This window comes from Shimia isoporae, from assembly GCF_004346865.1.
Taxonomy (GTDB): Bacteria; Pseudomonadota; Alphaproteobacteria; order Rhodobacterales; family Rhodobacteraceae; genus Shimia; species Shimia isoporae.
Map to the genome: position 1 here is coordinate 166,976 of NZ_SMGR01000005.1, position 55,359 is coordinate 222,334.

Genomic DNA, 55,359 nt, shown 5'->3' on the forward strand with positions numbered 1-55,359 from the left:
CCTGCAACATCGCTTTGCGTTTCTCTAGCATGGCCATTAGCGCGCCAACGCCAGCGGGCTTCAGATCTTCGACGACAAGCTGATATTTTGACTGTCCCGGAAAGGTGGTGAGCCGCCCCGTGGCAACCACTTCCATTCCTTCTTCAGGACGCGTCGCGATTCTGGAAGCAACCCCCTTCCACATCACCGCGGCGATCACTGAACGGTCATCTTTCAGGTCAAGGTACACATGCCCGGAGCGCGGAAAGGACACCCGTCCGATTTCGCCTTTGATGCGCACGTGCGAAAACTCGCCCTCGATCATGCGCTTGATCGCGCCGGAGAGCTCGGAAACACTGAATTCAGGAGCGTTTTCGCCCTCAATCGGGTCATCAATCAGATCGGACATCTCGGCTCGCTTGTAAGACTGCTCGCCACAGCTTAGAACGCCCGCAACCGAAGGCCAAGCGGAAGGCGACACCCATGAACATCCTCATTCTCGGCAGCGGCGGGCGCGAACACAGCCTCGCATGGGCGGTGATGCAAAACCCCAAATGTGACAAGCTGATCGTAGCCCCGGGCAATGCTGGTATCGCCCAGATTGCGGACTGCGCAGACTTCGACATCGAGGATGGCGGCGAGGTCGTGAATTTCGTGGCAGCCAACGCGATCGACTTCGTAATTGTAGGTCCGGAAGCGCCTCTGGCGAATGGCGTGGCGGATCGACTTCGCGAAGCAGGCGTGCTGGTGTTTGGCCCCTCCAAAGCAGCGGCAAGGCTGGAAGCCTCCAAGAGCTTTACCAAAGAAATTTGTGACGCCGCCAATGCGCCGACCGCGGGGTACAGCCACTTCACGAATGCCGAAGCAGCCAAGGCACACATCCGCAAAGAAGGTGCGCCCATCGTTGTAAAGGCAGACGGGCTGGCGGCTGGCAAAGGCGTCATCGTAGCAATGGACGAACAAACTGCGCTTGACGCAGTGGATGACATGTTTGGCGGCGCGTTTGGTGGCGCTGGCGCGGAAGTCGTGATCGAAGAATTCATGGAAGGAGAGGAAGCCTCCTTCTTCATCCTGTGTGACGGGAAAACAGCCCTTCCGGTCGGCACCGCACAAGACCACAAACGTGTCGGCGAAGGCGATACTGGCCCGAACACCGGCGGCATGGGCGCATATTCACCTGCGCCGGTCTTGACCGACGAAATTGCTCAAAAAGCTCTTGATCAAATTGTGCAGCCCACCATCGACGAGATGGCCAAGCGCGGTACGCCCTATCAAGGCGTTCTCTACGTTGGACTGATGATCAAAGACGGTCAGCCTCGGCTGGTGGAATACAATGTCCGCTTCGGCGATCCTGAATGTCAGGTGCTAATGATGCGTCTTGGCGCACAGGCGTTCGATCTGATGCATGCTGCGGCCGAAGAACGCCTGCACGAAACCCAGGTGAATTGGGCGAATGATCACGCCATCACAGTTGTTATGGCCGCCAACGGTTACCCTGGCGCTTATGTGAAGGGCTCGTTAATCGAAGGTCTCGAAACCCTGGTTCATGACAGCAAGAACATGGTTTTCCACGCTGGCACTTCGTCCAAGGGCGGTGCCATCACTGCCACAGGTGGCCGCGTTCTAAACGTCACTGCACGCGGTGACAGCCTGCAAGAAGCCCGCGATCGCGCCTACGCCATGATCGATCAAATCGAATGGCCGGAAGGGTTTTATCGTGCTGACATCGGTTGGCGGGCACTCTGACTCGCGTATTTCTGCGGGCGTTGCGCGGACAGCGATCGCCCCCTATCCTCCGTGCAACTATGGGGGGACTTCATGACAACGTCCGTGGACCAAGCCTACGCAGACGGCAATTTTGTCGAACTCGCCTTTGCCTTTGCACCGGTGGGTATAGTGGTGACCGAAAACCGTGTGATCCGCGACTGTAACGCCACCTTCGCTGATATGTTCCGCTATGAACGCGCAGCTCTCAAAGACAGCACCTTTGCGATCCTTTATCCAACGCAGGAGGAGTTCGCAAACATCCGCAATCGCGGCGTTCAGGAATTGCGGGAGAGCAACTTCTACTGGGACGAACGGGTGATGATGCGTCGGGGCGGGGAAATGTTCTGGTGCCGCGTGCGCGGCCACACATTCACCCCCGAAGACCCTTTGCAACGGGCCGTTTGGAGCTTTGCCGATATATCCGACACGCGCCCGTATCAGGCCCTGACACGAAGGGAACGCGAAGTATTCTCTTTGCTGGCAGAAGGTCTTACGAGCAAGGAAATCGCGCTGAAATTGGAGATGAGCAACCGGACCGTTGAAGTGCACCGCGGAAAATTGCTCAAAAAATTTGGCGTGAGCAATACAACCAGCCTGTTCCAGTCCCTTGGCGCAATCGGCACACGCCACATCTATTCAGCGAGTGACGGGACCGTGCGCTAGCTTTGTGAATCAGGGCACCTTGCAGTCCAAAGCAGTCTTCAGCGAGTTTTGTCCCCTGAACGCCCAGAGCGTTTGAGACCTCAGTTTCTTGCCATCAAAACGTGTTGCAACGACATTCCCCCAACTCCCGTCGGCGGTTATCATTTCTGTCCCGTCCCCGCAGTCGCGCAATCCACCCGAGATGAAGTCTTCGCCTATACGGTGGTTCGTGAGCCCCTTTCGACTGGCCACCTGTGTCAACGCACCACTTTCATAGCGCCAGACACGCAGGGTCTTTGCCAGATGTGGCCGGTCGATATAAGCCAACTCGACGAGACCGTCCCCATCAAGATCAGCTACGCCTACGGGCGCCAACCACCGATTTCGCTGACCAATATGGGGGGTCGCCGCAACAAGACCCTTCTCATTGTAAATCGCGAGTCGCGCGCCACCATCTTGGCTGCTTTCGATCACAATTGCTTCCAGTGCCCCGTCGCCCGTCACATCAAACAGCCGCGGTTCCAGATCCTCGAAAACCCGATCCTGCGGAAGCGTTATGGTAACTTTCTTGCCGCCTCGAAGTTTTAGCTCCAAAGCGCCATACTCGATGGCGTCGCCTAGAACACCGTGGGCGTAGCGGGTGGTCGGCTCGGTATAGCGAGCCGAGGTGATCTCGGCCGCAGCGGGAACCGCGAGCAATACCAGCAAAGCGCACCACGCCAGCCGGACGCGGCGCGCGAAGGCGTGCAAAGGGCACAACAAGAGACGCCGCGCCCCGCCCAACATCAGATCTGCTTCTCGGGCATTTTCACAACCAGACCGTCCAGCGCGTCGGTTACCTTGATCTGACAGGTCAAACGCGAGGTTGCGGGATCGGGCTCATAGGCAAAATCCAGCATGTCCTCTTCCATGTCGTCCTTTGCCGGGATCTTGTCCGTCCAGGCAGGGTCTACATAGACGTGGCAGGTCGAGCAGGCGCAAGCGCCGCCGCAGTCGGCTTCGATGCCGGGGATATTGTTGTCGCGCGCGCCTTCCATCACGGTGAGGCCGTTTGCGACCTCAACCACGTGTTCGGTTCCGTTGTGCTCGACATAGGTGATCTTGGCCATGCCTTGAGGCTCCTTCTCGTGCAGTCCGTCGGACCTTAGTTAGACAAGCGACCCGTCGCCCGCCACCCCCTTTTGCGACGCACCCCTTGTCACCTTGCGACAAAACTCAAATGTTCTATATTTGTTCCATGAATGCGCACATCACATCTGCGTGGCCCAAGCCGCCCTTTGCCCTGACTGCTGCCCGATTGGGCGAACCGCCCAATGGCGCGCGGGTCACCGTGGCCGGGCTGGTGATTCTGCGCCAGCGTCCCGGCACAGCCAAAGGCGTGATCTTTCTAACGCTGGAGGACGAGACCGGTGTGGTGAATGTGATCGTCTGGCGCAAACTCTACGAAGCCTTCCGTCGTGCCGTGATCGCCGGTCGCCTACTGCGTGTGACCGGACGTATACAACGAGAAAACAACGTCACCCATCTGATCGCCGAACGAATTGAGGACATTTCTCCCATGCTCGATAGCCTGCTTCTGCCACCAGAAAGCTGAGGCTTTTGACAAAAGCCGAAACGCGCTACAAGGGAGGCAACAAGAACACGCCTTGAGCGCGAGGCACGAGCATGACACGCCTGATCGCCCCTTTTGCGGCCCTCGCCCTGCTGACCGCAGCAGGATGCGAGCAGTCGATATCGGACCCGCCCTATCTGGCGGCGTGGTCCGAGCCGGAAATCGTGCGCGCTGAAGATGCCAAGGCGCCACCAAACGCACGTCCCGGAAGTTGCTGGGGACGAGATGTCACGCCGGCGGTACTGGAAACAGTCACCGAACAGATCATGGTGCAACCACCCGAAGTGCTTGCCGACGGCACAGTCGTCGCACCCGGCGTTTTTCGCACCGAGCAACAGCAGCGCATCGTCACAGAGCGACGGGAAACCTGGTTTGAAACACCCTGCCCGCAAGTCTGGACCGTGGAATTTACCTCCTCGGTACAACGTGCACTCAAAGTGCGCGGCTTGTTTTTCGGCACGATCACCGGTGATCTGGACAACCGCACACGCGCCGCCATCCGGCGCTACCAAAAAGCGGGCGGCCTCGACAGCTCGATACTTTCACTTGAAAGCGCCCGTCGCCTCGGTCTGATCGCAGTAGAACGCGAAGTATAGTGCGCAAGAAAAAGGGCGCCCGAAGGCGCCCCGATCCGTGAGTGAAAGTTCGTGTTATTCCTCGATGGACAAGGCCACGAAGCGAGGTTCACCACCGCGACGTACCAGCAGCAGAACCGATTTACGTCCTGCCTCCCGCACTTCGTCGATACGCGTCTCAAAATCCGAGATCGTGCGCAGTTTCTGATGGCTTGCTTCGGTAAGGACATCGCCCGCCCGAAGACCTTTTTCATAGGCCTTGGATGTTTCGTCCACACCGCTCACAACGAGCCCGTCCATGTCGTCGCCAACACCGAGTTCACCGCGCATTTCATCTGTCAAAGGTGTGACGGTCAGACCAAGGATATCCTTTTCCACCGGCTCCTCCGGTGTATCGGGCGCCGGCTGGCTGGCCGGCACCGCACCCTGCGCTTCTTCGCGACGGCCAAGTGTGACCGCAAGAGTGACCTCCTTACCGGCCCGCAGCACAACCACATCCACCGCTTTACCGACAGCCGTGTTGCCGACGCGACGCACCAGGGCACGCACATCGTCAACGTCAGCGCCATCAAAGGTCATGATTATGTCGCCCGCTTCCATGCCGGCATCCATTGCCGGACCTTCCGGCACGTCGGTGACCATCGCGCCTTTCGCATCTTCGAGACCGTCAATGGCCTCGACCATGTCCTCGGTCACGTTCTGGATGCGCACACCCAACCACCCGCGACGCGTCTCTCCGAACTCTTTGAGTTGATCGATCACGCGGGTCACAACATTGGATGCCATCGAAAAGCCGATACCAATGGAACCACCGTTGGGTGAAAGGATCGCGGTGTTCACGCCGATTACCTCACCGTCCATGTTAAACAGTGGTCCGCCAGAGTTGCCGCGGTTAATAGCAGCGTCCGTCTGGATATAGTCATCATAGCTGCCCGACAGAGCACGATTGCGCGCCGAAACAATACCGGCAGACACAGAGAACCCCTGACCGAGCGGGTTACCCATAGCGACGACCCAATCGCCAACCCGGGCGGTGTCACTGTCGCCAAACTCAACGAAATCAAGTGGCTCGTCACTTTCGACTTTCAACAGCGCAATGTCGGTATTCGGGTCAGTACCGATCACCGTCGCAGGCAGTTCCTCACCTTCGAAAAATTCGATCAGGATCTCGTCTGCGCCTTCGATCACATGGTTGTTGGTAACCACGTATCCGTCAGCAGAAATCACAAAACCGGACCCCAGCGCCGAGGTGCGGCGAGGACGATCACTGTTGCCCTGACGGTCCTGAAATTCACGGAAGAATTCCTCAAATGGTGAACCCTCCGGAACGATGCCTTGCGGACCGGTGCGGCCCGCAACCACAGTCGAAGTGGTGATGTTCACTACCGATGGACTGATTTCTTCTGCCAAGTCGGCAAAGCTATCGGGCCTTGCCTGCGCCGCCATTGCCTGAACAAGCAATGCCGTGGTGGCAACCAAAGCCACCATCATGGCCTTCATGTGCGTCATCTGCACTGGAAATGCCTTCGAAATCACGTTGGATCTCCTTGTTTGTTTGAAACCTACGGATAGGGCTGGTCTCCTATCGCTTGAGGCAAAGAATGGGACTTTGGTCTCGCAAGTGCAACCGCCGCCACATCGCGCGTTCACAATTGCGCGTGACCGTTCTGTGAATTGGGTTAAGCGACCGACCGGCGTTTAGACCCCAAGCGCCTTGGCAGTCCACACGAAGATCACACCAGCAATGACAGCCAAAAGGCCCAATGTCCTCCGCTGCCCTTCAGGCAAGGACCGCAACATCGCAAGCAAGTCCTCAACGACGGAAGGGGCCAGCACATAGACCAGCCCCTCCACAATTAACACTAGCCCAATCGCAAAAAGCGCGATGGCCATCAGTTGCGACCTTGATCGCTCTTCAGATAGTCAAAGAAATCGCTGTCCGGCGACATGACCATTGTCGAGTTATCCGCCTGCAGCGCGTTCCGATAGGCGTTTAGCGAGCGATAAAACTCGAAAAATTCCTGATCGGCGCCAAAGGCCTCGGCGAAAACCGCGTTGCGCTTCGCGTCTGCTTCACCGCGGGTGATCTCAGACTGACGACGCGCATCCGACACCAACTCGACCACAGTACGATCCGCCTGCGCACGAATACGCTGCGCGGCTTCGTTACCACGAGCGATCTCGTCTGCGGCTTCCCGTTCACGCTCAGCACGCATACGCGCGAAGGTCGCTTCAAGGTTGGCCTGCGGTAGGTCTGTGCGTTTCAGACGCACGTCGATCACTTCCAGACCAAGAGCGCGCGCTTCCGTGATCGCATTGTCGCGAATGCGGTTCATCAGCGACACACGATCCGTCGAAAGAACGGCATCAGAGCGCACTTCACCAAGAACAGCACGTGTCTCGGAACGCAGGATACTGTCCAGACGCGATTCGGCGGCTTGAATGCCTCCGGCACCAACCGCTTGACGGAACTGGGTCACATTCGCGATCCGGTACCGCGCAAAAGCGTCGACTATCAAACGGCGATCATCCGCAGGCGTGACTTCCAGAGGACCAACTTCCCGGCTGAGAATACGGTCGTCATACCGCACCACTTCTTGAATAAGCGGGATCTTGAACGCAAGCCCCGGCTCCTCCTTGACCGTCACGACACGACCGAACTGCAGAACCAATGCCTTTTCGCGTTCGTCCACGATAAAGACCGAAGACAGGACGCCAGCAACGGCCAGCACCAGAATGGGCAGGAGATAAGTTGTCTTACGCATCTTAGTTCTCCCCCTTCTTGCGCAGTTCATTCAGCGGCAGATATGGCACAACGCCCTGACCGCCTGTTTGGTCGTCGATGATGACTTTCTCAACATCGCCCAAGACCTCTTCCATGGTCTCCAGATACAAACGCTTGCGCGTTACTTCCGGTGCTTTCTTGTATTCTTCCAAAACTGCGGTAAAGCGGCTGGCTTCACCTTCGGCCTGGTTCACAACTTGTGCGCGGTAGGCTTCAGCTTCTTCCAGAATTTGCGCAGCTTCACCACGTGCAGACGCAGTCTGACGCGCGGCGTAGGCATCCGCCTCTTTCTGCAGACGGTCACGTTCCTGCGAAGCAGACTGAACTTCACGGAAGGCGTCTTTTACCGGCTCGGGTGGATCGGCGCCGTCAAAGTTCACACGGACGATGTTAACGCCAGAGTTATAGGAATCCATTGTCAGCTGGATCAGCTCAAGCAGTCGATCGGCAATAATCCCACGATCGCGGTTCAGGACCGGAGCAAGTTCGGACTGCGCAATAATCTCGCGCATCGCAGACTCCGACACCGCGCGGATGGTTTCACGCGGGTCCCTCAGGTTGAACAAATACTGGGCAGGGTCATTGATGTTCCAGACGACCTGAAAATCAATATCGACGATGTTCTCGTCACCTGTCAGCATAAGACCATCGGTTGAACCGGCGCGCGCCGGGATGTCCTCGGTCTGTTCAGTCGTGACCGGCACAACTTCCGCCGTGACAACCGGCCATGGCGCAAAGTTCAGGCCTGGTTCTCCGGTTGCGGAGTATTTGCCGAGGAACAGCTCAACTGACTTTTCTTCCGGCTTCACCGTGTAAAAGCTCGCCATGCCCCAAAGCACAGCGGCCACGCCAAGCCCGAGAAATACTGTTCCGCGATTGAGACCGGGGCCGCCTTGACCGCCCCCCTGACCGCCACGGTTAGAACCGCCGCCGTCGCCACGCCCGCCCATGAGCACGCGTAGTTGGTCCTGACCCTTTTTCATTAGATCATCGATATCGGGGATCTGCGGGCCATCGCCTTCGGGCGGGCGCTGCCCGTTCCCGTTGTTGCCGCGATTGCCACCGCCTTGGTTGCCGCCGCCCCCTCCCCAGGGGCCGCCGTTGTTACCTGCCATAAAGGATCTTCCCTTTCTTCAACATCTCTGGCGCTCCTCTAAACCTGAGGTTTACACCGGAAAAATCAAGCCAATGCGCGGCTTCACGCTGTACGCACTGGCTCCTTCATCGTCACAAGCTCTTCGGACATAGTCGGGTGCACCGCCACCGTCCGGTCAAAGTCTTCTTTGGTGGCGCCCATTTTTACGGCAATGCCCGCCAGTTGGATCATCTCGCCAGCCCCGGGCGCGACGATATGGCACCCAAGAACCTTGCGGGTTGCCTGACTCACAATCAGCTTCATCAAAACACGTTCAGCGCGTCCCGCAAAGGCCTGCTGCATCGGTTTGAAACTGGTTGCGTAAACCTCGATCGGCTCTTGATCGCGAGCATCTTCCTCGCTCATTCCGATCGTCCCCATTTCCGGCTGGGTGAAAATCGCGGTCGGAATCAGCTCGTGATCAACCGGCGTGGGATTGCCTTTGAACACCGTTTCCACAAACGCCATACCCTCGCGGATCGCAACAGGTGTCAGGTTCACACGATCAGTCACATCACCGATCGCATAAATCGAAGGAACGCCCGTCTGGCTGTACTCATCAACCTCGATCTGACCCTTACGCCCCAAGGACACGCCAACCTCTTCGAGGCCCATGTTTTCTGTATTGGGGGTACGCCCCGTTGCAAACATCACTTGGTCAAACAGGCGCTCTTCACCGTTGGTGGCCTTGACCCAAATCTTCTCGCCTTCCTTGCGCATCTCGAGGATATTGGTCCCACAATGCAGGTCCACGCCACGCTGACGCATTTCTTCGGCAACAAGCCCACGGGCTTCCTCGTCAAACCCACGCAGGATCTGTGCGCCGCGATAATACTGCGTCGTCTTTACGCCAAGCCCATTCATTATTCCGGCGAATTCACAGGCGATATAACCACCGCCAATGATCAGAATGTCTTCTGGCAGCTTATCAAGATGGAAGATCTCGTTTGAGCTGATACCCAGCTCCGAACCGGGCATGTCTGGCCATACAGGACGCCCACCCATCGCAAGCAGAATGTGCTTTGCGGTCTTTTTGGTCCCGTCCGCCAACTCTACTGTATGCGCGTCGGCAACTTTCGCCCGTAGGTCAAATGTCTCGACACCATTATTTTTTAGAATGTTGCGATAGATGCCTTCCAGACGATCCAGTTCCGCGTGCAGCTTCCCTTTGAAGCTGTCCCAGTTGAATTCTCCGGCCTGAATGTCCCAGCCATAGGCCTGAGCATCCTCAACCATTCCCGAGTATTCACTGGCAAAAACCATCAGTTTCTTTGGCACACAGCCTCGGATTACACATGTCCCGCCATAACGGTCCTCTTCGGCCAGAGCCACCTTGGCCCCGCCAGCAGCTGCAACCCGCGCAGCCCTTACACCACCGGAGCCACCACCGATGACGAAAAGATCATAGTCAAACGACATATTGTTCGCGTTCCCTTAGTCCACCAGATCGGTGAACAGATTATCTGTCTCGGCGAAATCAAGCATCGCCTCTTCAATGGTGCCTGCATTAATGTCACGCACTTCAACGCGTCCATCGCCATAACCGACAACCACAGCGTCACAGATATCGATAAACAGGCCGTTTTCAACCACGCCCGGCATTTGGTTGAGTACCATGGCAAGCTGACGCGCATCTCCGATCCGGTTCAGATGCAGGTCCAGAATGTGGTTCCCCTCGTCAGTGACAAATGGTGCCGCACCATTCATACGCATGGTGGTCGTCCGCCCAAGAACATCCATACTCACAAGGGTTTCCTCGATCAGCGCCTGGGTTGTTTGCCAACCGAAAGGCACCACCTCTACCGGAAGCGGGAAACTGCCCAGAGTCTCAACTTCTTTGCCAATGTCCGCGATCACCACCATTTGATCGCTTGCGGTTGCCACGATCTTCTCTTGAAGCAGTGCACCGCCGCCGCCCTTGATCAGGTTAAGGTCGGCATCAAACTCGTCTGCGCCGTCGATGGTCACATCAAGCCACTTGGCTTCGTCAAGGCTGATGACCTCAATACCAACTTCTCGGGCCAGCTCGGCCGTTCGGGTCGATGTGGGGACGCCCTTGATCCGCAATCCCTGCTCACGAACCATCTCGCCCAGGCAACGAACCAGCCAGGCCGCAGTCGAACCTGTGCCAAGACCGACACGCATCCCGTCCTCGACATAGTCAGTGGCCTGTTTTGCTGCCACGAATTTTGCCTTGTCGATGGGCGACAGTTCTCCGGTCATCAGGGCGACTCCTAGTTGCTTTTCAACGGTTATAGGAAAGAAGCAGCGTTGGGGCGAGAGCAGAATGGGCAAAACTTGCGCAAATCCCGCGTCAACAGGCTCTGCCACCCCTCTCTTTAACGGGTTGCGCCCCTTGCCAGAGCGTGTTTCCTATCGGAAACGTCGCAATTCGACCTCGGCTTTTCGGTGTTCTCCGACATAGTGCCGACTCGAAGCGCCCAAAGAAGGACCCGTGCCGCAAATGTTTCTATCTGTCTTCGACATGTTCAAAGTCGGTGTCGGTCCGTCCTCATCTCATACCATGGGGCCAATGGTGGCTGCGGCTCGGTTTCTGGACATGATGCGCGCGGCGCCTTTCGAATTTCACGGGCTGCGGGCCTCGCTACATGGTTCCCTTGCTTTTACAGGAGTTGGCCATGCGACAGACCGGGCCACAATTCTCGGTCTTGCGGGTTTCCAGCCTGATACCTACGAGCATGACAAAGCTGAAGCCGCGCTAGCGAACATCCGTGACACTGGCCGCGTTCAGCCTGCCGGTCTTCCCAATCTTTGGTTTGACCCCCGCGAAGACCTCAAGTTTGACTTTGGGCCCAATCTTCCCGGTCATGCCAATGGTATGATCTTGATGGCAACAGACGCCCAAGGCGACGTACTGTTGCAAGAGACCTTCTATTCCATCGGTGGCGGTTTCGTAATGACTGAGGACGAACTCGCTGCCGGAAAAGATACCGACGAAGGCGCTCCCGTACCTTACCCGTTCAAATCCGCTGTCGAAATGCTGGAGATGGCACAGACCTCTGGCAAGACCATTGCCGAAATGAAAAAGGCCAACGAGGTCGCGCGCGGATGTGCCGACAGCCTTGCCAACGGATGCGCCCGTATCTGGCAGGTCATGAACGACTGCATTGACCGCGGCCTAGCCACCGATGGAACTTTGCCCGGCGGATTGAACGTAAAAAGGCGCGCCAAGTCGATCCACGACGCGCTACAGGCCGAACGCGGCATGAACCTCAACGCGCCGCACACCATCAATGACTGGATGAGCGCCTACGCAATGGCCGTCAACGAGGAGAACGCTGCAGGCGGCCAGGTCGTGACGGCACCCACAAACGGCGCGGCCGGTGTTTTGCCTGCCGTGATCCGCTATTGGCTCGACCATGTCCCGGGTTCTACGACAACCCGCATCGACGAGTTTCTCCTGACGTCGGCGGCCATCGGCGGTCTGGTAAAATTCAACGCCTCTATTTCGGGAGCTGAAGCAGGCTGTCAGGCCGAAGTCGGCTCAGCGTCTGCTATGGCTGCGGCAGGCCTCTGCGCCGTCATGGGCGGCACGCCCAAGCAAGTGGAGAACGCCGCGGAAATCGCACTGGAACATCATCTCGGCATGACCTGTGACCCGGTAAAGGGACTTGTTCAGGTACCTTGTATTGAACGCAACGGCCTTGGGGCTATCAAAGCCGTTTCCGCGGCCTCTCTCGCCCTGCGCGGAGATGGCACACATTTCGTGCCACTGGACAGCGTTATAGAAACCATGCGCCAGACTGGTGCAGACATGCACGAGAAATACAAGGAAACCTCGCTCGGAGGGCTGGCGGTGAACATACCAAACTGCTGAGCCGCTCAAGGCCGCGCGAAAACACACCCATCAGAAATCAGTTCAGGTGGTGTCACACACAGGGCGCGCGCTACTTGAAACGCTGCCAGTACCTTTGGCACATAGTCGCGGGTTTCTGGATAGGGCGGCACGCCGTCGTGTTCAGGAATGGAGTTTTCCCCGGCATTGTATCCGGCCAGAACCAGAATTGGGTCCTGTTCGAACTCTTCCATCAAGTAGTCCAGAAACCGCACGCCGCCGCCAATATTATCCTTGGCAACCAAAGCATCGTTCACGCCGAACCTCTCCGCCGTTGCGGGCATCAGCTGCATCAGCCCCTGCGCTCCCGCAGAGCTCACCGCATCGCTGCGACCGCTTGATTCAACCGTTATCACCGCCAGCGCCAAAGCCGGCGACACCTGCGTCCCGATTGTGGCGAGAAGTATATCGGTGCCGTAGGCGTCAATCGTCTCGCGCAAATCGTCCAACCGCGGCGTTGACACGCCGGCTCCCGCGGGGGCATTGCGCAAAGTCACCAAGGCCGATTCTAGCCGACCGGGTCCGCTTTCCGCCAAAGCAGGCGAAACCTTGGACCAGAACCAGGGGTAAGCACCCGTTGCAATATCAATAGCACCACTGGCGTCGAGTTGCGGAACCGCAGCGACAGAAGCGCTGACAGACGCAGTTGGTGCGATTTGAACAGTAATGCGTTTTGCCTGTCCTGCTTTGGGCGGCTTCACCCTCTTGGCGTTAAAGTCTGGAAAGGGCGGCGGCGACTCTGCGATCACTGGAATCGCCCACAAGAGTCCAAGCGCCAATACAAAAAACGCGCGAACAACCGCCATTCTACTACCTGTTACCTGCTGCCTCGCCTGCAAGTATCGCAAATTAGAGGCTCTGGAGCCAGTTTTTGCGTCTAACAAGCGCCCAAATCCGCTGATTCCTCCACTTTTTCGCCCGATATCAATAGCTTGAAACAGGTAAATAAGATTTTTTGTACTTATATTTCTGTGACTTAACGGATTTTTAGGACTTTTTCCGAGGCAAACCCAAAAGGGAACCACTTGCGCCCAAATCCCGCCCCAATCCGAAAACATATTGCCCTCATACCAAGTCGGGCTGGCATGAGAGAGACGCCAACAAGGTTCGGCAAGGTGGTTAAAACCAACTGATCCTTTGGAGGGACACATCATGATCAAGTTCATCAAGAACTTCCGCAAAGACGAAGCCGGCGCAGTAACTGTTGACTGGGTTGTTCTGACCGCAGCCATCGTTGGCCTGGCCGTTGCAGCTTACACCGCGATCGAAACCAACACTGCTTCCCTGGCCGGCGCGACTGCTGACCTGTTGGGCGACGAGACAGCGACCGCAACAACCATCCCGACCACGCCGTAATAGCCTCTGGCTTACAGCGATTGACTGGGCGGCCGACCGCGGCCGCCTGACACATCGGGGACCATTTCCCCAAAGAGAATTCCTCTAGGAGATACACCATGATCAAATTCATCAAAAACTTCCGCAAAGACGAAGCCGGCGCAGTAACTGTTGACTGGGTGGTTCTGACCGCAGCCATCGTTGGCCTGGCCGTTGCAGCTTACACCGCGATCGAAACCAACACTGCTTCCCTGGCCGGCGCGACTGCTGACCTGTTGGGCGACGAGACAGCGACCGCAACAACCATCCCGACCACGCCGTAATCTAAGGCGACTGTCGACCAAAAAGTCCGGGGGCGGTCGAACTAGATCGCCCTTGATCTTTTTCTGAAACCAAATCGAAACCCTTTTACGTCAAGAACCCAATCAGGACAGGCACAGTCGATCAATCTCAAGAACGATTCTCTGTGTCTCGGCAATGGTACAAACCAATGCCACTTCCTAGGCTCGGCAATCCCGTCGGCCGCTCTATAGCCCGGACTCATTTAGATGACGGGTGAAAGTTCGCAGAATGCGGGGCGAAAGCACCAGATGGTGCCGACGTCTATTCAGACAGAAAGTTTGAGACCGAAATTGATCGATTGGAGGATGTACCATGATCAAGTTTTTCAAGAACTTTCGTAAGGAAGAAACCGGTGCTGTCACCGTGGATTGGGTTGTTCTGACTGCAGCAGTTGTCGGCTTGGCCGTTGCTGCTTACAGCGCGATCGAAACTCAGACTGCAAACCTTGCAGGCGCGACTGCGGATACGCTGTCGACCCAAGACGCAGCTCCGACCGCGATCCCGACCACTCCGTAATTTGGCGTGGTGACACATAAGTTTGCGTGGGCGCCAGCGTGACGCCCACGTAAACTCCAAATCCGATGTTCAAAGCGACATCACCGAGGAGAATGACATGTACAATTTTGTTAAACGCTTTCGCAAAGATGACACGGGTGCCGTTACGGTAGACTGGGTTGTTTTGACAGCAGGTGTCGTTGGCCTCGCAATCGGCGCTTTTGCAGCCATCGAATCCAACACGGCGATTCTTGCAGGTGGAACAGCGGACACTGTCGCCGCACAGGAAGCAGCACCGACAACAATCCCGACAACTCCTTAAACCGGAGTTCGCGCTTTCAAAAAGGGACCTTGCCTTGCCGGCATGGTCCCTTTTGCTCATTCTGGCTCCCTGAGGTGCCAGATCGCGGTTGCCAGACAGGCACCAATACAGCGAATTCGACCGGATTTCTGCCGTTTCGTCACAAAACGACACCGCCCAATCCCTCAAATCGCCACAATTGCCTGTCACTGAGGACAATGAGCACACGTCCGTCGGCCTTTTGCCTTCGGTTCAAAAACAACGAGGTGAAACGTCATGCGAGCGATTTTTGCTGCTGTCTTGCTAGTGGGTCTCGGGATCGCGGGTTTTGCGGTCTACATGGCCCAGGACTACATCAACCGGGTCGAATCCGCACATGCGCAGGAACGGGCGGCACGCCCAGCTATCGAACTCGTCGAAGGCTTTGTGGTCTCTCGTCCGATGAAATACGGCGAAACGCTTGAGCCCAAGGATCTTTTGCGCGTCCAGTGGCCCAAGAAAGCCATGCCCGAGGGCATGTTCCTGAAAGCCGAAGAGATCTTTCCGCCCAATGACGACCGTCGTCGCGTAATCCTGCGCAGCATGGAAAAAGGCGAGCTTCTGATCGCGGCAAAAGTGACCAAGCCTGGCCAACATGCGGGCATCACGTCTCGCCTCGCGCCCGGCCAACGTGCCTTCACGATCAAAGTCGACGCGACCTCAGGCGTGTCAGGCTTCCTCCGTCCCGGCGACCGTGTGGACGTACTGTGGACCGGAACACCGAGCGGCAAGCGCGAGCGCGGCGAAATCACCAAACTGATCGACGCCAACGTTCAGATCGTGGCCATCGACCAATCCACCAACGAGGAAGAAGAGGCTGGCCGCGTTGCGCGCACCGTGACCGTTTCCGGTACTCTTAACCAGGTCGCCGCACTGGAACTTGCCCAGCAAACCGGCCGCCTGTCGCTGAGCCTTGTCGGCGCGACCGATGACTCCGTATCCGCGGCCGTCGAAATCGACCAGCACCAGCTGCTCGGCATAGTCGAAGAAGAGGTCATCGAGGAAGTGGTCGAGGTGGAAGAAGAGCGCGTCTGCACCATCCGCACCCGCAAGGGCGCCGAGGTTGTGCAGATCCCGATCCCCTGCACCAACTGACACGGCCGTCGCTCAAAACAGATTTTTCTTTCTCAAAGGCGCCTTCGGGCGCCTTTGTTTTGTATTTATGTGGCATCGTTCCCACATTCATTGCAGCCGCGAAACCATTGATTCTTGCAAAAATTCCGGAACTGGCGCACAGTGACGCCAATCGTGGGCGTAAGATCCACAAACCGAGGCGTGATCGAGAGGCAGGTCACATGACATATCTACGTTTTTTCAAGGCGGCCCTGCTGGGCTTCGCCGTGGGGGTCGTGCCGTTGGTATCGGCTCCTGTTCAGGCAGAAACACTGCGCGTTGTGCGTTCAGGCACTTCGTCGACACTGGGCGTTCCCATGAACCGCGCGGTTGTGGTCGAAAGCGACGTTCCCTTTGCGGAATTGTCGATTGCGAACCCCGCCATCGCGGACATTTCGTCTCTGTCCGATCGAACCATCTATGTTCTTGGCAAATCGCCGGGTCGCACGACGCTGACCCTGCTGGATGCCACCGGAAAGCTGATTACGAACGTCGAAGTCAGCGTCGCTCCGGATATTTCCGAATTCAAGGAACGGCTTCAGCAAATCCTTCCAGGAGAGAAGATCGAGGTTCGCACTGCCAACGACGGCATCGTTCTTTCGGGGGTTGTTTCCTCTTCCCAGCGCCTTCAGCGTGCGCTTGATCTGGCACAGCGTTACGCACCTGAACGTGTCTCCAACCTTATGGTTGTTGGCGGCGTACAACAGGTCATGCTCAAAGTTCGCTTCGCAGAAATGCAGCGCACTGTGGCCAAATCGCTTGGAGCGGGTTTCTCGCTCTCCGACGGCACCAGCTCCATCGCGACCGGCGGTTTCCTCCGGGGTGTAGATGACAATGGCAACCTGCAACTGCAAGACGGATCCGCAGGTGGCGCAATCTTCCGTTTCACCTCTGGTTCTTTCTCTGTCGGAATCCTGCTGGAAGCTCTCGAAGCCAAAGGTGTTGTACGCACCCTCGCAGAACCAAACCTGACCGCCCTCTCCGGCCAGGAAGCAAAGTTCCTCGCGGGCGGCGAATACCCCATCCCCGTAGCACAGGACGGCGGCGAAATTTCTGTTGAATTCAAACCGTTTGGCGTCGAGATGAACTTCATCCCGCGTGTTGTTGACAGCGATCTGATCAACCTCGAACTTCAAGCCGCAGTTTCCTCGCTTGATACCGCCAACGGCTATTCAGACGGTGTTCGCACAATCGCAGCCTTTAAACGTCGCGAAGCCGCAACAACCGTTGAACTGCGGGATGGCGAGAGCTTCGCAATTGCAGGTTTGTTGCAGGACGACTTCTCAGACAGCAACTCGCAGGTACCTTGGATTGGCGATGTTCCAGTGCTCGGCGCACTGTTCCGCAGCGCGGACTTCCAGCGTTCGCAATCGGAACTGGTGATCATCGTAACCGCGCACCTTGTTACCCCGACGCGCGGCGAGGCTCTGGCCCTGCCAACCGACCGGGTCAAACCGCCTACAGAACAGGAACTCTTCCTCTTCGGTCACGTGACCGGCGGCGAGAAAAAGCAAAAAGGCGCCGCGGGTGAAGTCGCGAAACAAGACTTCTCCGGCTCCTACGGCTACGTAATGGACTAAGGGAAAAGAGCATGTTCAAGAAAATTGCAGCCCTGGCCGTCCTCTTTGTAAGCGCATGCTCAGATGGTGACGGTGCCTTTGTACCGTCGTTCTATCGCGAAGCAGGTGCCGTGATTGACACCGAGAGTTTCGGTGCAGCCGTTAACAACAATATTGGTGTTCACAACGGCGAACGCAGCTACGTTCTGTCTCTGGCAACCCGCTTTGCAGAAGAAGTCGACAGCACCGTTAACTTCGAGTTCGACAGCGCTGTCGTTGACGCAACAGCCATGCCGATCCTGAACGAACAGGCAAACTGGATCCGTCAGTTCCCCGAAGTGCGCTTCCGGGTTTATGGCCATACAGATGCCGTCGGTAGCGCAGGCTACAACAAGGCCCTCGGCATGCGTCGCGCGCGTGCCGTGGTAAACTATCTCGTGTCACAAGGTGTAGAGCGTAACCGCCTCGAAGCTGTGGTGTCGCTTGGCAAAACGCAGCCATTGATCGTCACTCAGGGCCGCGAACGCAAAAACCGCCGCACGGTGACCGAAGTTACAGGTTTTGTTGACCGTCATCCTACAGTCCTGGACGGCAAGTATGCTCAAATTATCTACCGTGATTACGTCGCAAGCGGCGTACCGAGGTCAGGTCTTTCGGGTCTGTCTTCCGGATCTGAAGAAGGCGGATGATAAACACATAAGTTTCAACCACTTAAAGGCCAGCACTCCCCGTGCTGGCTTTTTTCGTTGCGGAAACGATTGTATTCAATTCTCTCGATCGTCGCACAATTCCGCACAATTTCGGTTTTTTGGCCCCAATGTTGCCCAACTTGCAGGTGACTTTCACATCATCGGGGAAAGTATGTCCGCACAGAGTCGGTCATTTCACATCCGAGGAATAAGGGGGGCCGCGCAGGTTTTGTGCCGAGTCTCCGGAAAAAAGTACGCGGGAACCGCGAAGAAGGAACTTGAGGCTGATGTCGAGTAACGAGCCGATGCAGACAGAACCAAGTCCGATCCTGGCATGTACCATTTGCCGGGACGTTCAGAACTTTGAGCTTCTGATCGTGGACATGGAAGAGGCTCTGGGTGAGCAATGGGGTGACCTCGGGTTCGAGGACGCTATTCCCTTTATGGCGCAACCTGATGCGCAACACCTTGAATTTATTGCACTTGCCATCGACGATATGGATGAAGACGACCTCGACGTGCTGACCAACATCATCACCGAGGCCCGTAACCGAAACATTCGCATCCTTCTCATTGCCGAAGACGTTACACCCGCATCCCTGCACCATCTTCTGCGACATGGCGCTGACGAATTTATTCCCTACCCCATTCCGCCAGGTGAACTTCAGGCCGCGATCGACAAGATCCGCTCGGCCCCGGTCGAGCCTGAAATCGAGCAGCCCCAGCAGACTGTGAAACTATCGTCGAACGGCGAATCGCGCGAAGGCGTGGTGATTGCCGTTCACGGGTTGGCTGGCGGGACCGGTGCGACAACACTTGCCGTGAATCTCGGTTGGGAACTCGCCAACATCGACAAAAAGAAATCTCCATCCGTCTGCCTGCTGGACTTCGACCTTCAGTTCGGCACTGTGTCCACCTATCTTGATCTGCCACGCATCGAAGCCGTTTTTGAGCTGATCACCGATACCGATAGCATGGACAGCGACAGCTTTGGCCAGGCTCTGCAGACCTACGAAGACAAACTTCACGTACTGACAGCGCCCGCCGACGTGATCCCTATGGATCTCATCTCCCCCGAAGATGTCGAGCGCATCATCGACATGGCGCGTCAGCATTATGACTATGTGATCATCGACATGCCCTCGACGCTTGTCGTCTGGTCCGAGGTCATTCTTCAGGCCGCACACGTCTATTTCGCGACAATGGAAATCGACATGCGTTCTGCCCAGAACGCAATGCGCATCAAGCGCGCCTTCCAGGCAGAAGATCTACCGTTCGAAAAACTGCGCTACGTCATGAACCGCGCGCCGAAATTCACTGATCTCGCGGGCAAAAGCCGCGTGAAACGTCTGGCCGAGAGCCTCGATATCTCCATCGACCTCAACATGCCCGACGGATCACGTCAGGTGATGCAGGCGTCTGACCATGGCCAGCCGCTGGCCATGAACGCGCCTAAAAATCCCCTCCGCAAGGAGATCGCAAAACTCGCAAAGTCCCTGCTCGATCTGGACCAGACCGACGATCAGGCAGCGTGAACCGGAGTAAGTTAGATGTTTTCGCGTTACAAAAAACCTGAGGCTGGCAAGCCCGCAGCCAAAAGCGCCCCCCCCAAGGCAAAAGCGCCCGAAGCCAAGGCAGCGCCCAAAACGCCCACTGCGGCGCCCCGCCCCGAGGCTATGTCCGAAGAAAGCAAAGTTATGCGCCGCCCGGTCGCCGCTAAACCTGCGGTCGCTCAAGGCGCCGATAAGGAACGCCGCCGTAAGGAACGTCTCGGCGAGATTAAGCTCGACCTGCACCGCGAACTTCTCGACAACCTCAACCTTGCCGCTCTGGACAAAGCCACCGAGAAAGACCTCCGTGCGGAGATCGGATCGATTGCCACCGAGGTGTTGCAAGAGAAAGCCATCGTGCTGAACCGCGAAGAGCGGACCACGATGTATCAGGAACTGTATGACGAAGTCACCGGTTTGGGTCCGCTGGAAACACTCCTTCAGGACGACACCGTGAACGATATCCTGGTGAACGGTCCCAAACAGATTTTTGTGGAACGCGCCGGTAAGCTCGAACTCACCGACATCGTCTTCAAAGACGAAAAGCACCTTCTGCGCATCATCGACAAAATCGTGTCGGCTGTGGGTCGTCGAGTGGATGAATCCAACCCGTACGTCGACGCTCGCTTGCAAGATGGCTCACGCTTCAACGCGATGGTACCGCCTATCGCGGTGGATGGCTCTCTTGTGTCCATTCGTAAATTCAAAAAAGACAAACTGGGCATCGACGATCTGGTGAACTTCGGTGCCTTCTCCGAAGAGATGGCGGCCTATTTGCAAGCCGCAGTTTCGACCCGCCTGAACGTGATTGTATCGGGTGGTACTGGCTCCGGTAAAACGACCACGCTCAATGCTTTGTCCTCTTTCATCGACAACGCGGAACGTATTCTGACGATCGAGGATACGGCGGAACTGCAGCTTCAGCAGACCCACGTCGGTCGAATGGAATCCCGCCCGCCAAACGTTGAAGGCAAGGGTGAGGTTTCTCCTCGCGACTGTCTGAAAAACGCACTGCGTATGCGTCCAGACCGCATCATCGTGGGCGAGACCCGTGGCGAAGAAGTTATCGACATGCTGCAGGCCATGAACACCGGCCACGACGGCTCCATGACCACGATCCACGCCAACAACGCGCGCGACGGTATCTCCCGTCTGGAAAACATGATCGCCATGGCCGGTATTGAGATGCCGATCAAAGCTGTTCGCTCTCAGATCTCTTCCGCTGTGAACCTCATCGTTCAGGCCTCCCGCTTGCAGGATGGTTCGCGCCGCATGACCTCGATCACCGAGATCACTGGGATGGAAGGTGACGTGATTTCAATGCAGGAACTTTTCCGGTTCCAACGCACCGGCCTGACACCGGACAACAAGATCATCGGCCACTTCACTGCCACCGGTGTCCGCAGCCACTATTCCGAACGTTTCCGTCTGTGGGGCTATGACCTCCCGGCGGCCATCTACGAACCAACAGCGGGGTAAAGACCATGCCATTTTCTCCCGAACTGCTTGTTTATGGTGCTATTTTTGTCGGGGTCTTCTTCCTCGTCGAAGGCGTCTATCTGACAATTTTTGGTAAATCGATCAGCCTCAATAGCCGTGTGAACCGGCGTCTTGAGATGATGGACAAAGGCGCGCGCCGCGATGAAGTGCTGGAGCAGCTCCGCAAGGAGATGAGCCAACACGGCGAAAACAAGTCTATCCCGCTTTATTCTCTTCTCGCGGAGAAAGCGCAAAAGGCCGCGATCGCCTTCACGCCACAACAGCTGATCCTGATGATGGCCGGCATGTCTGTCTTTGCCTTCTTGGGCCTCTCCGTCGGCACCAGCACCACTCTGATTGTGCGCATTGCGATCTCTGCAATGGTCGGCGTTGGCGGCGTCTACACCTGGGTATCGATGAAAGCCGGAAAGCGGATTTCCCTGATTGAAGAACAATTGCCTGACGCGATCGAACTGATGGTGCGCAGCTTGAAAGTTGGCCATCCGTTTTCTTCGGCGATCCAGATCGTCTCAAAGGAAATTGACGATCCTCTGGCCACGGAATTTGGCGTGATCGCAGACGAAAGCGCCTATGGCCGTGACGTTGGCGAAGCCCTTAAAGACATGGCCGAACGCCTTGATATGCAGGACTTGCGCTTCCTCGCTGTGGCCGTGACCATCCAGCAGCAGTCCGGTGGTAACCTCGCCGAAATTCTGGCTGGTCTGTCCAAAGTGATCCGTGCCCGCTTCCGCCTGTTCCGCCGTGTGAAAGCGATTACCGCCGAGGCAAAATGGTCCGGCAAGTTCCTGTCCGGTTTCCCGGTCGCGGCGCTGATCTTTATCAACCTGACAGACCCGCACTACTACGACGACGTGAAGACCCATGAAATGTTTATTCCGGGCTGTATCGCCGTGGGTCTGTTCCTGGCCGCCAACCTGTTCGTGATGCGCATGCTCACAAACATCAAAGTCTGAAGAGGAAAGCACCATGACCACAATGGAAGCCCTCAAGCTGATGCTCACCGACATGCTCGGCCCGAACGGTCCGATGATTGCAGCCGGTGTGATGATTGCCTTCTTCAGCCTTGCGCTTATTCCCCTGATCATCGCCCGTCGCGACGATCCGATTGAAAAGCTCAAGCGCGCTCAATCGGGTGCCTCTTCCAAAGATGGCAAAAAGGAACAGCTGCGCCGCAAGTCGTCCAACGCCAAACTGGACAAGTACAAGGCATTCCTCGAACCGCAGAACGCTGAAGAACTGTCCTCGGTTCGGCTGAAACTTATGCAGGCGGGTTACCCGTCCCGCGACGCTGTTCGTGCTTATCACCTTGCGCAAATGGTGCTTGGCATTCTGGGCCTGGCCATTGGTGTTGCCTATTTCGTTACCGTCAAACAGACCGAAGCCTCGACACTCAAAGATATGCTGATGTGGATTTTCATCCCGGGTGGTGCAGGCTACATGCTTCCCAAATACTGGGTCACACGCCGCGTCGAAGCCCGCAAGGAAGAGATCACCGCAGGTTTCCCTGACAGCCTCGACATGATGCTTGTTTGCGTCGAAGCAGGTCAGTCTTTGGACCAGTCCATCGTCCGCGTTGCCGAAGAACTGCGTGCTTCCTATCCGGCATTGTCCCATGAGTTTCAGATCGTTGCCCATGAAATGAAAGCAGGTAAGGACAAAGCTCAAGTCCTTGGCGACATGGGCGAACGCTGTGGCGTACAGGATGTAAGCTCCTTTGTGACCGTCCTGATCCAGTCATCCACCTTCGGTACCTCGATTGCCGACGCCCTGCGCGTCTACGCGGGTGAAATGCGTGACAAACGGGTGATGCGTGCAGAAGAAGCCGCAAACAAGTTGCCAACCAAAATGACGCTTGCCACAATGATGCTGACGGTGCCGCCGCTCCTGATCATTCTGGTTTCCCCTTCGGTTGTCGGGATCACGAGTTTCGGGGCACAATAACAACTGACTGATTGTGCCGATGCTTCGGGCCCTTGCCCTACTGACCACCACATTATTCCTGGCCGCCTGTCTTTCGGGCGGTCAGGATTTTTCACCTGAAAGCCCTTTTGCTCCCTCAGTGGACACATCCAAAGATGCCGTCGACCCGGTTCTCGTGGGCTGGCGCCTCATGGAAGCGGGCGAATTTGAACTGGCGTTGCAATCGTTTTACCGTGCCGCCGCGGAACACGGTACGACGCCGGATCTTCTCGCTGCCGCAGGCACCGCTAATCTGGGCTTGGGTCGCCTTGGACAGGCCGAAGACCTGCTGCGCCAGTCGCTCGACATAGAGCCCAACCACGCGGAAACATGGAATAACCTCGGCGTTGTGCTGATGGAGCAGGACAAATTGCCCGAAGCGGAACTGGTTCTGAAAAAGGCTTATGCGCTCGATAATGGCGAAAGTGACTCAATTCGGGATAATTTGCGCTTAGCACTCGCAAAAGCAGAAAATCCTGCTTATGATAGCGAAAAAACACAAGAATATAAATTGGTGCGTCGGGGCAGTAGCGATTACCTGATCCGGCAAACACCATAAACGAGGTCGAAGCAGTAAGGGACGCACACTATGCGCCATCCTTTCATTGGGACAATGTGTCTTGCAGGGGCCCTGGCCCTGTCAGCGTGTACTGACAAGGAACAGGAAAACGTTGAACGCGCCATGCAGGACGTAAACGCCGTTGACGGCACCAACCTTTCCGACGTGATGCTCACCGTGGCTGATCCGAACGAGGGTGTTACCTATTTCCAGCGCACACTCAAAGAGAGCCCGGACCGCATCGATATTCAGCGCGGGCTGGCAATTTCCTTTGTACGCGCCAAACGTTACACCGAAGCTGTGCCTGCATGGCAACGTGTGGTGAAACATCCGGATGGCACCGATAGCGACCGTGTGGATCTGGCAGACTCGCAGATCCGCGCCGGCCAATGGGAAGAAGCCGAGAAAACTCTTGATGCCGTTCCTCCAACCCACGAAACATTCAAACGCTATCGTCTTGAGGCGATGGTGGCGGACAGCAATCAGGAATGGCAAAAGGCCGACAGCTTCTATGAAACCGCAGTTGGTCTGACAACACGGCCTGCTGGCGTCATGAACAACTGGGGTTATTCCAAACTGACGCGCGGCGACTATGCCGAAGCGGAACGCCTGTTTGGCGAAGCCATCCGTCAGGACAGCACGCTGTTCACCGCCAAAAACAACATGGTTTTGGCACGGGGTGCCCAGCGCAACTACACACTGCCCGTCTTCCCGATGGTTCAGACCGAGCGCGCTCAACTTCTGCACACCATGGCACTCTCCGCGATCAAGCAGGGCGACACGGAAACCGGCAAAGCGCTTCTTCGCGACGCCATCAGCACGCACCCGCAGCACTTTGAAGCCGCCGTGCGTGCCCTCCGCGCGCTCGAGAACGTCTGACGCAGTCGCACGCCATGCACATCGAGGCCACCACGGCGCTCTGGTTCCTGATCCCGGCGCTGCCGATCTGCGTTTATACGTTTTACGTGGATATGAAGCACAAGCGCATTTCCAACCTGACGGTGTGGGTTCTGTTTGCCAGCTTTCTCGTGCTTGGCGTTGCCTTGCTTCCGTTTGATGGCGCCCTTTGGATGTCCTACTTCGGCGGCATATGGGACAACCTCCTTCGAAAGCTGCCTTACGACACACTGACCTGGCTGGAGCCCCTTCGCCCCGCGCCTGCCGATGGCCCGTTGGTCAAACCTCCCGCTGACCAGATCCCTTGGCGCTTCTACAATTATGTCATTGTGTTTGTTGTGGGCTTTCTCTTCTGGATGCTCCGTCAAATGGGCGCCGGAGATGTGAAGCTGGCTGCCGTCATGGTTCTTTTCATGGATCCGCGCGATGCCGGTACCGTTATGTGGATTTGCTTCGCAGCCATTCTCGCAGCCACTGCCACGACATTGCTGATCCGGCACACGCCTTTGCATCGTCTCGCCCCCGAATGGGCCGCATGGCGCCAGACAAGCATGGATGATCCTAACACCGTGGGCGGAGGTCAGCGCCTGACCGTACCCATGGGAACAGGCTTTGGTGTGACACTGTGTGCTTACCTTGCATTGGGGGCACTGTACGGCGCCTGAAGACCTGCGATTTCTTCTACAAGCTGACCACAACCGGCCCCAAAATCGCCCATTTTTCACTGTTTAAGGTTTGGAAACACAGAAGAGCGATTATGGCTCGAACTTGGAGTTTTCGACGATGAACATGCAGACCAGCAACGTTATGGCGCCCCCACCTCCAAAACGGCTGGAAGATATGAAACTTCCGACCGTTATGATGCGGGACATCCTGCTGAAAACCATGTTCCGCAAGAATGTCGACATGGTGTCTGACGTGGCCAAAGCCGTCTGCTTGCCGCTTGCGGTCACCCAACAAATTGTCGACATGGCCCGCGAACAACGCCTGCTCGAAGCCACAGGTACACTCAACGCAAACAACGGCAACGAGATGGGCTATCAGCTTACCGACGCTGGCAAGGCCCGTGCACTGGATGCTCTGGCACAGTCCGAGTACTTCGGTGCAATGCCCGTTCCACTGGACGTTTATCGCGAACAGATCAAACGGCAGTCGATCCGCAACATCCAAATCACTCGCGATCAACTGACCAACGCTATGGGGCATTTGATCCTGCCCCCCACTCTGCTTAGCGAACTTGGCCCTGCCGTCAGCTCCGGTCGTTCCATCCTGATGTACGGTCCCCCGGGCAACGGTAAATCTTCCATCTCGAACGGTATCCGCGACGCAATGGGCGACAAAGTCTACGTGCCCCATGCGATCGAATACTCCGGTCAGGTCATCACGGTGTACGATCCCATCGTTCACTCTGCCGCCGAAGGCGACACACAGGATGCAAACAGCCTGCGCCGCACTGCGCGCTTTGACAGCCGCTATGTAAAATGCGATCGGCCGACCGTTATCACTGGCGGCGAACTGTCATTGAATATGCTCGATCTGGTCTACAACCCGACGGCACGCACCTATCAGGCACCTCTACAGCTCAAGTCCACCGGCGGCATCTTCATCGTCGACGACTTGGGAAGACAGGAAGAACCGCCACAAGCTCTGGTGAACCGCTGGATTGTCCCCCTTGAAGAAAGCAAAGACATCCTGGCGTTGCAATCGGGCGAGAAATTCGAAGTGCCGTTTGACACGCTAGTAATCTTCTCCACCAACTTCCACCCGAATGAAATCTTCGACCAGGCGGCACTCCGCCGGATCTTCTACAAGATCAAGATTGACGGCCCGAGCCAGGAGAACTTCCTCAAGATTTTCGCGCTTGTCGCGAAGAAGAAGGGTTTGCCGCTGGACGAAGGCGCGCTGATCCACCTTCTGAAGAACAAGTATCCGACGATCGACAATACCTACGCCAACTACCAGCCGGTGTTCCTGATCGACCAAATGATCGCGATCTGCGAGTTTGAAGGAATTCCCTACCAGATGTCTCCAGAACTGATCGACCGCGCTTGGGCGAACATGTTCGTCAAGGACGAGCACATCGTGAAATAATCTTGGGCCACATCCCGACAGCAGACAAAAAAACCCCTGCCCGAAGGCAGGGGTTTCTTCATTTCGGACACTTGCCCTTGGAACTCAGGAACCGGCAGAGCAGCTTCCGAATGTCACGACAGTTTCGCCTGCGCGTGCTTGCGCGTTCGCATCTGCACAAACCTGACCGCCGTTCTGCTCATGCGCCAGCTTGGCGTCAGAGATCGAGAAGGAGACTTCCTGCGCAGTTGCATAGTCACGCACGGTGATCACGTCGCTGCCGAGGATGGTGCGGGTGGTGTTCCAGGTTGTGTAGGTGTCGTTGATGGTGCTGTCGATGATCTGCTGCGGCACCGAGGCTCCGCTGTCATACATGTTCTGCACCGTACCCAGCGCTTCCATTTCCGACATGCCATCAAGGGTCACGTTGTTTGCCAACCAAGTCAGGCGCAGATGGCGGCTGCTGGAAGAGATGTCGCTCGGAAGGCGGTCGCCGGCATCAACTGCGGTGGCGTCCATTTCCTCGATCGCGGCGCGGTGATCCTGCAGCAGAGGCGCATTGGCTTTCACACCAAGGTCAGTGTCACTGATGTTGCCGGTATACATGACGACCTCGCCACCTTCATTCAGCTGGAACCATGTCACATCGCCATTGCTGTCGACTGCGGAAACATGGAGACCATGCTTGCCGGCATCACCGGTGTCTGCAGACCACGCAATCTGGAATTCGCCGTTTTCATAACCTTCGGCAACCGCCTGCGCATTGTCGTATTGCGAAGCGATGAAGCCGGGCGCGTCAGCCAGGTTCACCGCGGGTGCGCCGGTGTCTTCGTAATCAGCGATGAAGTCGACTGATGGGTTCATATAAAGAGTGTCGACAACCATGCCTTTGTCGTTGTGGGCCTGCGCCTGAACACCGTGGAAGGCATCATTCTCAACCCAAGCCACGGTGAAGTTCTTCGCAGGTGCATCGGCTTGGTTGGCGAAACCCTCCGCCTCATACGAAGTAAGGTCGTCACCGGCGGCGAAAGTCACCAGGTCCAAGCCGGTTTTTTTACCCCAGTCAACGGAACGGACGTAGACAACACCATGGTCGGAGTCCATCGCGAGACGGGAGCAAGCCTGTGCGGCGGGAACCAATGCGGTGGAAGCAATCAGGGCGGCGGTTACGACTTTTTTGAAAGATGTCATTGTGTTTTCTCCAATTGAAAGTGTGATCATTCATCGTTGCGCTGTACATTTGGGTGATTATTCATCCTCATTCAAGGATCTGTCCTCAAATTTTTTTGCATACAAGACATGCAAGAGGCGCATACCGCCCAACGTATTGGGGAAAAAACGCTTTATAGACTTGACGCTAGGCGTTCTCTCGCCAAATCTTCGCGTAACACCGAGACATCGAAAAATCATCACTCGAAGAGGAAATGACATGAGAGCCGAGACAGATGAGGAACTGGGCGCACGTATCGCAGCACACATCGCCGCCCTGATCGAGGAACAAGGCACAAATCCAGGCGCAGTCGCCCGCGCGGCCGGCCTGGGCGTGACATCTGTTCGTGACATCATCAATGGCAGGGCTCGGGCTCCAAACGTGGTCACGCTTGTACGTATTGCCGATGTACTCAAGGCCGATCCCGGCGACATCATCAGCCCGCAACAAAGCGATCCGGCAGCAAACGCCCTGTATTGGTCTCTGGACGAAGGCAACAAACGCCGCATACGCGCGATCATGCGGGCACTTGTTACGGATCAGGAAGCCCAAGCATAAAAAGGAAGGCACTCACCGGCCTTCCCCCGCCTTCGTGCTTGCACTACATATCTCTCATGACCCCACTCGCCCACATCGCTGCGTTGCCTGTGCGTGCCTATCGGCTGCTGTTTAGCCCTTGGGTAGGATACAACTGCAGGTATCAACCGACCTGTTCGGTCTATGCCCTGGAGGCGCTGGAAAAACATGGTGCCATAAAAGGCTCTTGGCTGACCCTGCGCCGCATTGGCCGGTGCCACCCACTCGGCGGCAGCGGATACGACCCTGTTCCCCCATCAAAAGACGACGATTAGGCATACCCTCACTGGACAGCCCTACTGACCCGCTCTAGCCTCTTGTTCATAGTCAATCGGAGGTTTTTATGCGTTTCATTCCCGCTCTCTTGTCCGCAGCTGCGCTCGCCACAACGGCTGCCCCTGCATTCGCAGAGAAGTTCATCGGATACGGCGCCATCGAAGGATGGAATGTTTATGTCGATACCGAAAAAGGCACATGCATGATCGAAAGCAAGGACGACTTCGACAATGTTGTCCAAATGGGTCTGACCGAAGAACGCGATGTGGCCTACATCGGGGTATTCACCAAAGAAAAAACCAATATCCAGCGCGGCTCGAAGGAAGATGTCGCCATCCTGATCGGCCCGAACCTATATTTCGGAGAGGCCACCGGCATGCGCGGCAACATCACCAAAGGTTACAGCGGTGGATATGTTCTGACGGACGATCCGCAGGTGATCGAAGACATCGCCAAAGAATACATTATGACGGTTTTCCCGGAAGAGGAGTTCTCCTTCTCCGTGAACCTCGCGGGCACTTACAAGGCGTTGGAGCTTGCGAAAAAGTGCAACGAAGAGCAACTCAATTAAGGCTCTGAAATGCGCGTAAGTTAACATCGCCGGTCCCGTTTCGGGGCCGGCTTTTTTGCGAATCCCTCGAGTTTTCGCGCCAAAATCCACGCAAATCGCGTGCCAGCGCCCCGCCAATTGGTTAACGCACACTCGAGAATCCCAGACTCTCATCACACGTATTGGCAGAAATTCGCAAGCCAGCGCTTCGTTAGGCAAGGATTCGCATCTTTTTGGCCACTCCGACCAAAGGCATTTGCAAAAAAGTTTAATAAATGTCCTTTCGGAAAGTGAAGTTCTCCCGGCGTAAGCCAACCCCCGAAAACCGGACCTGAGCGGGTCCCGAATTGACCACGAACACGGAAGTCTCGTAATGCAAGTCATGCTTGATGATCTTGATGACATTCACCCGCTCTTCCACGGCGCGCCTTCTTCGGCCTCTTTCAAGAAGCTGCGCAAACGTATCGTCCGCCAGACCCGCGAAGCCATCGAACAATATGGCATGATCGAACGCGGTGCCCGCTGGCTCGTCTGCCTGTCGGGCGGCAAGGACAGTTACACCCTCCTCGCAGTTCTCCACGAGCTAAAGTGGCGTGGCCTGCTGCCGGTCGACCTTCTGGCATGTAACCTGGATCAGGGGCAGCCGAACTTCCCGGCAACCGTGCTGCCGGAGTTCCTCGACAAGATGCAGGTTCCGAGTCGAATCGAGTATCAGGACACCTATTCAATTGTTAAGGAAAAGGTCCCCGCGGGCCGGACTTACTGCGCTCTTTGCTCCCGTTTGCGCCGTGGAAACCTATACCGTATCGCCCGGGAAGAGGGCTGTTCTGCCGTTGTACTCGGCCATCACCGCGACGACATTCTAGAGACCTTTTTCATGAACCTGTTCCACGGCGGACGGCTGGCCACAATGCCGCCAAAGCTTGTGAACGAAGAAGGCGACCTCTTCGTCTACCGCCCTCTTGCGCACGTTGCCGAGGCAGACTGCGAAAAGTTCGCTAAGTCTATGAATTATCCGATTATTCCTTGCGACCTCTGCGGCTCGCAGGACGGCCTGCAACGCCAGCAAGTCAAACAGATTCTCGACCAATGGGAACGCAACAGCCCCGGCCGCCGCCAGGTGATGTTCCGCGCCCTGACGAATATCCGCCCCTCACACATGCTCGATCCCAAACTCTTCGACTTTCAGGGGTTGCTAACGCAATCGCTCAAATTTGATGAAAAGGACGAGGAAGTTCCACTGTTTCGTTAACCCGCAGATGAGAAAACTCACGTAGCTTCATCCTTGCATTCATACCGATCAGGAAGTGCCTATGCCGTCGCGCAGCGTCAAAATTGTTAACAGTCTGAAATCCGCCCGTGGGCAGGAATTCTTGCGCCGCCGTGCTTTTCCGGCTGCCATTCCTTTCCTGACCCTGGCCTTCTGGGCCGCCTTTGGCGAATTTGGACTGCTCATGGCTGCGACGCTGCTGCCACTGCCTTTCCTGCTGGCTCCACTTAAGGCCGCCTCGCAAGCGGAAAAGGACGAAGCCGATTTTGACGGCCTTACCGGCCTGCTTCTGCAAACCGCTCTCGAACGCCGGATGGATGCACAGATGGCGCACCTCACCGATGTGGGCAATGCTACCGCAACTTTCTCGATCAAAATCGACGGTTTCGCACGCTTGCGTGAAAACCACGGCGACCAAACCGCCGAAGAGGTTCTGCGTGTGCTCGCCAATCGCATCCGCAGTGCTCTGCGCTCCAAGGACATCGTGGCTCGCTCCGGTGACAGCGCCTTCCTCGTGTCCCTCGATCCGGTACCGAACATGGATCTCGAGACCGCCATTCAGATGGCGAACAGGTTTCAGGCATCGATCGAGGAGTCGATCCCGCTTCAGATGGCGTCGATCTACGTCACCTGCTCAATCGGCTTCTGCCTCTCCTCTCGCCTGAACCGCCCGAGCGCGACAGCGATGATCCAGGGCGCGGAAATGGCCATGTCCGAAGCCCGCCTGTCCGGAACATCCAACATCCGCGCCTATACCGCAGACATGGGCCGCAAGGTGATCTCACGCCGCAAGACACAGTCCGAAGCCGCACGCACCCTGCAAAAAGATCAGATCAAGGCGTGGTTCCAGCCACAGATTTCCACCGATACCGGAGAGGTTACCGGCTTCGAAGTTCTGGCTCGCTGGGAACATCCGGAGCGGGGCATTCTCGCGCCTGTGCAATTCCTCGACGTGCTGAACCAGACCGGCCAGATGGGCGAACTCGCCGATCTGATGACCCGTCAGGCTCTGAACGCGGTGCGCGCATGGGATGACGCCGGTTTCCATGTACCCTGTGTCGGCGTGAACTTCGCTGGCGACGAACTCCGCAGCCCGACACTGGTTGAACGCATCCAGTGGGAACTCGACCGCAACGAACTCGACGCAAGCCGTCTTGGCATCGAAGTCCTGGAAAGCGTCATCGCTGGCGCACCGGACGACATGGTCGTTCGCAATGTCGAAGCCATCGCCAAACTTGGCTGCAATATCGACCTCGACGATTTTGGCACCGGTCACGCCTCCATCAGTTCGATTCGCCGCTTGCCGGTGAAGCGCATCAAGATCGACCGTTCCTTTGTCACCAACGTCGACCGCGACACCGATCAGCAAAAGATGATCGCGGCTATCGTCACTCTTGCGGAACGCCTTGACCTTTCCACGCTGGCCGAAGGCGTTGAAAACGCAGCAGAACACGCGATGATGTCACAGCTTGGCTGTGCCCACGTACAGGGTTTTGGCATCGCTCGCCCGATGCCGTTTGAGGACACCATCAAATGGATGGAAGACCACAAAGCCAAACTCGGCCCTGCGATCCAGATCGGCCAGAAGTCCGGCTGACCTGAAAAACCCTGATATTCCTTGCCGACAAGCGGGTTTCAACGCGGAATCCGCTTGACCTTTGGGCCCCATCTCTGTTGAACCTCCCCAACGTTTCAACGACAGATGGCAAGTGGCAATGGACGATCAGAACAAGAACCTCATCCTCGCGACGGCGCTCAGCTTTGGCGTCATCCTGATCTGGTTCCTCTTGTTTCCGCCTCCCGAAGCGGTCGAAGACCCCAACGCACCCGCAGTTGCTGAGGCCACTGTGCCCGCCGCGCCCGAAGCAAGCGGTACACCTTCGGCCACAACGGAAGCCTCCGGCGTCACTGAAACGGCCGCCGAAGTGGCCGATGCGCCCCGAATCGAGATTGCCACTGATCGACTGTCCGGTTCGATCTCCCTTCAAGGCGGCCGCATCGACGATCTGAAACTGAACGATTACCGCGAAACACTGGACGAAGACTCGCCCATCGTTTCTTTCCTGACCCCGAGTGGCGAACCACACGCCTACTATGCCCTTTATGGATGGGCGCCGGGCGCAGGATTGTCACCTGAGCAGGTTCCCAGCGCAAACACCCTCTGGTCTGTCGAAGGCAACGACACGCTGACCACTGACACGCCTGTTGTTCTGGCATGGGACAACGGCAACGGCCAGATCTTCCGCCGCACCATCTCGGTTGACGAAAACTACCTGTTCACTGTCAACCAAAGCGTTGAAAACAACGGCGTCGGCGCGATCACTCTGGCGCCTTACGGCACCTTGACCCGTCATGGCGAGCCGGAGGACATGAAGAACTTCTTCATCCTGCACGAAGGCGCAATGCTTCAGGGCGAAAAAGAACGCACCGATCTGGACTACTCGGACATCGCGGACTTTAGCGCCGATCCCGTTTGGGGCCGCCACGCCCAAGCAGAGGAAGTGGCCGGCAACGGGTGGATGGGCTTCACCGATCACTACTGGATGGCAATGCTCATCCCGCAGTCCGATCAAGCCTTCACTTCGGTATTCCGTTACAGCCCGAGCCTCGACACGTATGAGGCAATCACCCGCTTCCCGACCATGTCGGTCGAGGCCGGTGCAAGCGCCGAAATCGACAGCCGTTTGTTTGCCGGTGCCAAGGAATGGGCGACCATTCGCGATTACGAAAGAAACAACGGCATCTTCCGCTTCATCGACACCATCGACTGGGGCTGGTTCTTCTTCCTGACCAAGCCGATCTTTGCCCTTCTGCACTGGCTGAACGCCATGATCGGCAACATGGGCTGGGCCATCATCGGGCTGACCGTGATCCTCAAGATTATCGTCTTCCCACTGGCCTACAAGTCTTATGCCTCCATGGCAAAGATGAAGGAATTGCAGCCCGAGATGGAGAAGCTGAAAGAAGCCGCTGGCGACGACCGTCAGAAGATGCAGCAATCCATGATGGAGCTCTACAAGAAGGAAAAGGTCAATCCAGCGGCCGGCTGTCTGCCGATCCTGATCCAGATTCCGATCTTCTTCTCGCTCTACAAGGTGATCTTCGTCACGCTCGAACTGCGCCATGCGCCGTGGTTCGGCTGGATCACCGACCTGTCGATGCCTGACCCCTCCTCGATCTTCAACCTGTTCGGCCTTCTGCCGTTTGTGATTGGCGATCTTGGCTTCTTCGAAATCTTCAGCCTCGGCATCCTGCCGATCCTGCTGGGTGTTTCGATGTGGCTCCAACAGAAGCTGAACCCGGCACCCACAGACCCGACCCAGCAAATGATTTTTGCCTGGATGCCTTGGGTGTTCATGTTCATGCTCGGCAGCTTTGCGTCCGGCCTTGTCGTCTACTGGATCACCAACAACGTCATCACTTTCGTGCAGCAGTACGCCATCATGCGTCAGCACGGCTACAAGCCTGATGTCTTTGGCAACATCAAATCCAGCTTCAAGAAAAAGCCCAAGGAGGACGCCAAGTAATGGGCCTAGTCAAAGCTCTATGGCGACACCCGATCAAGGCCCACGGACGCGAGTCCGTGGGTCATGTTTCTTTGGAGGAAGGCCAGACTTTCCCTTGGGATCGCCGCTATGCCGTAGCTCATGAGGCTGCCAAAACAGAGGGCGGTGAATGGGCGTCCTGTGCCAACTTCTCCCGTGCGGCGAAGGCCCCTGCCCTGCAAGCGATCACCGCGAAGGTCGACGAACGCACGGGCAAAATCACCCTGCAACATCCCGATCTCTGGGAACTCACGTTTGATCCGGAGACCCAGGGCGACAAGCTTATTCAGTGGGTGCGGCCCCTTATGCCTGCTGATCGTGCAGCATCGACCAAACTTGTGCCTGCGGGACCTCTCGGTATGACCGACAGTCCCTTTCCCTCGATCGCCATCCACACCACAGCCAGCCATCGGGCTGTCGAGGGCCGCCTCGGACGGTCGCTGTCGACAGAACGCTGGCGTGGCAACATCTGGCTGGACGGCTATGCGCCCTGGGAAGAATTCGACTGGATCGGCAAGACCCTTCGCATCGGCACCGCCGAACTCGAAGTGCGCGAACGCATCACCCGCTGCCTCGCCACCACATCCAACCCCGACACAGGTCGCCGCGACGCCGACACGCTCGGCGTTCTGAACGACTCCTTTGGTCATCAGGACTTTGGCGTCTACGGTGTCGTGACGAAAGCTGGCGACATCAACGTCGGCGATATCGCAGAGGTGCTTTGATGCAACTGCCTTTCCCATTGGTCGAAGACCCCGAACCCATTGCGGTCGAACGCGGCCGCAAGTTGTTTGACGGTTCCAATTCCGACTTCCTCAAGGGTGTCGTCGCCATGGACGGTCTGCCTGCGGGTGATCGCCTGGAGGTTTGCTTTGCTGGCCGTTCCAATGTGGGCAAGTCCTCTCTGATCAACGCCCTGACGGGCCGCAAGGGGCTTGCGCGCGCATCCAACACACCGGGTCGAACTCAGGAAATCAACTTCTTTACGCTGACCGACAGCCACTATCTCGTTGACCTTCCCGGCTATGGCTACGCCAACGCGCCGATCCCTGTCGTTGAAAAATGGCAGCGTCTGCTGAAACGGTACCTATCAGGCCGCGCCAACCTGCGCCGCGCCTTTGTGCTGATCGACTGCCGTCACGGCGTCAAAGCCGTCGACGAAGAAATCATGAGCCTTTTGGACAGTTCCGCTGTGACCTTTCAGGTCGTGATGACCAAAGCCGACAAAGTGAAGGAAAAAGACCGCGCCAAGGTGCTCAAGCAGGTACGTGAAAAACTCGCGAAGCACCCTGCCGCCTATCCCGAGCTGGTTCTTACCAGTTCCGAAAAAGGCGACGGCATCGCCACCCTTCGCGCCATCATCGCGGGGCTGGACTGATCAGGCGGCCCCTAGGTAGTCTCCCCATATGGGAGACACGATGACACTCGACGGGATCGGAATTGCAGGATGCGGCCGTATGGGTGGCCCGATGCTTTCAGCTCTTCGTGCCGCTGGCTTTGACGCCTTGGGGTTTGATGTCAGGGCGTATGAAAACTTCGGTGACTTGAGGCCCCATCTGGTAGCGTTGCCGGCGTTTCGTGCGCATTTGAAAACGCTTGTTACGGTTGTGCGTGACATTGCACAAACCGACGACGTTCTTTTTGGCGCTCAGAACCTCGTAGAAACTGCACCCGATTTGCGTACGGTGATTGTCTCCTCAACTCTGTCGCCTCGCTATGTCGCAGATCTGCGCGCGCGCATTCCCGAACACATCACCCTGATCGACGCTCCGATGAGTGGCGCCGCTATTGCAGCCGAAGAAGCGCGCTTGTCCTTTATGCTTGGGGGCACCGCCAGTGAACTTGACCGCCACCAGCCTCTGTTTGACGCCATGGGCGCTCATTTCCATAGGATGGGCGCCTACGGCGCCGGTATGCAGGCCAAGGTTCTCAACAACTTGCTTGCCGCTTCCAATACAGCAATGACCAGAATGGTGCTGGATTGGGCAGATCATTCTGGAATCGACGAGACAGCCCTGCTCAACCTGATTCATACCTCGTCAGGACAAAACTGGTTCGCTTCAGGTTTTGAGACCATTGAATTCACCCGCGACGGCTGGGAACCTGACAACACCATTGGCATTCTGACAAAAGACGTCGCCTCTGCTTTGGACGCCGCACCAATCGGAGCAGACACAACGCTCCCCGAAACCATACAGGCCGCCATTCGCGCATTGAAACCGCGCGCCTGACCGTTCGGAACGGGCGCTGATGCGATACCGACGTCATACCGACGCGTTACCGTTGCCAAACAGAACCGTTTCCTGCATGACGGTCCAATGACACTTCGCAGCCGTGCCCTCTCCGTCCATTTGTTCACTGCCACCGGTGCGGTCTTCGCCATGCTGGCCATGCTGGCCGCAGTAGAAGACAAGTGGAGCTTGATGTTTCTTTGGCTCGTGGTGGCATTTGTCGTGGATGGCATCGACGGACCTCTGGCGCGCCACTACCACGTAAAAAAGAACGCACCAGAGTTCGACGGCGTGCTTCTTGATCTCATCATCGACTACCTGACGTATGTGTTTATTCCGGCATTTGCGCTCTTCAAATCCGGTCTGATGGACGGCTGGACCGGCTGGTTCGCGATCATCGTGATAACCTTTACTTCAGCGCTGTACTTTGCCGATACACGCATGAAAACAAAAGATAATTCATTTTCCGGATTCCCCGGATGCTGGAACATGCTGGTGTTAGTGATCTTTGCGGTACAGCCCAATTTCTGGGTCAGCCTCGCTGTCGTGACCCTGCTCGCGATAGCGATGTTCGTTCCTGTAAAGTTTGTGCACCCCGTGCGCACCGAGCGCTGGCGGCTGGTGACTTTGCCGGTCGCTATTTTATGGACAGCACTGGCGGGGCGCGCTGCTTGGGTGGACTTTGACACGCTTTCGGTGGTCAACCTCTTGCTGGTACTTAGCTCCGCCTACCTGCTTTTCGCCGGAGCGGCACAGCAATTGATCTACCGAGAAAAACTCTGACGCTCAGATCAACAAGCCGCCCGCTCGCTCATGTTTGAGCAGCCAGACTTTCGTCTCAACCCCACCCGCTCCGGAAAATCCACCCAACCCGTTCGCTCCCAACACGCGATGGCATGGAATAATCACTGGGATCGGATTCCCGCCGCACCCCTGCCCAATCGCCTGAGCGGGCACACCCAGCTCCTTTGACAAGTCGCCGTATGTCCTTGTCTCGCCCAGCGGTATCGCGCTCATCGCGGCACAAACAGCTTGCTGAAACTCAGACGCCTCAACCCTCAAAGGCAGATCGAAACCGTTTTCGGCATCCTCAAAATAGGCTTGCAGTTGCCTTGCTGCCCGCTTCAACAACGGTGTTTTATCGGTCCCGCCGACACCCCACTCTGCCCACACGACCGCACCGTCCTTTTCGCGAAGGATCATAGGCCCCGTCGGGGTATCAACAGTGGTCTCAAACATGACGGGACGATGCGCCAGTCCGTCCCATTTCACAAGAGGTGCCCGTCAACGACCGATTCAGAGCGGCTTACCAGCCGCACAAAATAAAAAGGGCGCCCAACCGGACGCCCTCCTGTCTATGGCTAAGGCTAGATTACCCCAAGGCCTCGTTACAACGACCACAAACACCTTCGTGCGCATGTTGACCTACGTCCGGCAGGATCTTCCAGCAGCGCTGGCACTTTTCACCCTCGGCACGCTCAAAAACAACGCCAACGCCCTCGATCTCTGGCAGTCGGAAAGCTTCTGCTGGCATCGGGTCGTTATTCACGTCAATGGTCGAAGTGATGCAGATATCGGCAAAATTCACCGATTTCAGCGCCTCGACCACATCCGCGTCGCGCACATGCACCACGGGCGCGGCCTCAAGCGAAGCACCGATCACCTTGTCGGTGCGCTGGATCTCCAGCGCTGCGGTGACCACTCGGCGCACGTCACGCACTCCGGCCCATTTTGCCGCCAACGGTTCATTCAGCCAATCCGCCGGCGTGTCGGGGAAGTCCACGAGATGCACAGAACTGTCGTCACCTGGGAAACGCTCCAGCCAGACCTCTTCCATGGTGAACACCAACACCGGCGCCAGCCACGTGGTCAAACGGTGGAAAAGGATGTCCAGAACAGTCCGCGCCGAGCGGCGGCGCAACGTGTCACCGTCGCAATAGAGCGCATCCTTGCGGATATCAAAGTAGAACGCAGACAGTTCCACGGTCGCAAAATTGAAGATTGCACTGAACACGCCCTGGAAGTTGAACTCCGCATAGCCCTTGCGAACCTGATGATCCAACTCCGCCAGACGGTGCAGAACCCAGCGTTCGAGCTCTGGCATGTCCTCCACGTCCACACGATCCGCCTCTGTGAATTCGCTCAACGAGCCAAGCATGAAACGCATAGTATTGCGCAGACGGCGATAGCTGTCCGCCACGCCTTTGAGGATCTCCGGACCGATGCGCTGATCTGCAGTGTAGTCGGTCTGTGCCACCCACAGGCGCAGGATGTCGGCACCGTATTGTTTGACAACTTCCTCCGGCACGATGGTGTTGCCGAGCGACTTGGACATCTTGTTGCCCTTCTCGTCCAGCGTGAAGCCGTGCGTGACCACGTTGCGATACGGCGCGCGTCCGTTGGTGCCACAGGATTGCAGCAGTGAGCTGTGGAACCAGCCACGATGCTGGTCGGTGCCTTCCATATAGACATCGGCAATGCCGTCCTCGGACCCGTCTTCCCGGTCACGCAGCACAAAGGCATGCGTCGAACCGGAGTCAAACCACACGTCCAGCACGTCAAAAACCTGCTCCCATTCATCCGGATTGTGGCCGTCGCCAAGGAAGCGTTCTTTGGCACCATCAACATACCAGCAATCCGCGCCCTCGGCCTCAAAGGCTTCCGAAATCCGAGCATTCACAGCAGGGTCACGCAGCAGGAAATCCGGATCGGTCGGCAATTTTCCTTTGCGCACAAAACAGGTCAGCGGCACGCCCCAAGCACGTTGACGGGACAGAACCCAATCCGGCCGCGCCTCGATCATGGAATAGAGGCGGTTGCGACCGGTCTGCGGCCACCACTTCACTTCCTGATCAATTGCGTTCAGCGCACGCTCGCGGATCGTTGTGCCCAAAGCATCCTGACCATCGCCCACTTCGCGATCCACAGAGGCGAACCACTGCGGTGTATTGCGATAGATGATCGGCGCTTTGGACCGCCAGCTGTGCGGATAGGAGTGCTTGATTTTGCCACGTGCCAGCAGCCCGCCAACTTCGACCAGTTTGTCGATGATCGTTTTGTTGGCGTTCCCCTCTCCACCTTTGCGCGACAGGATGTATGTGCCGCCAAAGAAAGGCAGGTCCGCTCGGAAACCACCATCGTCCATGACGTTGTAGGTGATCATCTGCTCCAGCATTCCGAGGTCACGGTAGAGCTCGAATTCCTCCATACCGTGTGACGGCGCACAGTGTACAAAACCTGTACCTTCGGTGTCGGTCACAAAGGGTGCTGCACGGAAATCGCGCAGGTCATCCCACTCGCCCTCGGAGCCGTCGGCACCGTTCAGAGGGTGCGCCAAACCTACCCCTTCAAGATCACTCGTAGGAACATCACCGACGCGTTTCCACATGGTTTCGTCCAACCGTGCACGGGTCATTACATCGCCTGCCAGATTGTCCGCCAGTACAAAACGGTCACCCACCTTGGCCCAGCTCTCTTCCGGTGTTCCGGTGACCTCGTAGAGGCCATATGCAATGTCCTGTCCAAACACGACGGCCTTGTTGGACGGAATCGTCCATGGCGTCGTTGTCCAGATCACAACGTAAGCGCCTGCCAGCTTGTGATCGGCAGGCTCCGCCACCTTGAATTTCACCCAGATCGTGAAGCTTTCCTTGTCGTGGTACTCCACTTCAGCTTCGGCCAGCGCGGTTTTCTCGATTGGCGACCACATCACGGGCTTGGAACCCTGATAGAGCGTTCCGTTCATCAGGAACTTCATGAATTCCTCGGCGATCACAGCCTCGGCGTGATAGTCCATCGTGATGTAGGGATCAGGCCAGTTTCCGGTGATGCCCAAACGCTTGAACTCCTCGCGCTGGATGTCGATCCAACCCTCGGCGAACTTGCGGCACTCCTGACGGAACTCAACGATATCGATCGCGTCCTTGTCCTTGCCCTTCTTGCGGTACTGCTCTTCGATTTTCCATTCGATCGGCAGACCATGACAATCCCAGCCCGGCACATAGCGTGCATCATGGCCCATCATCTGGTGGGAACGCACGATCATGTCCTTGATGGTCTTGTTCAGAGCGTGGCCGATGTGCAAGTGGCCGTTCGCATAGGGCGGGCCATCATGCAGCGTGAACGGCGTACGGCCTTCCTTCTCGCGCAGGCGGTCATAAACGCCGATCTGCTCCCAGCGCTCCAGCCAAGCAGGCTCGCGCTTGGGCAGGCCCGCACGCATCGGGAAATCGGTCTTCGGCAGGTTCAGCGTTTCTTTATAGTCGGGTGTTTCGGCACACATGTGTCCGGTCCTTCTCAGGATGTCGTATTCGGAAAGGTATAGGGGCGGCGCGGTCTTCCATACGCCTTGTCCCGGCGGCTCGATGGATCAGAGCGCCGGGCTGATAATTCGAATAATGATGGCATGTATCTTCATCATGGGCGCGTTATAGGCCTCTGCGACCACAGGGTAAAGCGGCGATCCTTGTCGCATTTACCCAAATCGCCTATCTCAAGGCCAAGACGGAGAGTTACATGGCCACCATCCCACCGAAATTCGACATCACCCGCCCCGAGATCGAGCGAGTCGTGGCTGCCTTTTATGAGCGCATCCGCGAGCATCCCGGCTTGGGTCCGGTCTTTGCCGTGCACGTCGGGGACTGGCCAAGCCATGAGGCCAAAGTGGCGGATTTCTGGGCCAATGCGATCCTGTTTGAACGCTCTTATGACGGCAACCCGCTCGCCGTGCACCGCATGGCAGGCAACGTGCAGCCGGGCATGTTCGAAACCTGGCTCGCGCTCTTTGACCGCATATTGGTCCAGGAACTCAACAGCACCCAAGCCGCTGCATGGTCCGCTCTGGCCCACAACATCGGACGTAGCCTGCGAGCCGGCGTTGTGGAGAAAGTCAAAGGCCCGGACGGAATACCGATCCTCAAATGATCACGTGGCCGGCTCTATCTGTGAGCGGCGCGCCAAGCTTGGGTCATGACACCTCGCCTTATCCGACGTTGAACAGGCTACCGACCCCATAAGCAATCGCAGCGGCCACACCGCCAATTGCCAAGGTCTCCAAACCGGACTTCCACCAAGGCTCCAACGACCATTTGGCCTTCATGGTACCAATCGCGAAAAAGGTGACGCCAGTCATGATGGCCGACCAGCGGAAGGCGTCCGGCGCCCCGAAAATAAAGGGGAGCAAGGGAATCAACCCTGCAACAAGAAAGGCCAGAAACGTCGCCAGTGCCGCGCGTTGCGGATGCGGATCAACGCCTGCAAGGCCATACTCACCCTCAAGCATCAACTGCACGGCAGCCTCTTCGTTGGCGGCGATTGCATCTGTCGCTGCTTCCAGAACTTCGCCATCGAGTCCCTTGAGCCGCAAAATCTCGCGGATTTCGAGCCTCTCCCCTTCGGGCCAATCCTTAAGGTGTTGCTTCTCCACGGCACGCAACCGCTTGGCATCGTCCAGCTCTGCTTTGGTGCCCAGAAAGTTGCCCGCCGCCATCGAAAATCCATCCGCAAGCACATTGGCAATGCCCAGAGCCACGATAATGAATGGCGACAAACCGGCACCGGCCACGCCAGCGACAATTGCGAACGTGGTCACAGACCCATCAATCCCGCCATAAACCACATCGCGCAACAGGCCCCGTCCGGGCGGGTTCCCAATCCGGTGCTCGACTTCTTCCTGAGAATGTCCGTGCTGGCTCATGTGTCTCGGCTTTCCTTGCTGAACAGGCCGGCGAGTGCGCGTTTGACCAACCCTGTAACGGAAGGACGAAGCCCAGTACCGAAAGGCATCGGTCGGCAGACTTCCATTGCCGCAACACCCACCCGCGCCGTCAAAGCACCATTTACGATCCCCTCGCCAAACCGCCTGCTCAGCTTGGCCAAGGCCCCGCCACCAACCATCGAGCCGATCAGGTCATCGCCAGCGGCAACAGCGCCCGTCGCCACCAGATGCGTCATCACCGCCCTGAAAAGTCGCCAGTTTCCCAATGCGCCGGTTCTACCCCCATAGATTTCGGCAATACGCCGGATCATGCGCAGGTTCGCGGTCAGGGCTGCGATAACATCGGCTAGTGCCAACGGCACCAAGGCTGTTACAGCGGCCACTTGCCGCGCTGCGGCCTCAACCTCCATCTGCGCTGCCTTGTCCAAAGGCCCCATCAGTTCCGTTTCCGTCAGGGCCAAAAGCGCGTCCCCGTCCAGCACCTCTTCCCGTCGCTTTGAAAGAGTGTCCCGTCCCCAGCGTAGATCCTCCCGCCCCCGATAAAACCGCTGCAGCCGATCCACCAACCCGCGGGCTTCCGCCAGATCCCCTGACTGCACGGCCCGCGCGGCAATGGTTTTCAACCCGTCCACACGTCGCAAGCGCGCGAACCCTGCCAGTTCCCGCAAAACCATCACGGCCGCCACGCCAAGCAAAGCCAGACCAACAGCGCTTACCGCCAAGCCCAGCGTAGGCGACCGTGCCGCCAGACCGACGGCAAAGTCCCACGCGGCCACGGAAACTGCAGCACTGACGAAGGTCGCAAGAAGCCCCCAGAACAGGCTCGCCAGCCAGCTCAGCTTCCGGCTGCCCAGCCGCGCAGCCACCTGCATGGCTTGTCCCTGTGGTTCAGGCGCACCAAATTCGGGAACAGGTGCGGCTTTTGCCACGTCGGGCGCTGCGCCTTCTTCTATGTCGATCAGAACCGGCCCTTGCGTCACAGCAAATCTCCAATCAAAAACTGCGCAGCACGATCCAGCCGGATATGCGGCGGCCCCTCTCCGGGACGCAGAGTGAGCGGTGCCGGAGCAAACTTCATTACCTGATAATCCTGCCCAAGCCATGCGCCGGCCCCTTGCCGCGCCGGTTTAAGCAAAACCCCGGGATCTTCGGGGAGGGCCCCGGGATAAAACGCAGCCTGCTTGCCCGTTTCAAGTAGTCTACCACGCACGCAGTCCAGCGGTTTACCTTCATGCGTGACCGTTTCTTCCACAGTCGCCCGCAGCGCGGCCAGCGACATCGCTTCGGTAACTGCTCCGGCAAACTGTGCCCGATCTGCTGCGTCCCGTGTGAGCGCCTGCATAATGGCTGTCAGTTGCGGATGCTGGCGATGATGCAAATGGTCCGCTTTGGTCGCAGCAAAAAGAACTTTTTCCACTCGTTTGCCGCGCAACAACCGAGCCAGAAACGGGTTTCGTCCCGGCTTGAAGGCCGCAAGTGTGTCCTGCAAACCACTGCGAAGATCTTCCACCGCACGCGGACCGGAATGGATCGCCCCAAGCGCATCAACCAGCACGACCTGCCGGTCCAAGCGGGCAAAATGATCGCGGAAAAACGGTGCGACCACCCGCGCCTTATAGGCTTCGAACCTACGCTCGAAAGCCCGCCACAACGACCTTCGCCCGGCTTTTTCGACTGCATTCAACGGCGCAAACGTCAGCGCTGGCGACCCTTCCAGATCGCCGGGCAACAAAAACCGGCCTGGTGTGCAATCCGAATAGCCCGCCCCCCGTGCGGCGTGCAGATACCGCGTAAACGCCGATGCCAAAGTCTGTGCCTGGAGCTCGTCCAACTCCTGCTTTCCGTCCGCCTGTGCAAGCAACTCGAGATAGTCGGCGGCTTGCTCCCGCGCCTGTAACGCAGCCAAAACCTCCTCGCTCCACTGAGCAAAGGACTTTTGCATCAGCGAAAGATCCATCAACCACTCGCCGGGATAGTCCACGATGTCCAAATGCACGGTCCGCGCGCCCTGTAATCCAGCGAACATGCCCGCTGGTTTCACGCGCAGTGTCACCCGTAGTTCGCTGATAGCTCTTGTGCTCTCGGGCCACTCTGGATCGGCTCCGGTCATCGCCGCGAGATGCGCCTCATAGTCAAACCGAGGTACCAGATCATCAGGTTGTGGCTGCAAAAACGCGGCTTCAATGCGGCCTTCTGCGTGAGCAGCCAATTGCGGCATTCGTCCGCGATCAAGCAGATTTGCAACAAGCGAGGTGATGAACACCGTCTTTCCCGACCGTGCCATGCCGGTTACGCCCAGCCGAATGACCGGCTCAAACAATGCCTCCGACAGGCCATCGCCCACCGCTTCAACCCGACGCAAAACTCCGTCGGCAATGCTGGAAATGACCAATCGTCGGGCCCCTTTTCCTGTTTCGCTTCAAAACCTAAGACCTCCCCCCCACCATTGCTAGGGCGCAGAACCCTTCTCTTTCCCCCCAAGTTGAGCTATTGGCCCGCCATGCCCAGATACGCCATGCAAGTCGAATACCACGGAGCCCCCTTTGCCGGCTGGCAGCGTCAGGCTGACCAGCCCTCGGTTCAAGGTGCCATTGAAACCGCACTTTCCAAACTGCAACCTGGTGAACACACCATTGCGGCAGCGGGACGGACCGACGCGGGCGTGCATGCACTTGCTCAGGTCGCACATTGCGACATGGACAAAGAATGGGATCCGTTTCGCCTTTCGGAAGCTCTCAATTTCCAATTGAAACCCGCCCCTGTGGCCATCACCGCTTGTGCCCGTGTCGACGATGATTGGCATGCCCGGTTTTCCGCAATGGAACGCCGCTATCTGTTCCGCCTGCTGATGCGCCGCGCACCGGCAACTCATCAGGCTGGCCTGGTTTGGCAGGTCAAACACGATCTCGACGAATTGGCCATGCAAGAAGGCGCCAACCGGCTTCTAGGCAATCACGATTTCACCACTTTCCGCAGCTCGATTTGCCAAGCAGCATCACCGCAGAAGACCCTCGATGAATTGCGCATAGAGCGCGTCGAGACCTATAGTGGGCCGGAAATTCATTTTCACGTCCGTGCGCGCTCGTTCCTTCATAATCAGGTCCGCAGCTTTGTGGGTACGCTCGAAAGGGTCGGTGCAGGCGCATGGGATCCCGACGACGTCACCGCGGCACTGGAGGCACGTGATCGTGCGGCCTGTGGCCCCGTCTGCCCGCCGCAGGGCCTCTACCTTGCTGGTGTCACTTACCCTACGGACGTTTTCACGGGCCTCTGACTACAGAACAAACCCTATTTCCTGTAGCTTTGCGCCAACCGCTCCGGCGACACGCCAACAAAATAGCGCACGAGTGTCCAAAGGTTTCGTGCGCCGCGCTTCATCCAGCCTTGTGCCCGGTATTTCTCGGCGCTGGTGACCGCCAAATGCGACAGCCCACTCAGTTTCCCCCGCAGGGAACGCGCCATGGACACATCTTCCATCAAGGGTATGTTCGAGTAGCCTCCGACATCGCGATAGAGACGCCGGGACACGAGTAATCCCTGATCCCCGTAAGGAAGCCCAAAAACGCGCGACCGGATATTGGCCCACCGTGCCACAAATCGAGCAGGTGCTCCGCCACGGTCAAAACCCAGTCGGAAATACCCTGCACGGTCCTTGTCTCGCGCCATATGCGCCCCGACAACGTCAGACCATCCAGGAGACAATTCTGTGTCAGCATGCAGAAACAACAGCCACTCGCCCCGCGCAGCTTCCGCTCCCGCCTGCAACTGACCACCTCTGGACGGTGGAACCGTTAAAACATCAGCCCCGACTTCGTCAGCCAATTCACGTGTGCCATCTTCAGAACCACCATCGACCACGATCAACTCACGCAGAAGTCCGGCTTCGACGCCCTCGTACACAGCGGCCAAACAGACCGGCAAAGCCTTCTCCGCGTTCAAAGTTGGGATCACCACCGACAATGGTGCGCGCATTTGTTATCTCCAGCCCTGTTGCACCGCCCGCTCCTGCCTATATGAACGAAGACGCGCAAGAACAGAACAGGCTCCGAACAATGGATCGACCCAGAAAAATTCTCCGCCTCAGCGGTGCCGACACCGAAACCTTTCTGCAAGGTCTGGTCACCAACGATCTGGACGCAATGGGTGACGGGTTGCTCTATGCCGCTCTTCTTTCGCCACAAGGCAAATATATCGCGGACTTCTTTTTAAGCTGGGATGGCGACACGATCTTGCTGGACGCCGATGCCGAACAAGCGCCCGCGTTGGCTCAGCGGTTGACCATGTACAAACTGCGGGCCGATGTCACCGTGGAAGAAACCGATCTGCATCTGCACCGCGGCGTGGGCGACAGACCCGACGACGGGTTCTTGGATCCCCGCGCCGAAGGTCTGGGTTGGCGCGCTTACCGCAACGAAGCGCAGTCTGATGACACGACCGATTGGAGCGCTCTGTATGTCTCCAACGCCGTGCCGAGGTCCGGCGTGGAACTGACGGGTGACAGCTACATTCTGGAAAACGGATTTGAACGTTTGAACGGCGTGGACTTTCGCAAAGGCTGCTATGTAGGTCAGGAAGTGACCGCGCGCATGAAGCACAAAACGGAACTCCGCAAAGGTCTTGCGCTTGTCGATATCGACGGAGAAGCGCCAGTCGGCACGCCGATCACACGCGACGGCAAAGAGGTCGGTACGCTCTTCTCCCAGGCCGGTGGCAAGGCTTTGGCCTATCTTCGCTTCGATCGCGCCGGAGAAGGCATGCAAGCGGAAAATGCCTCAATTAAACTGCCCTGAATTTTACGCTTCTTTCATTCAAGTGAATCCTCACTTTGGATTTTTCGGCACTGTCGCCGACGTTATACCGACGTTTTGCAGACGTGATGCAGACAGCAAAAAGCCGCCCACAACAGGGCGGCTTCTCGCTTGTCGGTTGAGCCCACTCGTTAAGCGCGTTCGGAGTATTCCATGGTCTCGGTGTTGACCACAATGTCCTCATCCTGCCCCACAAACGGCGGCACCATGACTTTTACACCGTTGTCCAGAATGGCCGGTTTGAACGAATTTGCTGCGGTTTGACCTTTGACCACGGGCTCGGTTTCGACGATTTTGCAGGTCACTTTTTGCGGCACGGTCGCGTTCAGAGCTTCCTCTTCGTAGAACTCTACAACGATCGTCATACCATCCTGCAAAAACGGGCGACGGTCGCCCAAAAGTTCAGCAGGTAATTGAATTTGCTCATAAGTTTCTGCGTCCATGAACACCAGCATACCAGAGTCCTCATACAGGAACTGCTGGTCTTTCTGCTCAAGGCGCACGCGCTCGACCTTGTCAGCAGACCGGAAGCGTTCGTTCAGCTTGGACCCGTTGCGCAGGTTGCGCAGTTCGACCTGAGCAAAGGCGCCGCCCTTGCCAGGCTTAACGTGATCCACTTTCACCGCGGCCCACAGGCCGTCATTGTGTTCAAGCACGTTTCCGGGGCGAATTTCGTTACCGTTTATTTTTGGCATAGTCGTAAAACCTTTGCACAAAGGTTGATTGAAGGGTTTGGAGTCCTATATCTGCCAAGTCCCCAGGTGGCAAGGCAACCGGAGGACCCGTGCGTTAACACTTTGGTCATGCGCATGGAGCATAAGAGCTATGCAAAAACAGCCTACCCGAATCACCAAGTTTGCTCCATAAGGAGCGGCACGCCGAAAACACAAGAGCAATAATATAAGGACGACGAGATGAGAGATTTCGTTGACGGAGCGGCTTTCAATAACGAGCAAGGAAACCGCGCCCGTAAACTGTTTGCAGCCGTTGTGTTGGCTGCGCTTGATGATGCTATTGCCGACGACAAAAAGTATGGCAATGGTCCCGAGCAAATTGCTCGCTGGGCACGCTCACGCGATGGTCGTGAAGTTCTGTCCTGTGCCGGCATCGACCCGAATGAGCGTGTCGTGTCCGGTCTGATGGAATTCGTCGCCAAAGGTGTACGGACTTCTGTCGCGCTGTCTCGTGAAGAAAGCGAGCGCCGCAATGCCGCTGCTCAGGCCGAAGCTGCCTGATTACTAAATCCAGCTGCCCAAAAAAAGACGCGCCCTGAACGGGCGCGTTTTTTTGTGTCGATTGCTTGGGCTGGAGCTCAGTCCAGATCATGTGCGGCAAGTGCGCGATGGATTTCCCGACGCACCAACTTGCGCACGTTACGTGTAATCCGCTCTCCCAGAGCACCCTGCAGTTCTTGGCGCACGATATCAGCAACCATCTCCCGCAAGGCCTCTTCGTCGATCACCGCCGGCTCATCCAGTGCCTCACCCAAATCAGCCGTTACAGTAGCCGCAGCGCCCTCAAGCACGTCCTCGTGCACCTGCGCTTCTATGGTGTCACCTATCGCGTCAAACGGAGCCTCAGTCGACATTTCCGCATGAGAGGTCTCCGGCTCGGGAGACCATTCTTCTTGTGCAATCGGTGCTTCCGCGACCTCTTCCTCGGTATAATCGCTGTCTACCGGCTCATCGTCCTGAGCGCCTGAGGCGTCACCATCCCGCCATTGAACCAAACGGGCCTCGAGAACCTTCTTGAAGTCGAACGGGGCATCCTGCTCTTCATCATCTTCCAGGGTCTCTTCAACGGAAACGAAACCGGCCTCCTCAATGGACTCGCGTCCTTCCAGCCGACCATCTTCCACGTCTACTTCCAGATCGCTTTCCAGCGCCTCCTCTTCGACGTCGTAAGGCATCATGTCCGCATCGACATGCTTTTCCTCAGAGAAAGCATCCGCCTCGTGACCTGCATGCGCGACGTCCGCAACAGCCAAATCTTCGATAGAGCCTTCAAACTCCTCAAAGCTGTCTTCTACAGCCTCCTCAACGTCTTCAGCGAGTTCTTCAATGGCGTCGTCGACGTTCTCCTCAAAAAGCACATTTTCCGACTCTTCTTCGCCGTCGAAATCGGCCGTTTCGTCATTCTCAGGCTCTTCGAAATACATCGTATTCGAATCGTCTTGGTGAGCTTCTTCTACTGAGAACGAATCTCCGCCATCCGCCTCATAGGCCGATACGTCCAGTGGGGTTTCTTCTGCAGCGTGATCGATTTCCAGCTTGCCCCCTTCAGCCTCATCCGTCTCTTCCACGCGCAATGCAGGCGTCAAAACAAGGGCCATAGGAGCATTTTTCACTGGCTCTTCAGCGGGTTCAGACACCTCATCAGCCGCCGTTTCTTCAACAACGGGCGCATCGACGACGGGCCGATTCTCCGACACAAGCCGGCGGATCGACGTCAATACATCTTCGATTTCAGCATTGCTGACTGGATCTGGCATCTTTTTTGTCCACTCTTACCTCAGCAAGAGTTTAGCGATTGGTGCCTCACCGCACAACAGATAGGAAAAATTGTTATTCTTTCCCAATGGCTTTCAGCAAGTTGTCCAGCTTCTGCCCCTGCTTGGAGCGCAGGGCTGGCGCGTCCTTGACCATGTTGTAGTAAGCCTCTGGATCGTAACGCGCTACCTTCAGGTTCAACCGCTCAACGGTGAGCTGCCCCATCGAGGACAAAAGCGCATAGGCTGCAACAACCTGAGTTGCCTGTGCGGAAATGCGATCTGCCTCCGCATCGAGCAGATCCTGCTCTGCGGTCAAGACGTCCAAAGTGGTCCGTGCGCCCAATTTGGCTTCTTCACGAACACCTTCAAAGGCAATGCGTGCAGCTTCAACCTGGCGCACACTTGCTTGAATCTGAGCGCCGGCCGCCAAAAGCCGCGACCAACTCGTTCCAGCCTGTTGGCGGATGTTGTGGCGTATCACATGCAAAGTCGCTCGCGTCGCATCACGCTGCGCCTGAGATTTGCGCAGCAAGGCAGAAAGACGTCCGCCCTGATAGATCGGGCCCTGAACGCTCACGCCAACACTGGCGCCTTCGCTGAAGTAGTTGGTGTTGAATTCCTGTGTCGTCGACACCGATCCGTTCAAGCTGACGGTCGGGCCCATACTCGCACGCGAGCTGTCCACATTCAGTTCCGCCGCGGCGATCTGGTGTTTGGCTTGAATCATGTCCGGATGCGCACGGATCGCCACCGATTTTGCATCCTCGATAGATCCGACAGTGCGTGGCAGGCTCCGCGGCGCAACAAGGTTACCCGGGCGGACCCCCACTGCTGCGGCATAGAATTCTTGACTGGCGGCAAAATCACCCTGTGCCGCGGCAAGCTGCGCGCGTGCACCTGCCAAGCGCGCTTCGGCGAGCGAAACGTCCGTCCGCGTCACTTCGCCAACCTCAAAGCGGTCCTGTGCGGCTTGGAGTTCGCGCTCAAGAAGGCGCAGGTTGTTCTGGCGCAATTCCACAATCTCGCGATCTGCGACCACATCCATGAACGCCTGAACTGCATTCAGAAGAACCTGCTGCTCTACCGACACCAATCCCTGACGTGTGGCAAGAACCGTTTCTTTCAAAGCCTCGATACCGAACCGGGTCGCGCCATTGTCAAACAGAAGAATTTCCGCAGTCAGGCCAATTTGGGCATCCGGCGTTGTCGAAGACACGCTCGCCCCGCGCGTTGAAGCGTTCCGGAAACGGCCATAGGAATAGTCCACACTGCCAAACCAGTTTACAATCGGTCGCAACAATGCCGTAGCTGCAGCAACATCTTCATCAGCAGCACGCAGCAACGCCCGATTCTGCTCAAGCAAGCCGCTGTGCTCGTAAGCAGTCGCCATGGCATCTGCCAGCGTCTGTGACACCGCGGTCTGAGCCGATCCAAATGACACAGTCAGCGCAATGGCGCCAACCCGAACAGCTTTTTGAAGCTTTTGCAGCATGGTTTTCCCTGTCGTTCCGCCTTAGCCCGCCAAATTGGCGCGCGGTTCAAAGTTCAAATGCGCGGCTCTTTTCAAAACCGGGCAACACAGGCGCGCCAGCGTTGAACGCAAACCGCCAGTTCATTTCACCATCAATCTTATATCCGATCCGCACAACCCCAAGCGCGCCTTCAACGAACAAAACCGCAATACGGCCGCCTTCCTTGAGTTGGGCCAGAATCGCGTCAGGCACCTGTTCCACTGCGCCTTGAAGAAGGATCACATCGTATGGGCCGTGTTCGGCGGCGCCTTCCGTCAGCGGCGCAACATGCACAATCGCGTTGTCCACGCCCTGTTCGGACAGGGTTGTTTGTGCGTCTTCGGCTCGTGAGTCGTCATCTTCCAGCGCGACCACAGCCTCTGCCATCCTTGCGACAACGGCGGACGAATAGCCAAAACCGGCGCCGATATCTAGAACCAGTTCATCGCTCTGGATATCCAGCTCGTCCAGGACTTTCGCAAGAACGCGCGGATCAAGCACCACACGGTCTTTTGTCAACTCAACATGCTCACCTACGTAGGCCGCCTCACGCTTGGCGCTGGGGACATAGGCCTCCCGCGGCACCGCCAGCATCGCCTCGATAACTGTGTATTTAGTGACATCGGAGGGACGGATCTGGGTATCGACCATAGTCGTGCGCAGGGCGGTGTAGTTCGTCATTCCAAACTCGTTTGATCGGACAGTTGTTTATCTCTCTTGCCACAAAGCCAAAAGGTGGGCAACGCCCGCGCGCAGGAAACAGGTTCCAATCGTCGATATGTTGCCCTTCGGTTCGACACCGATGGACATTCCCCTGCTTGTCCAAAAAACCGCTTGCACGTCTGCCGGATTCGCTCCATGTATGCGCCCACTTCGGAGCGCACCTCCGAAACACCACGGATGGCGAGTTGGCGGAGTGGTGACGCAGCGGATTGCAAATCCGTGTACACCGGTTCGATTCCGGTACTCGCCTCCATTTCTTTCTAAATCAGTGACTTAGCGTCCAGATGGTCAAGTGCGACACAAAGTGGAGCACACGCCCATGAAACTGTCGTCCTACCTAAGTCGTTCTCGCCACGGCGTTTTCTACTTCCGCTGGCCATTGCCAAGCGAAAAGGGCAAACCTCGAAGAACCCTACGATTGTCGCTACGTACTCGCTGTCCTGATCGGGCTGGCGTTCTTGCCCGTCATCTTGCATCTTGCGGCCAAATAACGCGGGACAACAAGGCATTGGCAAGGCTGAGGCAAGATCAAATACGGGAGATGGTTGCGGCTTACTTCCAAGCCCAACTCGAAAGGTACATTGAATGGATGGACAATCATGGACTGTCGCCGAACGCCCTTGAGGATGTTCGTAGCGAGATGTTGGACCATGAGACCTACCTAGACCCACCGTCCGACGATCCGCAATGGCTTCCCATTGCCCCATTCAAGAGCAAAATGGGTATCTCGACCCAAGACTGGGAGGACAGTAGCCCCAGAATTGGCATTGAGTTGCGTAGAGGGCGGCGAGACATGCTCAGAGCCATCTTAGAGGCCGCTGAGCGCCTTGAGAACTATGAATATAGCGGCGGCAAAGCAGCCACTCCTCAGCCTTCTATGCAAGCCCTCCCTACGTCTTCTGCGTTGGGAGTGGCTGTAGACGAATTCATACAGGAGCACTCCCGGCAATGGGCCGAAAAGACCACCGGGCAGAACCGAGCTTATCTCAACATCCTCGTTGAATACTTCGGCGCAGACCGCCTTCTCAGCACAATCACCAAGCAAGATGCCAATGCAGTCAAGCGGGTGTTGCAGGAGTTGCCTTCTAGCCGCAACACCAAACCTGCTCTTAAGGAGTTTTCGTTGTTGGAAGTCGTAAAGATTCCGGGCCAACGCAAGATCGCGCCAAAAACGATCAACAGCCATATCCAAATGTTCAAGAGCTTCTTCGACTGGGCAGAACGCCACGGCCACGCACCGCATTCGTTGTTCGACGGTATGAAGGTCGCGAAGGCCAAAAACAGCGAAACGGAACGGAAGCCGTTCACACCAAGGCAGGCCGAGCTGATTTTCAAAGAACTAACTGAAAACCCGTCCGGGCTGGTCCGCAAAGACAGCCACAAGTGGGGCATGTTGTTGGGAATGTTCACGGGGGCAAGGCTGAATGAGATTTGCCAGCTCGACGTGGCAGACGTTCAACAGGACGGGTCAACTTGGTTTCTGAACATCACCGATGAAGGCGATGACAACAAGCGGCTCAAATCAAAAGCTGGGCGTCGAAAGGTGCCGCTTCACTCGGAGTTGATCCGGTTGGGCTTCCTCGACTTCGTTGAAAGCCGCAAATCCGGGCCTCGGCTGTTCCCCGATTACAGCTACAGTTCGAACGGAGGCTACGGGCGCAACTTGGGCCGTTGGTGCAATGAGAGCTTCCTACCCAAGTTGCAGATCAAGGAGCCTGGGCTGGTGTTCCACAGTCTGCGACACACCCTTGTGACAAGGCTGGGGCAGGCCAACGTGCCTGAGCCAATTATCCAATGCATCGTCGGTCACGCTCGGTCAGGGGTAACGCAAGAGGTTTACTTGCGCGAAGGGTACACCTTGCTTCAGTTAAAAGAAGCCGTGGACTGGTTCGAAGTGTCGTCTGGCGGTTAACTCGCGCTGCTATACCCACGCGCGGTTCAAATCAATTGTTTTGCCGGGCTGACTTTGCACTACTGCTCTGGCCAAATCGTGAACTACAGGCTCTGAATCTGTGCGAATGTCACTCAGCCCGGCCGGTACCATGATCCGGCAGATACTATTTGCTATCTGACACAAATGATTACCGGTTTAGGCTTGAGATCAACTTAACCTCTACTCGTCGGAAGCTCAATGTTCCTTACTCGCCCCAGTAATAGGAGGAGAATTGAGATTACACGTATCTCAATAAAATTCAGGAACCTTAAATTGTCACCATAGGCACTGGCACTTTTTCTTCTTGAACAAGATGCTCACCAATTCTTGCAAGACATTGGCTCCCACTCTTGTCCTTGCGCATCACATTGAATGGGCTGCCATTCTTTGCTGAGTATCTGTCTTCTTTTTTGATGCAAGCAATAAAACCACCAAAACTACGCTGGCTCCACATCCAGCCAAACGTCGCGCTTTTGATGTTTTGCGGGGAGCAGCTTGCCATTGTGGGTAGCAGCCGGTGCCTCCGTTCTACTACCACCAAGTAGCGTTCCACCAATCTCCAACATGATCTTCTCATCAGGTGCCACAACAACATGCGAAGAAAGCTCCATACCAACAGGCGCCAGTGGTGTAATCCGCTGCGGAGCACCATTCTTTCTATCAGGTTGGGTGTAGCGCACGGCCAGCGCGTAGGGTGGCATCTGCCCGAGATCGTACGTGGAGAACGCAATCCAGCTCAACGGATACTTGAACAACGTTTTGCGCCCGTCATCGCCGACGGCCAGGAACACGAAGCTATGATCGCCGCGCACATTTTGATAAAGTCTTTCGGCTTCATTTGGGATATCCGCACCCACATCAATGCGGGTGATCTCCCCCGTCGGCCAAAGAAGTAGATCATAAGACGTATTCTCATCGTCCTCGATGCCGTACAATGGCGGTTCGTTGCGTGAAAGCCAGTGCGCCATCGCCCAGGCTTCCTGCATTCGGATATCAGCCATTGTCATCCCATAGATGCGGCACAGACGTATGAAATCCATCAAAGTGCGCGGCTTGATTACTAGCAAAATCCACATGAGCGCAGATTCTGCCGTCAAGAAGGTTTGACCGCCCAGCTCGTGGGAAGGTCGGCGCACAACGTTACAACGCCGACAGCGCAGCGTCATGTTTTCAATGTAATCCGCATCCAGTGGGTCTTCAAAAAGCTCGCGGCCTTCCACATGGTCAGCCTGTAATTCAAGGCGGCTACCGCAGTCTTCACACTGCCCTGTTTGGGCGTACGCCCAATCCATGACAATGCGCATGGTATTGCCCTTGCCATAGCGCCGCTTGAAACCTTCAGATGAGGCGAGACTTGTGCCGGTCTGCGAAGGGTTCAAGTGTCCTAGGATCAGCGCTGCCAGTTCCCGCCAGCTTGCCATCCCGTTCTCAACGAACGAAACGATCAATTCACTCCACTGATCTTCCGACCATTCACTGTCATGAAGCCCGAACCCCGTTTCGGGCGCAACAGTTATCGTGGCTTCTTGCGGCGTTGCTTCGTCAAGGCGGTGATCCTTGGGAAGAAGATCGTCAGACATGGTGCTTGTCTCCGCTCAGGTGTGCCTCAAGCGCAGCAATGAATGTCTCAGTGGCAATCCCCAGAGCGCGGCAAATATGAACCAGTTCGACAACATCCAGCCTGCGTTCGCCGCGTTCAATTTTGCTAATGTCTGATTGGTCAGCGCCGATGGCCTCGGCGAGTTGTATCTGGGTGAACC

Annotated in this window: 58 protein-coding genes and 1 tRNA gene (2 of these 59 only partly in view); 36 read left to right on the top strand and 23 right to left on the bottom strand. The window is 56.8% G+C overall.

Features of this window, described 5'->3' with window-relative positions; genetic code table 11:
- Nucleotides 1-388: the 5' end (the start) of an exodeoxyribonuclease VII large subunit gene (gene xseA / locus BXY66_RS19170; protein ID WP_132862020.1), read on the bottom strand. The gene continues 1,130 nt to the left of window position 1, outside the view; 388 of the gene's 1,518 nt are visible here — the first part of the coding sequence; its start codon is at nt 386-388; the stop codon falls past the left edge of the window.
- A 74-nt stretch (nt 389-462) separates the two neighbouring features.
- On the opposite strand from xseA, the gene purD reads away from it, so the two are divergent.
- Together purD and BXY66_RS19180 are read left to right on the top strand one after the other, a co-directional pair.
- Nucleotides 463-1,725: a phosphoribosylamine--glycine ligase gene (gene purD, locus BXY66_RS19175; protein ID WP_132862021.1), complete on the top strand. Its 1,263-nt coding sequence runs from the start codon at nt 463-465 to the stop codon at nt 1,723-1,725.
- Between the two features lie 72 nt (nt 1,726-1,797).
- Nucleotides 1,798-2,409, top strand: a complete 612-nt coding sequence (locus tag BXY66_RS19180; protein WP_132862022.1) for a helix-turn-helix domain-containing protein — start codon at nt 1,798-1,800, stop codon at nt 2,407-2,409.
- A gap of 9 nt (nt 2,410-2,418) precedes the next feature.
- Here BXY66_RS19180 and BXY66_RS19185 read toward each other — a convergent pair whose 3' ends face one another.
- Nucleotides 2,419-3,174, bottom strand: a complete 756-nt coding sequence (locus BXY66_RS19185; protein ID WP_132862023.1) for an FG-GAP repeat domain-containing protein — start codon at nt 3,172-3,174, stop codon at nt 2,419-2,421.
- Nucleotides 3,174-3,497: a 2Fe-2S iron-sulfur cluster-binding protein gene (locus tag BXY66_RS19190; RefSeq protein WP_132862024.1), complete on the bottom strand. Its 324-nt coding sequence runs from the start codon at nt 3,495-3,497 to the stop codon at nt 3,174-3,176. The genes BXY66_RS19185 and BXY66_RS19190 overlap by 1 nt, the downstream gene beginning before the upstream one ends.
- Before the next feature lie 110 nt (nt 3,498-3,607).
- On the opposite strand from BXY66_RS19190, the gene BXY66_RS19195 reads away from it, so the two are divergent.
- Nucleotides 3,608-3,982: an OB-fold nucleic acid binding domain-containing protein gene (locus BXY66_RS19195; protein WP_132862025.1), complete on the top strand. Its 375-nt coding sequence runs from the start codon at nt 3,608-3,610 to the stop codon at nt 3,980-3,982.
- A gap of 71 nt (nt 3,983-4,053) precedes the next feature.
- Nucleotides 4,054-4,596, top strand: a complete 543-nt coding sequence (locus tag BXY66_RS19200; RefSeq protein WP_132862026.1) for a peptidoglycan-binding domain-containing protein — start codon at nt 4,054-4,056, stop codon at nt 4,594-4,596.
- Nucleotides 4,597-4,650: 54 nt separating this feature from the next.
- Here BXY66_RS19200 and BXY66_RS19205 read toward each other — a convergent pair whose 3' ends face one another.
- From BXY66_RS19205 to rpiA, 6 genes are all read right to left on the bottom strand, one after another.
- Nucleotides 4,651-6,075 carry a Do family serine endopeptidase gene (locus tag BXY66_RS19205; RefSeq protein ID WP_132862093.1) on the bottom strand — a complete coding sequence of 475 codons (1,425 nt, stop codon included), beginning with the start codon at nt 6,073-6,075 and terminating at the stop codon, nt 4,651-4,653.
- Between the two features lie 198 nt (nt 6,076-6,273).
- A complete protein-coding gene (locus tag BXY66_RS19210) occupies nt 6,274-6,468 on the bottom strand; it encodes a DUF2065 domain-containing protein (protein WP_132862027.1) in 195 nt (64 codons plus the stop codon).
- Nucleotides 6,468-7,340 (bottom strand): protease modulator HflC, encoded by an 873-nt coding sequence (hflC, locus tag BXY66_RS19215; protein WP_132862028.1) that lies wholly within the window; start codon nt 7,338-7,340, stop codon nt 6,468-6,470. The genes BXY66_RS19210 and hflC overlap by 1 nt, the downstream gene beginning before the upstream one ends.
- A gap of 1 nt (nt 7,341) precedes the next feature.
- Entirely contained in the window at nt 7,342-8,475 is a 1,134-nt protein-coding gene (gene hflK / locus BXY66_RS19220; RefSeq protein WP_132862029.1) for an FtsH protease activity modulator HflK, read from the bottom strand.
- Between the two features lie 83 nt (nt 8,476-8,558).
- A complete protein-coding gene (gor, locus tag BXY66_RS19225; RefSeq protein WP_132862030.1) occupies nt 8,559-9,914 on the bottom strand; it encodes a glutathione-disulfide reductase in 1,356 nt (451 codons plus the stop codon).
- A 15-nt stretch (nt 9,915-9,929) separates the two neighbouring features.
- Nucleotides 9,930-10,718: a ribose-5-phosphate isomerase RpiA gene (gene rpiA, locus BXY66_RS19230; protein WP_132862031.1), complete on the bottom strand. Its 789-nt coding sequence runs from the start codon at nt 10,716-10,718 to the stop codon at nt 9,930-9,932.
- 241 nt (nt 10,719-10,959) lie between these two features.
- On the opposite strand from rpiA, the gene BXY66_RS19235 reads away from it, so the two are divergent.
- A complete protein-coding gene (locus BXY66_RS19235; RefSeq protein ID WP_132862032.1) occupies nt 10,960-12,333 on the top strand; it encodes an L-serine ammonia-lyase in 1,374 nt (457 codons plus the stop codon).
- A gap of 5 nt (nt 12,334-12,338) precedes the next feature.
- Here the strand turns inward: BXY66_RS19235 and BXY66_RS19240 are convergent, their stop codons facing one another.
- The gene (locus BXY66_RS19240) at nt 12,339-13,157 is read right to left on the bottom strand and encodes a lytic transglycosylase domain-containing protein (RefSeq protein ID WP_132862033.1); all 819 of its coding nucleotides are present in this window, start codon (nt 13,155-13,157) and stop codon (nt 12,339-12,341) included.
- Between the two features lie 346 nt (nt 13,158-13,503).
- Between BXY66_RS19240 and BXY66_RS19245 the strand changes: the two genes are divergently transcribed.
- The 15 genes from BXY66_RS19245 (at nt 13,504) to BXY66_RS19315 (ending at nt 26,780) form a co-directional block, all read left to right on the top strand.
- The gene (locus BXY66_RS19245) at nt 13,504-13,707 is read left to right on the top strand and encodes a hypothetical protein (RefSeq protein WP_132862034.1); all 204 of its coding nucleotides are present in this window, start codon (nt 13,504-13,506) and stop codon (nt 13,705-13,707) included.
- Between the two features lie 98 nt (nt 13,708-13,805).
- Nucleotides 13,806-14,009, top strand: a complete 204-nt coding sequence (locus tag BXY66_RS19250) for a hypothetical protein (protein WP_132862034.1) — start codon at nt 13,806-13,808, stop codon at nt 14,007-14,009.
- Nucleotides 14,010-14,340: 331 nt separating this feature from the next.
- Complete coding sequence (locus BXY66_RS19255; protein ID WP_132862035.1) at nt 14,341-14,544, top strand: hypothetical protein; 204 nt, start codon at nt 14,341-14,343, stop codon at nt 14,542-14,544.
- A 97-nt stretch (nt 14,545-14,641) separates the two neighbouring features.
- Nucleotides 14,642-14,845, top strand: coding sequence for a hypothetical protein (locus tag BXY66_RS19260; protein WP_132862036.1), 204 nt, complete (start codon nt 14,642-14,644; stop codon nt 14,843-14,845).
- Nucleotides 14,846-15,100: 255 nt separating this feature from the next.
- Entirely contained in the window at nt 15,101-15,958 is an 858-nt protein-coding gene (cpaB, locus tag BXY66_RS19265) for a Flp pilus assembly protein CpaB (protein ID WP_132862037.1), read from the top strand.
- Between the two features lie 200 nt (nt 15,959-16,158).
- Nucleotides 16,159-17,556, top strand: a complete 1,398-nt coding sequence (locus BXY66_RS19270; RefSeq protein WP_132862038.1) for a type II and III secretion system protein family protein — start codon at nt 16,159-16,161, stop codon at nt 17,554-17,556.
- 11 nt (nt 17,557-17,567) lie between these two features.
- Nucleotides 17,568-18,224: an OmpA family protein gene (locus tag BXY66_RS19275; protein ID WP_132862039.1), complete on the top strand. Its 657-nt coding sequence runs from the start codon at nt 17,568-17,570 to the stop codon at nt 18,222-18,224.
- 287 nt (nt 18,225-18,511) lie between these two features.
- Complete coding sequence (locus BXY66_RS19280; protein ID WP_132862040.1) at nt 18,512-19,759, top strand: CpaE/TadZ family protein; 1,248 nt, start codon at nt 18,512-18,514, stop codon at nt 19,757-19,759.
- A gap of 15 nt (nt 19,760-19,774) precedes the next feature.
- Entirely contained in the window at nt 19,775-21,253 is a 1,479-nt protein-coding gene (locus BXY66_RS19285) for a TadA family conjugal transfer-associated ATPase (protein ID WP_132862041.1), read from the top strand.
- A 5-nt stretch (nt 21,254-21,258) separates the two neighbouring features.
- A complete protein-coding gene (locus BXY66_RS19290) occupies nt 21,259-22,227 on the top strand; it encodes a type II secretion system F family protein (RefSeq protein WP_132862042.1) in 969 nt (322 codons plus the stop codon).
- 13 nt (nt 22,228-22,240) lie between these two features.
- A complete protein-coding gene (locus BXY66_RS19295; RefSeq protein ID WP_132862043.1) occupies nt 22,241-23,215 on the top strand; it encodes a type II secretion system F family protein in 975 nt (324 codons plus the stop codon).
- A gap of 169 nt (nt 23,216-23,384) precedes the next feature.
- On the top strand, nt 23,385-23,792 hold the full coding sequence (locus BXY66_RS19300) for a tetratricopeptide repeat protein (RefSeq protein ID WP_341785830.1): 408 nt from the start codon (nt 23,385-23,387) through the stop codon (nt 23,790-23,792).
- A 30-nt stretch (nt 23,793-23,822) separates the two neighbouring features.
- Nucleotides 23,823-24,671 (top strand): tetratricopeptide repeat protein, encoded by an 849-nt coding sequence (locus BXY66_RS19305; RefSeq protein WP_132862045.1) that lies wholly within the window; start codon nt 23,823-23,825, stop codon nt 24,669-24,671.
- 14 nt (nt 24,672-24,685) lie between these two features.
- Nucleotides 24,686-25,354: a prepilin peptidase gene (locus BXY66_RS19310; protein ID WP_132862046.1), complete on the top strand. Its 669-nt coding sequence runs from the start codon at nt 24,686-24,688 to the stop codon at nt 25,352-25,354.
- 118 nt (nt 25,355-25,472) lie between these two features.
- Entirely contained in the window at nt 25,473-26,780 is a 1,308-nt protein-coding gene (locus tag BXY66_RS19315; RefSeq protein ID WP_132862047.1) for an ATPase, read from the top strand.
- A gap of 84 nt (nt 26,781-26,864) precedes the next feature.
- Here the strand turns inward: BXY66_RS19315 and BXY66_RS19320 are convergent, their stop codons facing one another.
- Nucleotides 26,865-27,950, bottom strand: coding sequence for an Ntn hydrolase family protein (locus BXY66_RS19320; protein ID WP_132862048.1), 1,086 nt, complete (start codon nt 27,948-27,950; stop codon nt 26,865-26,867).
- A gap of 238 nt (nt 27,951-28,188) precedes the next feature.
- On the opposite strand from BXY66_RS19320, the gene BXY66_RS19325 reads away from it, so the two are divergent.
- From BXY66_RS19325 to BXY66_RS19370, 10 genes are all read left to right on the top strand, one after another.
- On the top strand, nt 28,189-28,527 hold the full coding sequence (locus tag BXY66_RS19325; protein ID WP_132862049.1) for a helix-turn-helix domain-containing protein: 339 nt from the start codon (nt 28,189-28,191) through the stop codon (nt 28,525-28,527).
- A gap of 56 nt (nt 28,528-28,583) precedes the next feature.
- Entirely contained in the window at nt 28,584-28,820 is a 237-nt protein-coding gene (gene yidD, locus BXY66_RS19330) for a membrane protein insertion efficiency factor YidD (RefSeq protein WP_132862050.1), read from the top strand.
- Between the two features lie 68 nt (nt 28,821-28,888).
- Nucleotides 28,889-29,392, top strand: coding sequence for a hypothetical protein (locus BXY66_RS19335; protein WP_132862051.1), 504 nt, complete (start codon nt 28,889-28,891; stop codon nt 29,390-29,392).
- Nucleotides 29,393-29,753: 361 nt separating this feature from the next.
- The gene (gene ttcA, locus BXY66_RS19340) at nt 29,754-30,623 is read left to right on the top strand and encodes a tRNA 2-thiocytidine(32) synthetase TtcA (protein ID WP_132862094.1); all 870 of its coding nucleotides are present in this window, start codon (nt 29,754-29,756) and stop codon (nt 30,621-30,623) included.
- A 61-nt stretch (nt 30,624-30,684) separates the two neighbouring features.
- Nucleotides 30,685-32,238, top strand: a complete 1,554-nt coding sequence (locus BXY66_RS19345) for a putative bifunctional diguanylate cyclase/phosphodiesterase (RefSeq protein WP_132862052.1) — start codon at nt 30,685-30,687, stop codon at nt 32,236-32,238.
- A gap of 118 nt (nt 32,239-32,356) precedes the next feature.
- Nucleotides 32,357-34,168 (top strand): membrane protein insertase YidC, encoded by a 1,812-nt coding sequence (yidC, locus tag BXY66_RS19350; protein ID WP_132862053.1) that lies wholly within the window; start codon nt 32,357-32,359, stop codon nt 34,166-34,168.
- Nucleotides 34,168-34,911 carry an MOSC domain-containing protein gene (locus BXY66_RS19355; protein WP_132862054.1) on the top strand — a complete coding sequence of 248 codons (744 nt, stop codon included), beginning with the start codon at nt 34,168-34,170 and terminating at the stop codon, nt 34,909-34,911. The genes yidC and BXY66_RS19355 overlap by 1 nt, the downstream gene beginning before the upstream one ends.
- Nucleotides 34,911-35,564: a ribosome biogenesis GTP-binding protein YihA/YsxC gene (gene yihA, locus BXY66_RS19360; protein ID WP_132862055.1), complete on the top strand. Its 654-nt coding sequence runs from the start codon at nt 34,911-34,913 to the stop codon at nt 35,562-35,564. Before BXY66_RS19355 ends, yihA begins: the two co-directional genes overlap by 1 nt.
- Before the next feature lie 40 nt (nt 35,565-35,604).
- A complete protein-coding gene (locus BXY66_RS19365; protein WP_132862056.1) occupies nt 35,605-36,417 on the top strand; it encodes an NAD(P)-dependent oxidoreductase in 813 nt (270 codons plus the stop codon).
- Between the two features lie 87 nt (nt 36,418-36,504).
- Nucleotides 36,505-37,200 carry a CDP-alcohol phosphatidyltransferase family protein gene (locus BXY66_RS19370; protein ID WP_132862057.1) on the top strand — a complete coding sequence of 232 codons (696 nt, stop codon included), beginning with the start codon at nt 36,505-36,507 and terminating at the stop codon, nt 37,198-37,200.
- 3 nt (nt 37,201-37,203) lie between these two features.
- On the opposite strand, the gene BXY66_RS19375 is transcribed toward BXY66_RS19370, so the two are convergent.
- Both BXY66_RS19375 and ileS read right to left on the bottom strand, forming a co-directional pair.
- Nucleotides 37,204-37,656, bottom strand: a complete 453-nt coding sequence (locus tag BXY66_RS19375; RefSeq protein WP_132862095.1) for a methylated-DNA--[protein]-cysteine S-methyltransferase — start codon at nt 37,654-37,656, stop codon at nt 37,204-37,206.
- 133 nt (nt 37,657-37,789) lie between these two features.
- Nucleotides 37,790-40,699 (bottom strand): isoleucine--tRNA ligase, encoded by a 2,910-nt coding sequence (ileS, locus tag BXY66_RS19380; RefSeq protein ID WP_132862058.1) that lies wholly within the window; start codon nt 40,697-40,699, stop codon nt 37,790-37,792.
- A gap of 233 nt (nt 40,700-40,932) precedes the next feature.
- Here ileS and BXY66_RS19385 point away from each other — a divergent pair, with 233 nt between their 5' ends.
- Complete coding sequence (locus tag BXY66_RS19385) at nt 40,933-41,340, top strand: group III truncated hemoglobin (protein WP_132862059.1); 408 nt, start codon at nt 40,933-40,935, stop codon at nt 41,338-41,340.
- 58 nt (nt 41,341-41,398) lie between these two features.
- Here the strand turns inward: BXY66_RS19385 and BXY66_RS19390 are convergent, their stop codons facing one another.
- Genes BXY66_RS19390 through BXY66_RS19400 form a run of 3 tightly spaced genes read right to left on the bottom strand, consistent with a single transcriptional unit; the run spans nt 41,399 to nt 44,525 of the window.
- Nucleotides 41,399-42,112 (bottom strand): VIT1/CCC1 transporter family protein, encoded by a 714-nt coding sequence (locus BXY66_RS19390; RefSeq protein WP_132862060.1) that lies wholly within the window; start codon nt 42,110-42,112, stop codon nt 41,399-41,401.
- The gene (locus tag BXY66_RS19395) at nt 42,109-43,113 is read right to left on the bottom strand and encodes a YcjF family protein (RefSeq protein ID WP_132862061.1); all 1,005 of its coding nucleotides are present in this window, start codon (nt 43,111-43,113) and stop codon (nt 42,109-42,111) included. The genes BXY66_RS19390 and BXY66_RS19395 overlap by 4 nt, the downstream gene beginning before the upstream one ends.
- Nucleotides 43,110-44,525, bottom strand: coding sequence for a YcjX family GTP-binding protein (locus BXY66_RS19400; protein ID WP_132862062.1), 1,416 nt, complete (start codon nt 44,523-44,525; stop codon nt 43,110-43,112). Before BXY66_RS19400 ends, BXY66_RS19395 begins: the two co-directional genes overlap by 4 nt.
- Before the next feature lie 108 nt (nt 44,526-44,633).
- Between BXY66_RS19400 and truA the strand changes: the two genes are divergently transcribed.
- Nucleotides 44,634-45,407 (top strand): tRNA pseudouridine(38-40) synthase TruA, encoded by a 774-nt coding sequence (truA, locus tag BXY66_RS19405; RefSeq protein ID WP_132862063.1) that lies wholly within the window; start codon nt 44,634-44,636, stop codon nt 45,405-45,407.
- 14 nt (nt 45,408-45,421) lie between these two features.
- On the opposite strand, the gene BXY66_RS19410 is transcribed toward truA, so the two are convergent.
- Nucleotides 45,422-46,105: a TIGR04283 family arsenosugar biosynthesis glycosyltransferase gene (locus BXY66_RS19410; protein ID WP_132862064.1), complete on the bottom strand. Its 684-nt coding sequence runs from the start codon at nt 46,103-46,105 to the stop codon at nt 45,422-45,424.
- A gap of 80 nt (nt 46,106-46,185) precedes the next feature.
- Between BXY66_RS19410 and ygfZ the strand changes: the two genes are divergently transcribed.
- Complete coding sequence (gene ygfZ, locus BXY66_RS19415; RefSeq protein WP_132862065.1) at nt 46,186-46,923, top strand: CAF17-like 4Fe-4S cluster assembly/insertion protein YgfZ; 738 nt, start codon at nt 46,186-46,188, stop codon at nt 46,921-46,923.
- Nucleotides 46,924-47,072: 149 nt separating this feature from the next.
- Here ygfZ and efp read toward each other — a convergent pair whose 3' ends face one another.
- Entirely contained in the window at nt 47,073-47,636 is a 564-nt protein-coding gene (gene efp, locus BXY66_RS19420) for an elongation factor P (protein WP_132862066.1), read from the bottom strand.
- Nucleotides 47,637-47,855: 219 nt separating this feature from the next.
- Between efp and BXY66_RS19425 the strand changes: the two genes are divergently transcribed.
- Complete coding sequence (locus tag BXY66_RS19425; protein WP_093324576.1) at nt 47,856-48,176, top strand: DUF6280 family protein; 321 nt, start codon at nt 47,856-47,858, stop codon at nt 48,174-48,176.
- A gap of 77 nt (nt 48,177-48,253) precedes the next feature.
- Here the strand turns inward: BXY66_RS19425 and BXY66_RS19430 are convergent, their stop codons facing one another.
- From BXY66_RS19430 to BXY66_RS19440, 3 genes are all read right to left on the bottom strand, one after another.
- Nucleotides 48,254-49,432, bottom strand: a complete 1,179-nt coding sequence (locus BXY66_RS19430; RefSeq protein WP_132862067.1) for a putative sodium/potassium/calcium exchanger — start codon at nt 49,430-49,432, stop codon at nt 48,254-48,256.
- A gap of 73 nt (nt 49,433-49,505) precedes the next feature.
- A complete protein-coding gene (locus BXY66_RS19435) occupies nt 49,506-50,924 on the bottom strand; it encodes a TolC family outer membrane protein (RefSeq protein ID WP_132862068.1) in 1,419 nt (472 codons plus the stop codon).
- A 46-nt stretch (nt 50,925-50,970) separates the two neighbouring features.
- Nucleotides 50,971-51,624 carry a protein-L-isoaspartate O-methyltransferase family protein gene (locus BXY66_RS19440; RefSeq protein ID WP_132862069.1) on the bottom strand — a complete coding sequence of 218 codons (654 nt, stop codon included), beginning with the start codon at nt 51,622-51,624 and terminating at the stop codon, nt 50,971-50,973.
- Between the two features lie 221 nt (nt 51,625-51,845).
- On the opposite strand from BXY66_RS19440, the gene BXY66_RS19445 reads away from it, so the two are divergent.
- Together BXY66_RS19445 and BXY66_RS19450 are read left to right on the top strand one after the other, a co-directional pair.
- A tRNA-Cys gene (locus BXY66_RS19445) sits at nt 51,846-51,919 on the top strand.
- A 288-nt stretch (nt 51,920-52,207) separates the two neighbouring features.
- Entirely contained in the window at nt 52,208-53,578 is a 1,371-nt protein-coding gene (locus tag BXY66_RS19450; protein WP_243694439.1) for a site-specific integrase, read from the top strand.
- Between the two features lie 458 nt (nt 53,579-54,036).
- Here the strand turns inward: BXY66_RS19450 and BXY66_RS19455 are convergent, their stop codons facing one another.
- Both BXY66_RS19455 and BXY66_RS19460 read right to left on the bottom strand, forming a co-directional pair.
- On the bottom strand, nt 54,037-55,179 hold the full coding sequence (locus BXY66_RS19455; protein WP_132862071.1) for a hypothetical protein: 1,143 nt from the start codon (nt 55,177-55,179) through the stop codon (nt 54,037-54,039).
- Nucleotides 55,172-55,359: the 3' portion of a helix-turn-helix domain-containing protein gene (locus BXY66_RS19460; RefSeq protein ID WP_132862072.1), read on the bottom strand. 70 nt of this gene lie beyond the right edge of the window; the window shows 188 of its 258 coding nt (coding positions 71-258); its start codon lies beyond the right edge, outside the window — the gene reads right to left on this strand; its stop codon occupies nt 55,172-55,174. The genes BXY66_RS19455 and BXY66_RS19460 overlap by 8 nt, the downstream gene beginning before the upstream one ends.

Bases quoted from the DNA above. Each gene is read 5' to 3' on its own strand.
- purD (WP_132862021.1), top strand. From the start codon at position 463: ATGAACATCCTCATTCTCGGCAGCGGCGGGCGCGAACACAGCCTCGCA.
- BXY66_RS19180 (WP_132862022.1), top strand. From the start codon at position 1,798: ATGACAACGTCCGTGGACCAAGCCTACGCAGACGGCAATTTTGTCGAA.
- BXY66_RS19185 (WP_132862023.1), bottom strand. From the start codon at position 3,174: ATGTTGGGCGGGGCGCGGCGTCTCTTGTTGTGCCCTTTGCACGCCTTC.
- BXY66_RS19190 (WP_132862024.1), bottom strand. From the start codon at position 3,497: ATGGCCAAGATCACCTATGTCGAGCACAACGGAACCGAACACGTGGTT.
- BXY66_RS19195 (WP_132862025.1), top strand. From the start codon at position 3,608: ATGTTCTATATTTGTTCCATGAATGCGCACATCACATCTGCGTGGCCC.
- BXY66_RS19200 (WP_132862026.1), top strand. From the start codon at position 4,054: ATGACACGCCTGATCGCCCCTTTTGCGGCCCTCGCCCTGCTGACCGCA.
- BXY66_RS19205 (WP_132862093.1), bottom strand. From the start codon at position 6,075: ATGAAGGCCATGATGGTGGCTTTGGTTGCCACCACGGCATTGCTTGTT.
- BXY66_RS19210 (WP_132862027.1), bottom strand. From the start codon at position 6,468: ATGGCCATCGCGCTTTTTGCGATTGGGCTAGTGTTAATTGTGGAGGGG.
- hflC (WP_132862028.1), bottom strand. From the start codon at position 7,340: ATGCGTAAGACAACTTATCTCCTGCCCATTCTGGTGCTGGCCGTTGCT.
- hflK (WP_132862029.1), bottom strand. From the start codon at position 8,475: ATGGCAGGTAACAACGGCGGCCCCTGGGGAGGGGGCGGCGGCAACCAA.
- gor (WP_132862030.1), bottom strand. From the start codon at position 9,914: ATGTCGTTTGACTATGATCTTTTCGTCATCGGTGGTGGCTCCGGTGGT.
- rpiA (WP_132862031.1), bottom strand. From the start codon at position 10,718: ATGACCGGAGAACTGTCGCCCATCGACAAGGCAAAATTCGTGGCAGCA.
- BXY66_RS19235 (WP_132862032.1), top strand. From the start codon at position 10,960: ATGTTTCTATCTGTCTTCGACATGTTCAAAGTCGGTGTCGGTCCGTCC.
- BXY66_RS19240 (WP_132862033.1), bottom strand. From the start codon at position 13,157: ATGGCGGTTGTTCGCGCGTTTTTTGTATTGGCGCTTGGACTCTTGTGG.
- BXY66_RS19245 (WP_132862034.1), top strand. From the start codon at position 13,504: ATGATCAAGTTCATCAAGAACTTCCGCAAAGACGAAGCCGGCGCAGTA.
- BXY66_RS19250 (WP_132862034.1), top strand. From the start codon at position 13,806: ATGATCAAATTCATCAAAAACTTCCGCAAAGACGAAGCCGGCGCAGTA.
- BXY66_RS19255 (WP_132862035.1), top strand. From the start codon at position 14,341: ATGATCAAGTTTTTCAAGAACTTTCGTAAGGAAGAAACCGGTGCTGTC.
- BXY66_RS19260 (WP_132862036.1), top strand. From the start codon at position 14,642: ATGTACAATTTTGTTAAACGCTTTCGCAAAGATGACACGGGTGCCGTT.
- cpaB (WP_132862037.1), top strand. From the start codon at position 15,101: ATGCGAGCGATTTTTGCTGCTGTCTTGCTAGTGGGTCTCGGGATCGCG.
- BXY66_RS19270 (WP_132862038.1), top strand. From the start codon at position 16,159: ATGACATATCTACGTTTTTTCAAGGCGGCCCTGCTGGGCTTCGCCGTG.
- BXY66_RS19275 (WP_132862039.1), top strand. From the start codon at position 17,568: ATGTTCAAGAAAATTGCAGCCCTGGCCGTCCTCTTTGTAAGCGCATGC.
- BXY66_RS19280 (WP_132862040.1), top strand. From the start codon at position 18,512: ATGTCGAGTAACGAGCCGATGCAGACAGAACCAAGTCCGATCCTGGCA.
- BXY66_RS19285 (WP_132862041.1), top strand. From the start codon at position 19,775: ATGTTTTCGCGTTACAAAAAACCTGAGGCTGGCAAGCCCGCAGCCAAA.
- BXY66_RS19290 (WP_132862042.1), top strand. From the start codon at position 21,259: ATGCCATTTTCTCCCGAACTGCTTGTTTATGGTGCTATTTTTGTCGGG.
- BXY66_RS19295 (WP_132862043.1), top strand. From the start codon at position 22,241: ATGACCACAATGGAAGCCCTCAAGCTGATGCTCACCGACATGCTCGGC.
- BXY66_RS19300 (WP_341785830.1), top strand. From the start codon at position 23,385: ATGGAAGCGGGCGAATTTGAACTGGCGTTGCAATCGTTTTACCGTGCC.
- BXY66_RS19305 (WP_132862045.1), top strand. From the start codon at position 23,823: ATGCGCCATCCTTTCATTGGGACAATGTGTCTTGCAGGGGCCCTGGCC.
- BXY66_RS19310 (WP_132862046.1), top strand. From the start codon at position 24,686: ATGCACATCGAGGCCACCACGGCGCTCTGGTTCCTGATCCCGGCGCTG.
- BXY66_RS19315 (WP_132862047.1), top strand. From the start codon at position 25,473: ATGAACATGCAGACCAGCAACGTTATGGCGCCCCCACCTCCAAAACGG.
- BXY66_RS19320 (WP_132862048.1), bottom strand. From the start codon at position 27,950: ATGACATCTTTCAAAAAAGTCGTAACCGCCGCCCTGATTGCTTCCACC.
- BXY66_RS19325 (WP_132862049.1), top strand. From the start codon at position 28,189: ATGAGAGCCGAGACAGATGAGGAACTGGGCGCACGTATCGCAGCACAC.
- yidD (WP_132862050.1), top strand. From the start codon at position 28,584: ATGACCCCACTCGCCCACATCGCTGCGTTGCCTGTGCGTGCCTATCGG.
- BXY66_RS19335 (WP_132862051.1), top strand. From the start codon at position 28,889: ATGCGTTTCATTCCCGCTCTCTTGTCCGCAGCTGCGCTCGCCACAACG.
- ttcA (WP_132862094.1), top strand. From the start codon at position 29,754: ATGCTTGATGATCTTGATGACATTCACCCGCTCTTCCACGGCGCGCCT.
- BXY66_RS19345 (WP_132862052.1), top strand. From the start codon at position 30,685: ATGCCGTCGCGCAGCGTCAAAATTGTTAACAGTCTGAAATCCGCCCGT.
- yidC (WP_132862053.1), top strand. From the start codon at position 32,357: ATGGACGATCAGAACAAGAACCTCATCCTCGCGACGGCGCTCAGCTTT.
- BXY66_RS19355 (WP_132862054.1), top strand. From the start codon at position 34,168: ATGGGCCTAGTCAAAGCTCTATGGCGACACCCGATCAAGGCCCACGGA.
- yihA (WP_132862055.1), top strand. From the start codon at position 34,911: ATGCAACTGCCTTTCCCATTGGTCGAAGACCCCGAACCCATTGCGGTC.
- BXY66_RS19365 (WP_132862056.1), top strand. From the start codon at position 35,605: ATGACACTCGACGGGATCGGAATTGCAGGATGCGGCCGTATGGGTGGC.
- BXY66_RS19370 (WP_132862057.1), top strand. From the start codon at position 36,505: ATGACACTTCGCAGCCGTGCCCTCTCCGTCCATTTGTTCACTGCCACC.
- BXY66_RS19375 (WP_132862095.1), bottom strand. From the start codon at position 37,656: ATGTTTGAGACCACTGTTGATACCCCGACGGGGCCTATGATCCTTCGC.
- ileS (WP_132862058.1), bottom strand. From the start codon at position 40,699: ATGTGTGCCGAAACACCCGACTATAAAGAAACGCTGAACCTGCCGAAG.
- BXY66_RS19385 (WP_132862059.1), top strand. From the start codon at position 40,933: ATGGCCACCATCCCACCGAAATTCGACATCACCCGCCCCGAGATCGAG.
- BXY66_RS19390 (WP_132862060.1), bottom strand. From the start codon at position 42,112: ATGAGCCAGCACGGACATTCTCAGGAAGAAGTCGAGCACCGGATTGGG.
- truA (WP_132862063.1), top strand. From the start codon at position 44,634: ATGCCCAGATACGCCATGCAAGTCGAATACCACGGAGCCCCCTTTGCC.
- BXY66_RS19410 (WP_132862064.1), bottom strand. From the start codon at position 46,105: ATGCGCGCACCATTGTCGGTGGTGATCCCAACTTTGAACGCGGAGAAG.
- ygfZ (WP_132862065.1), top strand. From the start codon at position 46,186: ATGGATCGACCCAGAAAAATTCTCCGCCTCAGCGGTGCCGACACCGAA.
- efp (WP_132862066.1), bottom strand. From the start codon at position 47,636: ATGCCAAAAATAAACGGTAACGAAATTCGCCCCGGAAACGTGCTTGAA.
- BXY66_RS19425 (WP_093324576.1), top strand. From the start codon at position 47,856: ATGAGAGATTTCGTTGACGGAGCGGCTTTCAATAACGAGCAAGGAAAC.
- BXY66_RS19430 (WP_132862067.1), bottom strand. From the start codon at position 49,432: ATGCCAGATCCAGTCAGCAATGCTGAAATCGAAGATGTATTGACGTCG.
- BXY66_RS19435 (WP_132862068.1), bottom strand. From the start codon at position 50,924: ATGCTGCAAAAGCTTCAAAAAGCTGTTCGGGTTGGCGCCATTGCGCTG.
- BXY66_RS19440 (WP_132862069.1), bottom strand. From the start codon at position 51,624: ATGACGAACTACACCGCCCTGCGCACGACTATGGTCGATACCCAGATC.
- BXY66_RS19450 (WP_243694439.1), top strand. From the start codon at position 52,208: ATGGTTGCGGCTTACTTCCAAGCCCAACTCGAAAGGTACATTGAATGG.
- BXY66_RS19455 (WP_132862071.1), bottom strand. From the start codon at position 55,179: ATGTCTGACGATCTTCTTCCCAAGGATCACCGCCTTGACGAAGCAACG.